Origin of the sequence: Mesorhizobium sp. WSM4308 (genome assembly GCF_002294905.1) — a bacterium.
Taxonomy (GTDB): Bacteria; Pseudomonadota; Alphaproteobacteria; order Rhizobiales; family Rhizobiaceae; genus Mesorhizobium.
The window spans coordinates 325,907-381,746 of the sequence record NZ_NSFW01000005.1 but is presented as its reverse complement, the minus strand read 5'-3'; the positions used below and the strand labels follow the sequence as shown (position 1 = coordinate 381,746).

General features: G+C 62.4%; 56 protein-coding genes, 4 tRNA genes and 1 pseudogene (1 of these 61 only partly in view). 18 read left to right on the top strand and 43 right to left on the bottom strand.

Translation table 11 applies throughout. The features are described from left to right. Both rpsG and rpsL read right to left on the bottom strand, forming a co-directional pair. Positions 1 to 264, bottom strand: the 5' portion of a protein-coding gene (gene rpsG / locus CK227_RS12395; protein WP_006202127.1) for a 30S ribosomal protein S7. The gene continues 207 nt to the left of window position 1, outside the view; the window shows 264 of its 471 coding nt (coding positions 1-264); it begins with the start codon at positions 262 to 264; its stop codon lies off the left edge, out of view. A 60-nt stretch (positions 265 to 324) separates the two neighbouring features. Then, positions 325 to 696 carry a 30S ribosomal protein S12 gene (gene rpsL / locus CK227_RS12390; protein ID WP_006333356.1) on the bottom strand — a complete coding sequence of 124 codons (372 nt, stop codon included), beginning with the start codon at positions 694 to 696 and terminating at the stop codon, positions 325 to 327. A gap of 475 nt (positions 697 to 1,171) precedes the next feature. Between rpsL and CK227_RS12385 the strand changes: the two genes are divergently transcribed. The 3 genes from CK227_RS12385 (at position 1,172) to CK227_RS12375 (ending at position 3,584) form a co-directional block, all read left to right on the top strand. Further along, entirely contained in the window at positions 1,172 to 1,453 is a 282-nt protein-coding gene (locus tag CK227_RS12385) for a transcriptional regulator (protein ID WP_095770223.1), read from the top strand. A 16-nt stretch (positions 1,454 to 1,469) separates the two neighbouring features. Beyond that, positions 1,470 to 2,582, top strand: a complete 1,113-nt coding sequence (locus tag CK227_RS12380; RefSeq protein ID WP_245317924.1) for a PLP-dependent cysteine synthase family protein — start codon at positions 1,470 to 1,472, stop codon at positions 2,580 to 2,582. A 75-nt stretch (positions 2,583 to 2,657) separates the two neighbouring features. Next, a complete protein-coding gene (locus CK227_RS12375; RefSeq protein WP_095770225.1) occupies positions 2,658 to 3,584 on the top strand; it encodes a Gfo/Idh/MocA family oxidoreductase in 927 nt (308 codons plus the stop codon). Positions 3,585 to 3,626: 42 nt separating this feature from the next. Here CK227_RS12375 and CK227_RS12370 read toward each other — a convergent pair whose 3' ends face one another. From CK227_RS12370 to tuf, 15 genes are all read right to left on the bottom strand, one after another. Then, entirely contained in the window at positions 3,627 to 3,992 is a 366-nt protein-coding gene (locus CK227_RS12370) for a hypothetical protein (RefSeq protein WP_210202227.1), read from the bottom strand. Between the two features lie 73 nt (positions 3,993 to 4,065). Next, entirely contained in the window at positions 4,066 to 4,731 is a 666-nt protein-coding gene (locus CK227_RS12365) for an O-methyltransferase (protein ID WP_095770227.1), read from the bottom strand. An 85-nt stretch (positions 4,732 to 4,816) separates the two neighbouring features. Continuing rightward, positions 4,817 to 9,013, bottom strand: a complete 4,197-nt coding sequence (gene rpoC / locus CK227_RS12360) for a DNA-directed RNA polymerase subunit beta' (protein WP_095770854.1) — start codon at positions 9,011 to 9,013, stop codon at positions 4,817 to 4,819. Between the two features lie 130 nt (positions 9,014 to 9,143). Then, entirely contained in the window at positions 9,144 to 13,280 is a 4,137-nt protein-coding gene (gene rpoB / locus CK227_RS12355; protein ID WP_095770228.1) for a DNA-directed RNA polymerase subunit beta, read from the bottom strand. A gap of 251 nt (positions 13,281 to 13,531) precedes the next feature. After that, positions 13,532 to 13,909 (bottom strand): 50S ribosomal protein L7/L12, encoded by a 378-nt coding sequence (gene rplL, locus CK227_RS12350; RefSeq protein ID WP_010909265.1) that lies wholly within the window; start codon positions 13,907 to 13,909, stop codon positions 13,532 to 13,534. 54 nt (positions 13,910 to 13,963) lie between these two features. Continuing rightward, positions 13,964 to 14,482 carry a 50S ribosomal protein L10 gene (gene rplJ, locus CK227_RS12345; protein ID WP_019857958.1) on the bottom strand — a complete coding sequence of 173 codons (519 nt, stop codon included), beginning with the start codon at positions 14,480 to 14,482 and terminating at the stop codon, positions 13,964 to 13,966. Between the two features lie 392 nt (positions 14,483 to 14,874). Further along, on the bottom strand, positions 14,875 to 15,573 hold the full coding sequence (rplA, locus tag CK227_RS12340; protein WP_010909263.1) for a 50S ribosomal protein L1: 699 nt from the start codon (positions 15,571 to 15,573) through the stop codon (positions 14,875 to 14,877). A 4-nt stretch (positions 15,574 to 15,577) separates the two neighbouring features. Next, positions 15,578 to 16,006, bottom strand: a complete 429-nt coding sequence (rplK, locus tag CK227_RS12335) for a 50S ribosomal protein L11 (protein WP_010909262.1) — start codon at positions 16,004 to 16,006, stop codon at positions 15,578 to 15,580. Between the two features lie 172 nt (positions 16,007 to 16,178). Further along, positions 16,179 to 16,706, bottom strand: coding sequence for a transcription termination/antitermination protein NusG (nusG, locus tag CK227_RS12330; protein ID WP_010909261.1), 528 nt, complete (start codon positions 16,704 to 16,706; stop codon positions 16,179 to 16,181). Positions 16,707 to 16,735: 29 nt separating this feature from the next. Continuing rightward, the gene (gene secE / locus CK227_RS12325) at positions 16,736 to 16,939 is read right to left on the bottom strand and encodes a preprotein translocase subunit SecE (protein WP_010909260.1); all 204 of its coding nucleotides are present in this window, start codon (positions 16,937 to 16,939) and stop codon (positions 16,736 to 16,738) included. A gap of 363 nt (positions 16,940 to 17,302) precedes the next feature. Continuing rightward, positions 17,303 to 17,378, bottom strand: a tRNA-Trp gene (locus CK227_RS12320). 82 nt (positions 17,379 to 17,460) lie between these two features. Further along, positions 17,461 to 17,586: a putative glycolipid-binding domain-containing protein gene (locus tag CK227_RS37215; protein WP_245317925.1), complete on the bottom strand. Its 126-nt coding sequence runs from the start codon at positions 17,584 to 17,586 to the stop codon at positions 17,461 to 17,463. A 137-nt stretch (positions 17,587 to 17,723) separates the two neighbouring features. Further along, entirely contained in the window at positions 17,724 to 18,206 is a 483-nt protein-coding gene (locus CK227_RS12310) for a group II truncated hemoglobin (RefSeq protein ID WP_095770855.1), read from the bottom strand. A gap of 100 nt (positions 18,207 to 18,306) precedes the next feature. Beyond that, complete coding sequence (locus tag CK227_RS12305) at positions 18,307 to 19,902, bottom strand: hypothetical protein (protein ID WP_245317926.1); 1,596 nt, start codon at positions 19,900 to 19,902, stop codon at positions 18,307 to 18,309. 216 nt (positions 19,903 to 20,118) lie between these two features. Next, positions 20,119 to 21,294, bottom strand: coding sequence for an elongation factor Tu (tuf, locus tag CK227_RS12300; protein WP_010909256.1), 1,176 nt, complete (start codon positions 21,292 to 21,294; stop codon positions 20,119 to 20,121). A gap of 294 nt (positions 21,295 to 21,588) precedes the next feature. Between tuf and CK227_RS12295 the strand changes: the two genes are divergently transcribed. Then, on the top strand, positions 21,589 to 22,476 hold the full coding sequence (locus CK227_RS12295) for a DMT family transporter (RefSeq protein ID WP_095770231.1): 888 nt from the start codon (positions 21,589 to 21,591) through the stop codon (positions 22,474 to 22,476). Between the two features lie 192 nt (positions 22,477 to 22,668). Here the strand turns inward: CK227_RS12295 and CK227_RS12290 are convergent, their stop codons facing one another. Beyond that, a complete protein-coding gene (locus CK227_RS12290; RefSeq protein ID WP_095770232.1) occupies positions 22,669 to 22,926 on the bottom strand; it encodes a GlsB/YeaQ/YmgE family stress response membrane protein in 258 nt (85 codons plus the stop codon). Positions 22,927 to 23,056: 130 nt separating this feature from the next. On the opposite strand from CK227_RS12290, the gene CK227_RS12285 reads away from it, so the two are divergent. Then, positions 23,057 to 23,506 carry a YidB family protein gene (locus CK227_RS12285; RefSeq protein WP_095770233.1) on the top strand — a complete coding sequence of 150 codons (450 nt, stop codon included), beginning with the start codon at positions 23,057 to 23,059 and terminating at the stop codon, positions 23,504 to 23,506. Between the two features lie 80 nt (positions 23,507 to 23,586). Here the strand turns inward: CK227_RS12285 and CK227_RS12280 are convergent. Both CK227_RS12280 and CK227_RS12275 read right to left on the bottom strand, forming a co-directional pair. Next, a tRNA-Gly gene (locus tag CK227_RS12280) sits at positions 23,587 to 23,660 on the bottom strand. A 90-nt stretch (positions 23,661 to 23,750) separates the two neighbouring features. Then, positions 23,751 to 23,835 (bottom strand) — tRNA-Tyr (locus tag CK227_RS12275). A gap of 202 nt (positions 23,836 to 24,037) precedes the next feature. Between CK227_RS12275 and CK227_RS12270 the strand changes: the two genes are divergently transcribed. After that, positions 24,038 to 24,886: an RNA methyltransferase gene (locus tag CK227_RS12270; protein ID WP_095770234.1), complete on the top strand. Its 849-nt coding sequence runs from the start codon at positions 24,038 to 24,040 to the stop codon at positions 24,884 to 24,886. Between the two features lie 108 nt (positions 24,887 to 24,994). Here CK227_RS12270 and CK227_RS12265 read toward each other — a convergent pair. The 3 genes and pseudogenes from CK227_RS12265 to gcl all read right to left on the bottom strand — a co-directional run. Next, a pseudogene (locus tag CK227_RS12265) lies at positions 24,995 to 25,921 on the bottom strand (2-hydroxy-3-oxopropionate reductase); the annotation flags it as partial. Between the two features lie 97 nt (positions 25,922 to 26,018). Continuing rightward, positions 26,019 to 26,816, bottom strand: a complete 798-nt coding sequence (gene otnI, locus CK227_RS12260) for a 2-oxo-tetronate isomerase (RefSeq protein WP_095770236.1) — start codon at positions 26,814 to 26,816, stop codon at positions 26,019 to 26,021. 16 nt (positions 26,817 to 26,832) lie between these two features. Next, positions 26,833 to 28,614, bottom strand: a complete 1,782-nt coding sequence (gene gcl, locus CK227_RS12255) for a glyoxylate carboligase (RefSeq protein WP_095770237.1) — start codon at positions 28,612 to 28,614, stop codon at positions 26,833 to 26,835. A 213-nt stretch (positions 28,615 to 28,827) separates the two neighbouring features. On the opposite strand from gcl, the gene bhcR reads away from it, so the two are divergent. Together bhcR and CK227_RS12240 are read left to right on the top strand one after the other, a co-directional pair. After that, entirely contained in the window at positions 28,828 to 29,649 is an 822-nt protein-coding gene (gene bhcR / locus CK227_RS12250) for an HTH-type transcriptional regulator BhcR (protein ID WP_095770238.1), read from the top strand. 135 nt (positions 29,650 to 29,784) lie between these two features. Next, entirely contained in the window at positions 29,785 to 30,201 is a 417-nt protein-coding gene (locus tag CK227_RS12240; protein ID WP_095770239.1) for a hypothetical protein, read from the top strand. 79 nt (positions 30,202 to 30,280) lie between these two features. On the opposite strand, the gene CK227_RS12235 is transcribed toward CK227_RS12240, so the two are convergent. The 3 genes from CK227_RS12235 to CK227_RS12225 all read right to left on the bottom strand — a co-directional run bounded on the left by CK227_RS12235 (position 30,281) and on the right by CK227_RS12225 (position 31,401). Continuing rightward, positions 30,281 to 30,586 (bottom strand): BA14K family protein, encoded by a 306-nt coding sequence (locus CK227_RS12235; RefSeq protein ID WP_095770856.1) that lies wholly within the window; start codon positions 30,584 to 30,586, stop codon positions 30,281 to 30,283. A gap of 189 nt (positions 30,587 to 30,775) precedes the next feature. Beyond that, entirely contained in the window at positions 30,776 to 30,985 is a 210-nt protein-coding gene (locus CK227_RS12230) for a hypothetical protein (RefSeq protein WP_095770240.1), read from the bottom strand. A gap of 248 nt (positions 30,986 to 31,233) precedes the next feature. After that, complete coding sequence (locus tag CK227_RS12225) at positions 31,234 to 31,401, bottom strand: hypothetical protein (protein ID WP_095770241.1); 168 nt, start codon at positions 31,399 to 31,401, stop codon at positions 31,234 to 31,236. Positions 31,402 to 31,563: 162 nt separating this feature from the next. On the opposite strand from CK227_RS12225, the gene CK227_RS12220 reads away from it, so the two are divergent. Continuing rightward, positions 31,564 to 31,639: transfer RNA gene (locus tag CK227_RS12220), tRNA-Thr, on the top strand. A gap of 173 nt (positions 31,640 to 31,812) precedes the next feature. Here CK227_RS12220 and CK227_RS12215 read toward each other — a convergent pair. Then, positions 31,813 to 32,739 carry a LysR family transcriptional regulator gene (locus CK227_RS12215; RefSeq protein WP_095770242.1) on the bottom strand — a complete coding sequence of 309 codons (927 nt, stop codon included), beginning with the start codon at positions 32,737 to 32,739 and terminating at the stop codon, positions 31,813 to 31,815. Positions 32,740 to 32,769: 30 nt separating this feature from the next. Between CK227_RS12215 and CK227_RS12210 the strand changes: the two genes are divergently transcribed. Beyond that, on the top strand, positions 32,770 to 33,546 hold the full coding sequence (locus tag CK227_RS12210) for an NADPH-dependent F420 reductase (protein WP_245317929.1): 777 nt from the start codon (positions 32,770 to 32,772) through the stop codon (positions 33,544 to 33,546). 66 nt (positions 33,547 to 33,612) lie between these two features. Here CK227_RS12210 and CK227_RS12205 read toward each other — a convergent pair whose 3' ends face one another. From CK227_RS12205 to CK227_RS12190, 4 genes are all read right to left on the bottom strand, one after another. Then, positions 33,613 to 33,996, bottom strand: coding sequence for a hypothetical protein (locus CK227_RS12205; RefSeq protein ID WP_095770244.1), 384 nt, complete (start codon positions 33,994 to 33,996; stop codon positions 33,613 to 33,615). A 122-nt stretch (positions 33,997 to 34,118) separates the two neighbouring features. After that, on the bottom strand, positions 34,119 to 34,748 hold the full coding sequence (locus CK227_RS12200; protein WP_095770245.1) for an SDR family oxidoreductase: 630 nt from the start codon (positions 34,746 to 34,748) through the stop codon (positions 34,119 to 34,121). 1 nt (position 34,749) lies between these two features. Then, positions 34,750 to 35,700: an alpha/beta hydrolase gene (locus CK227_RS12195; RefSeq protein ID WP_095770246.1), complete on the bottom strand. Its 951-nt coding sequence runs from the start codon at positions 35,698 to 35,700 to the stop codon at positions 34,750 to 34,752. A 34-nt stretch (positions 35,701 to 35,734) separates the two neighbouring features. Beyond that, entirely contained in the window at positions 35,735 to 36,613 is an 879-nt protein-coding gene (locus CK227_RS12190) for an NmrA/HSCARG family protein (protein WP_095770247.1), read from the bottom strand. Between the two features lie 103 nt (positions 36,614 to 36,716). Between CK227_RS12190 and CK227_RS12185 the strand changes: the two genes are divergently transcribed. After that, positions 36,717 to 37,613: a LysR family transcriptional regulator gene (locus CK227_RS12185; protein WP_095770248.1), complete on the top strand. Its 897-nt coding sequence runs from the start codon at positions 36,717 to 36,719 to the stop codon at positions 37,611 to 37,613. A gap of 258 nt (positions 37,614 to 37,871) precedes the next feature. Here CK227_RS12185 and CK227_RS12180 read toward each other — a convergent pair whose 3' ends face one another. Together CK227_RS12180 and CK227_RS12175 are read right to left on the bottom strand one after the other, a co-directional pair. Then, entirely contained in the window at positions 37,872 to 38,438 is a 567-nt protein-coding gene (locus CK227_RS12180) for a DUF2569 family protein (RefSeq protein ID WP_095770249.1), read from the bottom strand. A gap of 111 nt (positions 38,439 to 38,549) precedes the next feature. Next, the gene (locus tag CK227_RS12175) at positions 38,550 to 39,164 is read right to left on the bottom strand and encodes a TetR/AcrR family transcriptional regulator (protein ID WP_095770250.1); all 615 of its coding nucleotides are present in this window, start codon (positions 39,162 to 39,164) and stop codon (positions 38,550 to 38,552) included. A 91-nt stretch (positions 39,165 to 39,255) separates the two neighbouring features. On the opposite strand from CK227_RS12175, the gene CK227_RS12170 reads away from it, so the two are divergent. The 5 genes from CK227_RS12170 to CK227_RS12150 all read left to right on the top strand — a co-directional run bounded on the left by CK227_RS12170 (position 39,256) and on the right by CK227_RS12150 (position 43,892). Beyond that, the gene (locus CK227_RS12170; protein ID WP_095770251.1) at positions 39,256 to 40,347 is read left to right on the top strand and encodes a spermidine/putrescine ABC transporter substrate-binding protein; all 1,092 of its coding nucleotides are present in this window, start codon (positions 39,256 to 39,258) and stop codon (positions 40,345 to 40,347) included. Positions 40,348 to 40,489: 142 nt separating this feature from the next. After that, the gene (locus CK227_RS12165; RefSeq protein ID WP_210251498.1) at positions 40,490 to 41,290 is read left to right on the top strand and encodes an ABC transporter permease; all 801 of its coding nucleotides are present in this window, start codon (positions 40,490 to 40,492) and stop codon (positions 41,288 to 41,290) included. 1 nt (position 41,291) lies between these two features. Then, positions 41,292 to 42,074 (top strand): ABC transporter permease, encoded by a 783-nt coding sequence (locus CK227_RS12160; protein WP_095770252.1) that lies wholly within the window; start codon positions 41,292 to 41,294, stop codon positions 42,072 to 42,074. Continuing rightward, entirely contained in the window at positions 42,071 to 43,135 is a 1,065-nt protein-coding gene (locus CK227_RS12155; RefSeq protein ID WP_095770253.1) for an ABC transporter ATP-binding protein, read from the top strand. The genes CK227_RS12160 and CK227_RS12155 overlap by 4 nt, the downstream gene beginning before the upstream one ends. A 1-nt stretch (position 43,136) precedes the next feature. Then, entirely contained in the window at positions 43,137 to 43,892 is a 756-nt protein-coding gene (locus CK227_RS12150) for an MBL fold metallo-hydrolase (RefSeq protein ID WP_095770254.1), read from the top strand. Positions 43,893 to 43,898: 6 nt separating this feature from the next. Here the strand turns inward: CK227_RS12150 and CK227_RS12145 are convergent, their stop codons facing one another. The 5 genes from CK227_RS12145 to CK227_RS12125 all read right to left on the bottom strand — a co-directional run bounded on the left by CK227_RS12145 (position 43,899) and on the right by CK227_RS12125 (position 48,947). Beyond that, positions 43,899 to 44,624, bottom strand: coding sequence for a TetR/AcrR family transcriptional regulator (locus CK227_RS12145; RefSeq protein WP_245317930.1), 726 nt, complete (start codon positions 44,622 to 44,624; stop codon positions 43,899 to 43,901). Positions 44,625 to 44,689: 65 nt separating this feature from the next. Next, entirely contained in the window at positions 44,690 to 46,117 is a 1,428-nt protein-coding gene (locus CK227_RS12140) for an amidase (RefSeq protein WP_095770255.1), read from the bottom strand. A 97-nt stretch (positions 46,118 to 46,214) separates the two neighbouring features. Further along, positions 46,215 to 47,249, bottom strand: coding sequence for an extracellular solute-binding protein (locus CK227_RS12135; RefSeq protein ID WP_095770256.1), 1,035 nt, complete (start codon positions 47,247 to 47,249; stop codon positions 46,215 to 46,217). A gap of 330 nt (positions 47,250 to 47,579) precedes the next feature. Then, the gene (locus CK227_RS12130; protein WP_095770257.1) at positions 47,580 to 48,551 is read right to left on the bottom strand and encodes an NAD-dependent epimerase/dehydratase family protein; all 972 of its coding nucleotides are present in this window, start codon (positions 48,549 to 48,551) and stop codon (positions 47,580 to 47,582) included. A gap of 231 nt (positions 48,552 to 48,782) precedes the next feature. Then, a complete protein-coding gene (locus CK227_RS12125) occupies positions 48,783 to 48,947 on the bottom strand; it encodes a hypothetical protein (RefSeq protein WP_245317932.1) in 165 nt (54 codons plus the stop codon). 352 nt (positions 48,948 to 49,299) lie between these two features. Between CK227_RS12125 and CK227_RS12120 the strand changes: the two genes are divergently transcribed. Continuing rightward, a complete protein-coding gene (locus CK227_RS12120; protein WP_095770259.1) occupies positions 49,300 to 50,073 on the top strand; it encodes an NAD kinase in 774 nt (257 codons plus the stop codon). 192 nt (positions 50,074 to 50,265) lie between these two features. Beyond that, entirely contained in the window at positions 50,266 to 51,858 is a 1,593-nt protein-coding gene (locus tag CK227_RS12115; protein WP_179296303.1) for a DEAD/DEAH box helicase, read from the top strand. A gap of 42 nt (positions 51,859 to 51,900) precedes the next feature. On the opposite strand, the gene CK227_RS12110 is transcribed toward CK227_RS12115, so the two are convergent. The 5 genes from CK227_RS12110 to CK227_RS12090 are packed head-to-tail and all read right to left on the bottom strand — an operon-like array spanning position 51,901 to position 55,831. After that, positions 51,901 to 52,572: a WbqC family protein gene (locus tag CK227_RS12110; protein ID WP_095770261.1), complete on the bottom strand. Its 672-nt coding sequence runs from the start codon at positions 52,570 to 52,572 to the stop codon at positions 51,901 to 51,903. Beyond that, positions 52,569 to 53,510: a hypothetical protein gene (locus tag CK227_RS12105; protein ID WP_095770262.1), complete on the bottom strand. Its 942-nt coding sequence runs from the start codon at positions 53,508 to 53,510 to the stop codon at positions 52,569 to 52,571. Before CK227_RS12105 ends, CK227_RS12110 begins: the two co-directional genes overlap by 4 nt. A 10-nt stretch (positions 53,511 to 53,520) precedes the next feature. Beyond that, entirely contained in the window at positions 53,521 to 54,471 is a 951-nt protein-coding gene (locus CK227_RS12100) for a hypothetical protein (protein WP_143750501.1), read from the bottom strand. Then, entirely contained in the window at positions 54,471 to 55,139 is a 669-nt protein-coding gene (locus CK227_RS12095) for an acetyltransferase (RefSeq protein WP_095770264.1), read from the bottom strand. The genes CK227_RS12100 and CK227_RS12095 overlap by 1 nt, the downstream gene beginning before the upstream one ends. A gap of 59 nt (positions 55,140 to 55,198) precedes the next feature. Then, a complete protein-coding gene (locus CK227_RS12090) occupies positions 55,199 to 55,831 on the bottom strand; it encodes a class I SAM-dependent methyltransferase (RefSeq protein WP_210421422.1) in 633 nt (210 codons plus the stop codon). Positions 55,832 to 55,840: the final 9 nt, after the last annotated feature.

The following is a 55,840-nucleotide window of genomic DNA, read 5'->3' as shown; positions in this document are numbered from 1 at the left end:
CGGAACCTGGTAGGTGGCGCCGCCGACGCGACGCGAACGCACTTCCACATGCGGCGCAACATTGTCGAGCGCCTGATGGAAGACGGTGACCGGCTCCTGCTTGGTCTTCGACTGGACCTGGTCGAGCGCGCCATAGACGATGGTCTCGGCGACCGACTTCTTGCCGTCATACATGACGGCGTTCATGAACTTGGTGACGATCAGATCGCCGAACTTCGGATCCGGGTTGATCTCACGCTTTTCTGCACTGTGACGACGCGACATGGCTTTTGTCTCTCAATCTCGTAGCCCGACGCTTTCAAGCAGCGCCAGGGCCGGAAAATCTTACTTCGGACGCTTGGCGCCGTACTTCGAACGGCGCTGCTTGCGGTTCTTTACGCCCTGCGTGTCGAGCACGCCGCGGATGATGTGGTAGCGGACGCCCGGAAGATCCTTGACGCGGCCGCCGCGGATCATGACCACGGAGTGTTCCTGAAGGTTGTGACCTTCGCCGGGGATGTAACCGATCACTTCAAAACCATTGGTCAGGCGGATCTTGGCCACCTTGCGCAGCGCCGAGTTCGGCTTCTTCGGCGTCGTCGTGTAGACGCGCGTGCAGACGCCCCGCTTCTGCGGGTTCTGCTGCATGGCCGGGACCTTGTTGCGCTTCACCGGCGCAATGCGCGGCTTGCGGATCAGCTGGTTGACGGTAGGCATTAAACCCTCTTGTCTCTCAATTCCGTGTCTCGTGCCGGTCAAGGCTCGCTCAAAGCGTCATTTCCATACGCAAATTCGGGCCACAAACCGCGCCTCGCGGTCTTGCCCGAACAAATCGCAGAGGAAGCGGAAGCCGCTTCGTGCACGCCGGAAATGTCTTTTCGCTCGTAAAACGAACCCTGTTTGAGGCAAACTCCAAAGCGTGTCGCTTCGGAAGGGAGAGCCTCACATCGGTTCTGACTGGGCGGCTTCTACTCGTAAGCCCGCGAACCGTCAACCCCGGCGCGGCAAATATTGCATCGAAGGCGGGGCTTGGCAGCCATGCGAAAACCGCAGGTAATTTTCTTTCGCCATTTTGCAAGGACGGAGAAGAAAGTAACCGGTTTTTGGCTGTCGCGCGGCCCCGCTTCATGCGAAAAGGCCGCCTGAGCACTCAAAATCCCCTCGCCCGCGCTTTGCCAGGAGGAATCAGCCCGTGAACGACAATGAAGAACGCCCGGTCACCATCATCACCGGCCGGGTGTGGAAGCGCAAAGGCGGCAAGCCGGAAGGCGTCCACGTCATGCTGGTGGCGCCCGACGACGATTCGGCGGTGCGTCGCGCCCTCGAATCGCTTGCGGCGGAAGGTTACGCCGAGGCCGAGCTCGACCAGATCGGCGATATGGACGGCGTGCCGGACGACGAGCCGCATCTGTCGGCCTATCAGGGCGCGCTCGAAGGCGAAGTGTCGATCGTCACCTTCGACGCACCGATCTGAAACCAGGGCACCGATGATGGCCAGATCAAAGGCGATTGAACCTGCATCCCGAGCCTGGGCCGACCAGGCGGTCGCCGCGATCGAGGCCGACCAGCACCGTTCGGCCGATACCCACCTCTGGAAATTCGATCTGCCGGCGCTGATTGGAATCGACTTCTATCTTAAGGATGAGTCCACCCATCCGACCGGCAGCCTCAAGCACAGACTTGCGCGTTCGCTGTTTCTCTATGCGCTGTGCAATGGCCTTGTCCGTGAAGACACCCCGGTGGTCGAAGCCTCATCAGGCTCGACAGCTGTGTCGGAAGCCTATTTCGCGCGCATGATCGGCGTGCCTTTCTATGCGGTGATGCCTCGGTCGACGTCGCGCGAAAAGATCGCCGCGATCGAGCACTATGGGGGCAACTGCCATTTCATCGATGACGGCAGGCGCATCTATGCCGAGTCGTCCGAACTCAGCGAACGGCTCGGCGGCCATTTCATGGACCAGTTTACCTATGCCGAACGTGCCACCGACTGGCGCGGCAACAACAACATCGCTGATTCCATCTTCGGACAGATGCGCGAGGAGCGGCACCCCATCCCAAGCTGGATCGTGATGAGTGGCGGGACGGGCGGCACCACCGCCACGATCGGCCGATACCTGCGCTACAAGCGGCACGCCACGCGGCTGTCGGTGGCGGATGTAGAACGCTCGGCCTTCTTCGAGGGCTTTGCCACGCATGATCGCGAATGTCGCTGCGAGCAGCCGTCGCGCATCGAAGGCATTGGCCGACCGCGCATGGAGCCGTCCTTCGTCCTAGGTGTCATTGATCACATGTTGCAGGTGCCGGATGCCGTGTCGCTGGCGGCAATGCGGGTGTTGTCGCGCCGGCTCGGCCGTCGTGTCGGCGGTTCGACTGGCACCAACTTCATCGCCATGTGCTTTCAGGCGGCGCGCATGATCGAGCACGGTAAGACCGGTTCGCTGGTGACGCTGATCTGCGATTCCGGCGACCGTTACGCCAACACCTACTATTCTGATGAGTGGCTGGCGGCCAACGGCCTCGACCCCTCGCCCTTCGAACCTGCGATCGAAGCCTTTTTGGGGGGCGGAAAACTGACACTGCAATTCGAGGAAAGCTGGGGCTGACTTTTCGGCTTCCGGCTTGCCCGGGGCAAGTGTTCTGATAGAAACGCTCACCATCATCAAACAGACGGAGCGGCCGTGTCCCAGCCCATCAACATAGGCATCGTCGGCGTCGGCAAGATCGTTCGCGACCAGCATCTGCCGGCGCTGGCGAAAGACCAGAACTATCGCCTCATCGCCGCCGCCAGCCGGCATGGCAAGGTCGACGGCATCCCGAACTTTCCGACCATCGAGGCGATGCTGGACGCGGTGGCGGAACTCGAGGCTGTCTCGCTCTGTATGCCGCCGCAATTCCGCTACGATGCCGCGCGCACCGCGCTCGAGGCAAAGAAGCACGTCTTCCTGGAAAAGCCGCCGGGCGCCACGGTCAGCGAGGTCGAGGACCTGAAGGTGCTGGCCGCGAGGCAAGGCGTGTCGCTGTTCGCCAGCTGGCATTCGCGCTATGCGCCGGCGGTGGAGGCGGCGCGCGGCTTTCTCGCATCGACCCGGCTCCGCTCCGCGGCGATCGTCTGGAAGGAAGATGTGCGCCGCTGGCATCCGAACCAGGACTGGATCTGGGCGCCTGGCGGCTTCGGGGTCTTCGATCCCGGCATCAATGCGCTGTCGATCGCGACCCACATCCTGCCGGCAATGTTCATCACCTCGGCCGTGCTCGACTTTCCTGAAAACCGCGCCGCCCCGCTCGCGGCGCAAGTCACCTTCCGCACCTCGAACGGATTGCCGGTGACGATGGATCTCGACTGGCTGCAGACCGGCCCGCAAAGCTGGGACATCCTGGCCGACACAGATGCGGGCAAGATGGTGCTTTCCGGCGGCGGCTCGAAGCTCGCCATCGACGGCCGCGTGGTGCATGAGGAGCCTGAGGCGGAATACCCGATGCTCTACAAGCGTTTTGCCGAGATCCTGCGCGCCGGCACCTCGGACGTCGACCTGGCGCCGCTCCAGCATGTCGCCGATGCCTTCATGCTCGGCAAGCGCAACGTGGTCGAGGCGTTTTTCGACTAAGCCTGCGGCAGATGAATTGTCAGCACGGCGGACCCATCTGCATCATCGCTTTTCGTCTGGAAACTCTCCCGGCTGAGGCCGGGAGATGCCGGGCGCCGTCCGATATCCGAGCTCCAGTTCGTTCAACACGTGCTGAACGGCCCCCTCAAGTTCGTCCTGTCCCCAGCCGAGCTCGACGATCTCGCCGTATTGGACGAAACTTGAGCGGTCGAAACCGTTCTCAGCGTCGTTGTAGGAAATGACGCCGCGACCGATCAGAGCCACGACCCAAATGCTGACATTTCCAGTCGGTGAACGATGAATCCACTGTTCTGGATCGATTCTGATCAGATCCCAGAGCCTTCTCTGCGCTAAACTCATGCGGTTCCGGCTCTCGTTGATCAATTCCCAGAGCGCGACTTCGTTCAATTGCCAATTCCCCAAGCACCTTCATAGCTGGATCGTCTTCGCGGCAGTCAACCAGAAACCACCGCCAGCAACCTCATTTTACAATCGCAATGGCAAAGCCGTCATATCCCTTGGCGCCGACGGTCTGGATGGCTGTGCCGTCCAGTCGTTTGTCGCCACCGATGAATGAAAAGGCCGCGCGTGCGCCTTCGACATTGGCATCGCGGCCATCTTCGTTCACGACATAGCCGTCGCGGATGACGTTGTCGCAGACGATGACCGTTCTCGGCCGCGAAAGCCGCATGGCCCAGGAGAGATAGTTCGGGTTGTTCGGCTTGTCGGCATCGATGAAGATGAGATCGAACGGCCCGGCATTTTCAGCACTTAGCGCGGCCAGCGATTCAAGGGCCGGCCCGACCCGCAGTTCCACTTGGTCCGACACGCCTGCCCGCTCGAAATTCGACCGCGCGACCTTGGCGTGATGCGGGTCCAGTTCAAGCGTGACGATCTTGCCGTCCATGGGCAAGGCGCGAGCCATCCAGATGGTGGAATAGCCGCCCAGCGTACCGATCTCGAGCACGTTTTTCGCACTGCCGATGCGCACCAGCAGCGAGAGCAGCTTGCCCTGCGCCGCCGAGACGTCGATCGCTGGCAGGCCATTGTCGCGGTTGGCCGCCAGAACCGCATCGAGAACGGGATCCGCCTCGAAGAGCGAGGAAACGATGTAGTTGTCGACAGCCGTCCAGGTCTTCGTGCTCATCTGCCTTCCTCGATCGTTCGCTGAAAGGAAAAAGCCGCCGGGTTGCCCCGACGGCTTCTGTTGCCTGAGATTTTTGCCGCCGCGCCTACTGCGCGGCGGTTGTCATATCGGCCAGCATCGGCTCGGCCACTTCCACCCCGGAGGCCTTGCGGCGCTCGTCGATGATGAGTTCGTCGCGCGAGGTGGCGATGCGCCGGATCTGGCTCATCGTGCCGCCCGTACCGGCCGGGATCAACCGGCCGACGATGACGTTTTCCTTCAAGCCCTGCAGCATGTCGGTCTTGCCGGCAACCGCGGCTTCCGTCAGCACCCTGGTCGTCTCCTGGAAGGAGGCGGCCGAGATGAAGGACGGCGTCTGCAGCGAAGCCTTGGTGATACCGAGCAGCACCGGCTGACCTTCGGCCGGCTTCTTGCCGTCCTCGATCAGCCGCTCGTTGACCTCTTCCAGTTCGATCACGTCGACGTGGTCGCCCGGGATATAGGTCGAGTCGCCCTGCGTGGTGATCTCGACCTTCTGCAGCATCTGGCGAACGATCACCTCGATGTGCTTGTCGTTGATCGACACGCCCTGCAGGCGGTAGACTTCCTGGATCTCGTTGACGAGGTAGGAAGCAAGAGCTTCCACGCCCTTGATCGCCAGGATGTCGTGCGGCGCCGGATTGCCGTCGAGGATGTAGTCGCCCTTCTCGATGACGTCGCCGTCCTGGAGATGGAACGGCTTGCCCTTCGGGATCAGGTATTCGACCGGCTCGAGCGTCGAGTCATGCGGCTCGATGATGATGCGGCGCTTGTTCTTGTAGTCGCGGCCGAAGCGGATCGTGCCATCGATCTCGGCGATGATGGCGTGATCCTTCGGACGACGTGCCTCGAACAGCTCGGCAACACGCGGCAGACCGCCGGTGATGTCCTTGGTCTTGGCGCTTTCCATCGGGATACGCGCCAGCACGTCGCCGGGACGAACCTGCGCACCCGGCTCGACCGAGAGAATGGCCTCGACCGAGAGCAGGAAGCGGGCATCGCCACCCTTCGACAGCTTGCCGACCTTGCCCTTGCCGTCCTGAACGACGATCGCCGGCTTCAGATCGTTGCCGCGCGGCGTCGAACGCCAGTCGATGACCTCACGCTTGGTGATGCCTGTCGACTCGTCGGCCGTTTCCTGGACGGAGATGCCGTCGACCAGATCCTCGAACGCCACCTTGCCCTCGATTTCGGTGAGGATCGGGCGGGTGTAGGGATCCCACTCGGCAATACGCTGGCCGCGCTTCACCTTGTCGCCATCGTCCACGAAGATACGCGAACCATAGGTGACACGGTGCGTGGCGCGCTCCTTGCCGGCTTCGTCGAGGATCAGCACCGCCATGTTGCGGCCCATGACCATCTGCTGGCCGTCGGAGTTGCGCACCACGTTGCGGTTGCGGATTTCGACCTTGCCCTCATAGGAGGCTTCAAGGAACGAGCTATCCACCACCTGCGCGGTACCGCCCATGTGGAAGGTGCGCATGGTGAGCTGGGTGCCCGGCTCGCCGATCGACTGCGCCGCGATGACGCCGACGGCTTCACCCTGGTTGACCGGGGTGCCGCGCGCCAGATCGCGTCCGTAGCAGACCGCGCACACACCGACCCTGACCTCGCAGGTCAGTGCCGAGCGGATGCGGACCGACTGGACGCCGGCCTTTTCGATCTGCTCCACGTCGCGCTCGTCCATCAGCGTTCCGGCCTTGACCAGAAGGTCGCCGGTCACCGGATGGTTGATGTCGTCGAGCGCGGTGCGGCCCAGCACGCGCTGGCCGACCGAAGCGACGACCTGGCCGGCATCGACGATCGGCTGCATGGTGAGGCCCTTGTCGGTGCCGCAATCCACGGAGTTGACGATGCAGTCCTGCGCCACGTCGACTAGGCGGCGGGTGAGGTAACCCGAGTTCGCCGTCTTCAAGGCGGTGTCGGCCAGACCCTTGCGGGCGCCGTGGGTCGAGTTGAAGTACTCGAGCACGGTCAGGCCTTCCTTGAAGTTCGAGATGATCGGCGTCTCGATGATTTCACCCGACGGCTTGGCCATCAGGCCGCGCATGCCGGCGAGCTGGCGCATCTGGGTGGGCGAGCCACGCGCACCGGAGTGCGACATCATGTAGATCGAGTTCATCGGCTTCTGACGGCCGTTGTCTTCGAACTCCACCGCCTTGATGCGGGCCATCATCTCGTCGGCGACCTTTTCCGAGCACTTGGCCCAGGCGTCGACGACCTTGTTGTACTTCTCGCCCTGCGTGATCAGGCCGTCATTGTACTGCTGCTCGTATTCCTTGGCCAAAGCCTCGGTGTCGGAGACCAGCTTGATCTTGCTGTCCGGGATCAGCATGTCGTCCTTGCCGAACGAAATGCCGGCACGGCAGGCGTGAGCGAAGCCGAGCGCCATGATACGGTCGCAGAAAATGACCGTCTCCTTCTGACCGCAATGGCGGTAGACGGTATCGATCATCTTGGAGATGTTCTTCTTGGTCATCTCCTGGTTGGCGGTCTCGTAAGGCACATTGACGTTTTTCGGCAGAAGCTCGCCGATGATCATGCGGCCAGGCGTGGTGTCATGGATCTTCGACACGACCTTGCCTTCGGCGTCGACCGTGCGGAAGCGACCCTTGATCTTGGCGTGCAGGGTCACCGCCTTGGTCTCGAGCGCGTGCTGGAGTTCGCCCATATCGGCAAACACCATGCCCTCGCCCGGCTCGTTCTGGTTGACGATCGAGAGATAGTAGAGACCCAGAACCATGTCCTGCGACGGCACGATGATCGGCGCGCCGGAAGCCGGGTGCAGGATGTTGTTGGTCGACATCATCAGCACGCGGGCTTCAAGCTGCGCTTCCAGGGACAGCGGCACGTGGACCGCCATCTGGTCGCCGTCGAAGTCGGCGTTGAAGGCCGTGCAGACCAGCGGGTGCAGCTGGATCGCCTTGCCTTCGATCAGGATCGGCTCGAACGCCTGGATGCCGAGGCGGTGCAGCGTCGGCGCGCGGTTCAGCAGCACCGGATGCTCGCGGATGACCTCGTCGAGGATATCCCAGACTTCCGGACGCTCCTTCTCGACCAGCTTCTTGGCCTGCTTGACGGTCGAGGAGTAACCCTTGGCGTCGAGACGGGCGTAGATGAAGGGCTTGAACAGTTCGAGCGCCATCTTCTTCGGCAGGCCGCACTGGTGCAGCTTGAGCTCCGGACCGGTGACGATGACCGAGCGGCCGGAATAGTCGACGCGCTTGCCGAGCAGGTTCTGCCGGAACCGGCCCTGCTTGCCCTTGAGCATATCGGAAAGCGACTTCAGCGGACGCTTGTTGGCGCCGGTGATGACGCGGCCGCGACGGCCGTTGTCGAACAGTGCGTCGACAGCTTCCTGCAGCATGCGCTTTTCATTGCGCACGATGATGCCGGGCGCACGCAACTCGATCAGCCGCTTCAGGCGGTTGTTGCGGTTGATGACGCGGCGATAGAGATCGTTCAGGTCGGACGTCGCGAAACGGCCGCCGTCCAGAGGAACCAGCGGACGCAGGTCCGGCGGGATCACCGGAACCACCTTCATGATCATCCATTCCGGACGGTTGCCGGATTCCATGAAGTTCTCGACGACCTTGAGCCGCTTCAGATACTTCTTCTGCTTCAGCTCGGAGGTGGTCGAAGCCAGTTCCGAACGCAGGTCGCCGGCGATCTTCTCCAGATCCATGCCGGCCAGAAGGTCATGAATGGCCTCGGCGCCGATCATGGCGGTGAACGAATCCTCGCCATACTCGTCGACGGCGATCATGTACTCTTCCTCGCTGAGCAGCTGGTGCTCCTTCAGCGCGGTGAGGCCGGGTTCGGTGACGATGTAGTTCTCGAAGTAAAGGACGCGCTCGATGTCCTTCAGGGTCATGTCGAGCAGCGTGCCGATGCGCGAGGGCAGCGACTTCAAGAACCAGATATGGGCGACGGGAGCGGCGAGCTCGATATGGCCCATGCGCTCGCGGCGGACGCGCGACAGCGTGACTTCGACGCCGCACTTCTCGCAGATGACGCCCTTGTACTTCATGCGCTTGTACTTGCCGCACAGGCACTCATAGTCCTTGATCGGGCCAAAAATGCGCGCGCAGAACAGACCGTCACGCTCCGGCTTGAAGGTGCGGTAGTTGATGGTCTCCGGCTTCTTGATCTCGCCGAACGACCAGGACAGAATCTTCTCAGGGCTGGCCAGTGAGATCCGGATGGAATCGAACACCTGCGCAGGCGCCTGCGGATTGAAGAGATTCATGACCTCTTGGTTCATGCCGTTCTCCTTTTCGGGGTCCTCGAAAACCCCTTGCATCTAGTCGCGGGCCAAACGCCCGCCGTCTTTGTCGGCCACCGGCCGTCGAATTCCTTGGCGCGCCGCAACTTCGTGCGGCGCGCTCTAGCCTTTACTCAGCCGCGTCGGGCAGCCGAACCGGGGCGTCGTCGAGCTTGGTGTTCTCCAGCTCGACATTGAGGCCGAGAGACCGCATTTCCTTGACGAGCACGTTGAAGCTCTCCGGAATGCCGGCCTCGAACGTGTCGTCGCCGCGCACGATCGCCTCGTAGACCTTGGTGCGGCCGGCGACGTCGTCCGACTTCACCGTCAGCATTTCCTGCAGCGTGTAGGCGGCGCCATAGGCTTCCAGCGCCCAGACCTCCATTTCACCGAAGCGCTGGCCACCGAACTGCGCCTTGCCGCCCAGCGGCTGCTGGGTGACGAGCGAGTACGGACCGATCGAACGCGCGTGGATCTTGTCGTCCACCAGGTGGTGAAGCTTGAGCATGTAGATATAGCCCATCGTCACCTTGCGATCGAACGGCTCGCCCGTGCGTCCGTCATAGAGCTGCGACTGACCGCTGGTGTGCAGGCCCGCCTGCTCCAGCATGATGTTGATGTCAGCCTCGTGCGCACCGTCGAACACCGGGGTCGCGATCGAGACGCCGCGGCGCATCTGCTCGCTGAGGCGAACAATGCTCTCGTCGTCATACTCGCGGATCGGCTCGTTGCGGTCATTGGCCGGCATGAAGCTCTCGAGCGTCTTGCGCAGCGGCTTGATGTCGCCGGCCGCCTTGTACGTGTCGATCAGTTCGCCGATCTTCCTGCCCATGCCCGCGCAGGCCCAGCCCAGATGCGTTTCCAGGATCTGGCCGACATTCATGCGGCTCGGCACACCCAGCGGGTTGAGCACGATATCGGCATGCGTGCCGTCCTCGAGGAAAGGCATGTCCTCGACCGGAACGATGCGCGACACGACACCCTTGTTGCCGTGACGGCCGGCCATCTTGTCGCCCGGCTGCATCTTGCGCTTCACCGCGACGAAGACCTTAACCATCTTCATGACGCCCGGAGGCATTTCGTCGCCGCGCTGGACCTTCTCGACCTTATCCATGAAGCGCTGCTCGAGCGCCTTCTTGGAGTCATCGTACTGGCCACGCAGGGCTTCCAGTTCGCTCTGGAGCTTTTCGTTCTCCACGGCAAACTGCCACCACTGCGAACGCGGATACTCGTCGAGCGTATCCTTCGACAGCGTCGAGCCCTTCTTGAAGCCCTTCGGTCCAGCGATCGCTTCCTTGCCGACGAGCACGTCGGAAAGACGCGCGTAGACGTTGCGGTCCAGGATGGCCTGCTCGTCGTCACGGTCCTTGGCGAGGCGTTCGATCTCCTCGCGCTCGATTGCCATGGCGCGCTCGTCCTTCTCCACACCGTGGCGATTGAACACGCGCACCTCGACGACGGTGCCGAAAGTGCCCGGAGGCATGCGCATCGAAGTGTCGCGCACGTCGGAAGCCTTTTCGCCGAAGATGGCGCGCAGAAGCTTCTCTTCGGGCGTCATCGGGCTTTCGCCCTTCGGCGTGATCTTGCCGACGAGGATGTCGCCCGGCTGCACTTCCGCGCCGATATAGACGATGCCAGCTTCGTCGAGGTTCTTCAGCGCTTCTTCCGAAACGTTGGGAATGTCACGCGTGATTTCCTCCGGACCAAGCTTGGTATCGCGCGCCATGACCTCGAACTCCTCGATGTGGATCGAGGTGAAGACGTCGTCGGCGACGATGCGCTCGGAGAGCAGGATAGAGTCCTCGTAGTTGTAGCCGTTCCACGGCATGAACGCGACCAGCACGTTGCGGCCGAGCGCCAGATCACCGAGCTCGGTCGACGGACCGTCGGCGATGATGTCGCCCTTGTTGACCCGGTCACCCATGCGCACCAGCGGACGCTGGTTGATGCAGGTGTTCTGGTTCGAACGCTGGAACTTCATCAGCCGGTAGATGTCGACGCCGGACTTGCCCGGATCGAGATCTTCCGTTGCGCGGATGACGATACGCGTCGCGTCCACCTGGTCGACAATGCCGCCGCGGCGGGCACCGATGGCGGCGCCTGAGTCACGTGCAACGACCGGCTCCATGCCGGTGCCGACGAACGGCGCCTCGGCGCGCACCAGCGGCACGGCCTGACGCTGCATGTTCGAGCCCATCAGAGCGCGATTGGCGTCGTCGTTTTCCAGGAACGGAATCAGGGCCGCGGCCACCGACACCATCTGCTTTGGCGACACGTCCATCAGGTCGACGTTTTCGCGCGGCGCCATCATCACTTCGCCGGCGCTGCGGCAAATGACGAACTCGTCGACGAAGCCGCCATTCTTGTCGAGCTCGGCGTTGGCCTGCGCGACATGGTGCTTGGCTTCTTCCATCGCCGAGAGATAGACGACGTCATTGGTGAGCTTGCCGTCGACGATCTTGCGGTACGGGCTTTCGATGAAGCCGTACTTGTTGACGCGCGCGAAAGTGGCCAGCGAGTTGATCAGACCGATATTCGGGCCTTCCGGCGTCTCGATCGGGCAGATACGGCCGTAATGCGTCGGGTGCACGTCGCGCACTTCGAAGCCGGCGCGCTCGCGGGTCAGACCGCCCGGTCCAAGCGCCGAAAGACGACGCTTGTGGGTGATCTCCGACAGCGGGTTGGTCTGGTCCATGAACTGCGACAGCTGCGAGGAACCGAAGAACTCGCGCACGGCGGCGGCCGCCGGCTTGGCGTTGATCAGATCCTGCGGCATCACCGTGTCGATCTCGATCGAGGACATACGCTCCTTGATCGCGCGCTCCATGCGCAGCAGGCCGACGCGGTACTGGTTCTCCATCAACTCGCCAACGGAACGCACGCGGCGGTTGCCGAGATTGTCGATGTCGTCGATCTCGCCCTTGCCGTCGCGCAGTTCGACCAGCGTCTTGACCACGGCCAGGATGTCCTCCTTGCGCAGCACGCGCACGGTGTCCTCGGCCTTGAGTTCGAGGCGCATGTTCATCTTGACGCGGCCGACAGCCGACAAATCGTAGCGCTCGCTATCGAAGAACAGCGAGTTGAACATGGCTTCGGCGGTCTCGAGCGTCGGCGGCTCGCCCGGGCGCATGACACGATAGATGTCGAACAGCGCGTCCTGGCGGCTCTCGTTCTTGTCGACGTTGAGCGTGTTGCGGATATAGGCGCCGACATTGACGTGGTCGATGTCGAGAACCTTGATCTCCTGCTCGCCGGTGCCAAGCAGCACCTTGAGCGTCTTTTCATCGATCTCGTCGCCGGCTTCGAGGAAGATCTCGCCGGTGGCGTAATTGACGATGTCCTCGGCCAGGTAGTTGCCGAGCAGATCCTCGTCGGTCGCCTTGATCGCCTTCAGGCCCTTTTCGCCGAGCTGGCGCGCCTGGCGGGCGGTGATCTTCTTGCCGGCCTCGACAACGATCTCGCCCGTATCGGCGTCGACCAGATCGCCGACGGCCTTGAGGCCGCGGAAACGCTCGACGTTGAACGGAATGCGCCAGTGGTCGCCGGCGCGCACATAGCTGATCTTGTTGTAGAAGGTCGACAGGATCTCTTCGCCATCCATGCCGAGCGCCATCAACAGCGACGTCACCGGAATCTTGCGGCGGCGGTCGATGCGGGCGTGCACGACGTCCTTGGAATCGAACTCGATGTCGAGCCACGAGCCGCGATAGGGAATGACGCGCGCGGCAAACAGAAGCTTGCCCGACGAGTGCGACTTGCCCTTGTCGTGGTCGAAGAAGACGCCCGGCGAACGGTGCATCTGCGAGACGATGACGCGCTCGGTGCCGTTGACGATGAAGGTGCCGTTCAAGGTCATGAGCGGCATGTCGCCCATGTAGACGTCCTGCTCCTTGATGTCCTTGATCGACTTGGCGCCGGTATCCTCGTCGATATCGAACACGATGAGGCGCAGCGTCACCTTCAGCGGCGCGGCATAGGTCAGGTCGCGCTGACGGCATTCGTCAACGTCGAATTTCGGTCCTTCGAACTCGTACTTCACGAACTCCAGCATCGAGGAGCCGGAAAAATCGGAGATCGGGAAGACCGACTTGAAAACAGCCTGCAGTCCCTCGTCCGGACGGCCGCCCTTGGGCTCGTCCACCATCAGGAACTGGTCATAGGATGCCTTCTGAACCTCGATCAGGTTCGGCATCTCCGCAACTTCCGGAATCTTTCCGAAGAACTTGCGTACGCGTCTGCGGCCATTGAAAGTCTGGGTCTGGGCCATCGTCGCTCCTTAGCTCTAAACTCGGGACGAACCTCGCCGCGGTCCGCCTTGCATACCGAACCGCCTGGGCGGCGGCTCTCTGTCTGTTCTCCGTCCGCCTTTCGGCGGACGGCTAAAACGGGAGAAAACCCGTTTCCTGAAGGCCGGTTCGCGGCCCTCAGGAAAGAGGTTCTCGTACATCTCGCGCTACGCGTCCTCCCTCCAGGCGAAGGGAGTGGCGGACGGCGCGAGGCCGCCCGCCGCTTTTACGCTTACTTCAGGTCGACCTTGGCGCCGGCTGCTTCCAGCTGGGCCTTGAACTTGTCAGCGTCGGCCTTGGAAACGCCTTCCTTGACCGGCTTCGGAGCCGCCTCGACCAGGTCCTTGGCTTCCTTGAGGCCAAGACCGGTGATGGCGCGGACTTCCTTGATGACGTTGATCTTCTGAGCGCCAGCGTCGGTGAGGACGACGTCGAATTCCGTCTTTTCCTCGGCCGGAGCAGCAGCAGCGGCAGCGCCGCCCGCAGCGGCAACCGCCACCGGAGCAGCAGCCGAAACGCCCCACTTTTCTTCCAGAAGCTTCGACAGCTCGGCCGCCTCGAGGACGGTCAGCTTCGAAAGGTCGTCTACGATCTTTGCGAGATCAGCCATTGTTGTATTCCTTCGTTAGGTTCGAACGTGTGTTTTTGATAGCGAGGAACGGCCTCATGCCGCCTCGTCCTTCCGGGCGTAAGCGCCGATGACGCGCGCGACCGAGGCCGCTGGCGCATTGACGATCTGGGCGATCCGGGTTGCCGGCGTGGCGATCATGCCAACCAGCCTGGCGCGCAGCTCATCGAGCGACGGAAGTGTGGCGAGTGCCTTCACACCGTCGGCATTGAGCGAGGTGGTGCCCATTGCGCCGCCGAGAATGACGAGCTTGTCATTTCCCTTGGCGAAATCGGACGCGACCTTCGGCGCCGCAATCGGATCCTCCGAATAAGCAATCAGCGTCTGTCCCTTGAACAGGTCGATGATCGATGCGGAGTCCGTGCCCTGAAGAGCGATTTTGGCGAGACGGTTCTTCGCGACTTTAACGGTGCCACCGGCGGCGCGCATTTTCGACCGAAGGTCGTTCATTTGCGCGACGGTGATACCGGCATAGTGGGCCACGACGACTGAACCTGCGTTTCCGAACGCTTCGTTCAGGCCCGTGACGAGTTCGCGTTTTTCCGCTCTGTCCACTGCCTATCTCCAGTTGACCCCAATCCCGTCAATGAGAACATCTCATTTCGAGGACAGGCGTCGGGTTGCCTTTTGCCGGCCGGGCCATCCAGTAACGGATCTCCCGAACGACGCTCGAGGATCCTGCCCCCTTTCGCCACACCGACGGCAAGGCCGGCGATGCGCAGACAAAAGGCAAACACGGTTCGAACCTTTCATTGGAGCATTCGCTCCGTTGTCGGGTCTTCACCCGTCTCATGCAGGCCCACATGAATTAAGGCTTTTGGGCCGCCTGCAATCTCGGACAGGATGTCCGGAAGCCTTTCGACTTCCGGCACCGGGCCCAGGATTAATCCAAGGCCCGGAATTCAGTCACGGATCGGCCTTCCGGCGGCCGATCCAAATGGTCTTAATCAGGACGCAGCGAGCGTCGAGACGTCGAGCTTGAGGCCCGGGCCCATCGTCGAGGTGACCGACACCTTCTTGACGTAGTTGCCCTTGGCGCCAGCCGGCTTTGCCTTGGTCACCGCATCGGCGAAGGCGCGGATGTTCTCTTCCAGCGCCTTGACGTCGAACGAGACCTTGCCGACGCCGGCATGAACGATGCCGGCCTTCTCGACGCGGAACTCGACCGCGCCGCCCTTCGATGCCTTGACGGCGGCGGCGACGTCGGTGGTGACGGTGCCGACCTTCGGGTTCGGCATCATGCCGCGCGGGCCGAGCACCTTACCGAGACGGCCGACCAGCGGCATCATGTCCGGCGTGGCGATGCAGCGATCGAAATCGATCGTGCCCTTCTGGACGATGTCGACCAGGTCTTCCGCGCCGACGATGTCGGCGCCGGCGGCCTTGGCTTCCTCGGCCTTGTCGCCACGGGCGAACACGGCGACGCGAACCGAGCGGCCGGTGCCGTTCGGCAGGTTGACCACGCCGCGGACCATCTGGTCGGCATGGCGCGGGTCGACGCCGAGGTTCATGGCGACTTCGACGGTCTCGTCGAACTTGACCGAGGAACGGTCCTTGAGCAGCTTCAGCGCTTCACCCAGGGCATAAGCCTTGTTGGGATCGATGCCTTCGCGGGTCTTCGATACACGCTTTGCAATCTTTGCCATGATCTCAGCCCACCACTTCCAGACCCATCGAGCGGGCGGAGCCCTCGACCATGCGCATGGCCGCCTCGACGTCGTTTGCGTTCAGATCCTTCATCTTGGCGGTCGCGATTTCGCGCACCTTGTCGCGCGAAACGGTGCCAGCCTTGACCTTGCCCGGCTCCTTCGAGCCCGACTTCAGGTTCGCGGCCTTCTTCAGGAAGTAGCTCACCGGCGGCGTCTTCATGACGAAGGTGAACGACTTGTCCTGATAGTAGGTGATGACGACCGGAACCGGCGATCCCTTTTCCATTTCCTGGGTCTGCGCGTTGAACGCCTTGCAGAACTCCATGATGTTGATGCCGCGCTGACCAAGCGCCGGGCCGATCGGGGGCGACGGCGTGGCCGAACCCGCGGAGACCTGAAGCTTGAGCTGGCCTGCAATTTTCTTAGCCATCTCTTTTCCTGCCTTTGTCTATGCCGGCCCCATCAGGGAAAACACCGGCGGTTGCAGTCTGGTGGTGCGGTTCACGCGGCCGGCTAAAGCCACATTCGCCTCCCACCGTTCTCAGGCCATGCGTTTCCGCACCGCCTCCCCTGATCGCCAGACCGGCATCAGGGATTTCGGATCAGCCCTTTTCGACCTGTCCGAATTCCAGATCGACAGGCACGGCGCGCCCGAAGATCGAAACTTCCACCTTGAGCCGCGCCCGCTCCTCGTCCACTTCCTGGACGAAGCCGTTGAACGACGCGAAAGGACCGTCCGACACGCGGATCGCCTCGCCGATCTCGAAAGTGACCGAGGGCTTCGGCCGCTCGACGCCTTCCTGTACCTGGTTCAGGATGCGCTGCGCTTCCGCCTCGGTGATCGGCACCGGCTTGGAGTCGCCGAGAAAGCCGGTGACCTTCGGCGTGTTCTTCACCAGCGAGAACACGGCATCGGTCAAATTGGCCTTCAGGAGCACATAGCCCGGGAAGAATTTGCGCTCGGCATCGACCTTGCGGCCACGACGAACCTCGACCACCTTCTCGGTCGGCACCACGATCTGCTCGATATCGGCGGACAGGCCCTTCTGCTTGGCCTTGTTCTCGATGTCCTCGGCGACCTTCTTTTCAAAGTTCGAATAAGCGTGGACGATGTACCAGCGCGCAGCCATTTTTTTAGACTTCTCCGTAGTCGCCGGACTTAGCGTCCAATGCCCAGAATCTGTTCGATCGCGAGGCCCATCAACTGATCGGCGCTAAAGAAAAAGATCATCGCAATCACAGCGAAGGCCAGAACCATCACCGTCGAGATCATCGTTTCGCGCCGCGACGGCCAAGTCACCTTGGCGGTCTCCGAGCGAACCTGCTGGAGAAAGACGAAAGGATTTGTGGTTTTCGAAGCCATATGCCGCTCTGTCTTCAAGACCCGTTGGCCGGGTCCCCTGGATGATCCCGCTGGCCGGGACGTGCCGCCTGGGCCCAGTCTCGCGCCGAATCAGCGCAATCATTTCGCCCATGCAAATCAGACGCGTAAAGCCGGCTTCCCAGCTCCACGCGTCGCGTGTCTGTTCTGTCTACATAAAACCGATTCTTGATCCACGCAAGTGGCAAGTGTCCGCTTTATGACCAAACGCCGCCTCGGAACCATCCAGTCGTTCCGTCCCGGCTATGGCGTCCTTATGCCCCAATCGGCCTAATATGGCAAGCGTGTCGCCGATTTTCAAAGGGCGGTCCGCGGAAATATCGTTTCTGACGGCCATTTTTGAAATGGCACGGGCAGCAGGGCTCGAACCTACGACCTGCGGTTTTGGAGACCGCCGCTCTACCAACTGAGCTATGCCCGTATCGTGCGCGCTTCGGCGCAGCAGGGGCTTCCTAAAAGCTTCCGCGCTGTCTGTAAAGAGTGGTTTGCACGCAAACGCGCCTTCATCCCCTTTGCCAGAAATCGGGATAGGTGACGACCAGCCCGTCGCGGTCGATCTCGAGTTCGCGCCTGAAGTCACTGACGCGCGATTCGTAGAGATATCGTCTGCCCTCCTTTGGCCGGAGCACATGACGACGGAGTCGGCAAGAACCTCCCCTGCGCGCTCACGCAGTTCACGATGCTCGATACCGGGGCCGTCCCACTCGCGCCAGCGCCCGGTCTTGAAATGGTCCGACATCAGCCCGCACTCCGAGGCGGATGGAAGCTACTTTGTTTCCGGCGGCGTGTACGGCCCGCCAGGCACGCCCCAGCCCCAGGCAGGCATCGGCTCGGTTTCCGGATCGCAGGTCTCGCCGAGATTGGAGTTCATCTTGGCCAATCGCGATCCCCATTCGATATAGCCCATGAAGGCCGAACGGAATTCGGGATCGTCCGGCAAGCCGACCTCGTCGGCTGCGTCGGCGAGCAGGTTGATCCAGCGGCGGCGCTGTTCTTCCGTCAGATGCTTGCCCAGATGATGCATGACCATCTCGCGGTGGCCGCCGAATTTCTCGCTATAGGTCTTCGGTCCGCCAAAGACCTCGCCGATGAAGGCCGCGACATGGGCGGGATGGTCCGGCGACATCGACTTGAATACCGGCCCGACAACAGGGTCCTTTGCCACCTTGTCATAGAAGGTCTGCGTCAGCCGGTTCAGGGCATCGCTGCCACCGGCCCATTCGTAGAGTGTCGGAACATCCCGGCTCATCATCGATCCTCCGCCAGCCCCGGCGCCACCGGCGGCGACGATAGCGGAAAGATCGAAAACAGCTCAACCTGCCTCGATGGCCAGCTTCCGAAGCCGCGCGCTACAGCTTTGCGGGCGCGTCGGCCGCCGCATTGGCGGGCGGCGGGCCGCGGCAATTGTCGGGCCTGGGAACAGCTTTGCAAATCGTGGCGCCGGTCAGTGCGTCGACCGATTGCGGCCCCGTTATCAGTCCCGCCCTCAGCATGATGTCCGGTTCAAGCCGGCGCTCGGCCGAGCGCTCCGCGATCGCTTTGAACAGAGCGGGACCGATCGCCATCTCCTCGAGATACGCTTTGACCATCTGCTTCTGTCCCATCGGGTATAGGCTGAGCCGCGCCTCGGGACCGACAAGCCTTCTCGCGCCACCGGCAAGCATCAGCGCGCAGGCCGTATCGCATTCGACGCCCGCATCGATGCTCAAACCGGCATAGGCGCCCTCCTTGGCCAGGCAATTCCATGCCCGCGGGTCGCAATCGACGAAATCGGTCCGGCCGACGGCGACGTCGAGCTTCCTTTCGTGGATAAGCCGGCCCGCCGCAAGGGCGCCGGACAGGTCACCTCCCCGTGAGCTGATCACGACAGGCAGGCGCCGCTCGCCAAGCGTGGCGAGCAATTGGCGCAGCTTCTGCGGTGTCTGGCTCGTAATCACGCCTTCCGCCGAGATCCATTCCGGACAGTCGGGATTACACAGCGGATTGCTGCCGCGAACCACGACAAAGCGCATGTCCGCGCCAGCCTTCGCGATTTCCATTCCAACCGGTGCGACATCCCGGGGCTTGCCCGTCGCAGCGGCCGATGGCGTCGCATCGTTTGCAGGGCTCGGTATCTCCCGGCAGTTCGCGGCCGGCTGCTGCAGTGCGCACAGGCTCGCGGAGGTCAACAGATCCGCCGCGTCCCGGCTGGTCACCAAATTCATCGTCAGCATGTCGTCGAGCGCGATCTGGCGGATGTCGCTGGCCGGCGTGGCCTTCATCATTTCCAGCACGCCGTCGCCTATCCCCATTTCCCTGAGATAGGCCGATAGCGTCTTCTCGACCGCCTTGCTCATCTCGTAGGTCTTGTAGCTGCCGGCACTTTTCCGGCTGACCACCTTGGTGTTGATGACCTTCCTCTTGCCGTTCACGATCCGGTAGGTGGTCCGGTAGAGCAGCTTCTCGCGCTTGTAGGTGGTGGTGATCTGGTGGACGCCGAGATAGGCAAAATCTCCGACTACGCGGCGGACACCGCCGGAAAACATCAGCGGACAGGCCGAATTGCACATGGCCCCGTCGTCAAAGGCCATGCCGAAATAGTCGGCACCCTTGCCCTTGTTGTCGCTGCAATTCTTCGCCTCCGGCTGGCAGCCGGAAAACACCGTCACGCCGACGGCGATATCGAGCTTGGCCTTGCGGATCATCCTGCCAAGTGCGAGCGCGGCATCGACATTGCCGCCGGGCGAGCTGACGACGACGGGCAGTTGCCGTCCCTTCAACGTCTTGAGCGTGCGTTTGAAGAGTGACGGCGTGCCCGCCGCGATCGTGCCTTCAGCCGATATCCATTCCGGACAATTGGGCTCGCAGCCCGGCGCATTGCTGCGCACGACGGCGAAGCGCATCGGCGGGATGTCCAGAGACTGCTCCTGGGCCTGGGCCGGCAGGACCGCAGGGACCAACAGCATGAGACGGACCAGTGCCCGCAACTGCCACCCCTTCTCGCCGAAACAGCGCCCTGGAACCACTCTTTCGCAAAGCTCCCGCAATGCAACCTATACTAGTTGCCGTGATGGCGCTTGCAACAGGGCAGGCGCGGTTCCGATGTCACGCAGCGACGTTAACGAAAAAGGGCGGCCCGAAGACCGCCCTTTCCTTGTCGATCCGGCCGATGCCGGTTTCGATTATTCCTTGATGGTGACGACGATGCCGGCACCGACGGTGCGGCCGCCTTCACGGATGGCGAAGCGCAGCTTCTCTTCCATGGCGATCGGCACGATCAGCTCGACATCGACCGTGATGTTGTCGCCAGGCATCACCATCTCGGTGCCGGCCGGCAGCGACACGATGCCGGTCACGTCCGTCGTGCGGAAGTAGAACTGCGGACGGTAGTTGGTGAAGAACGGCGTGTGACGGCCACCTTCGTCCTTGGTCAGGATGTAGGCTTCGGCCACGAACTTCTTGTGCGGCTTCACCGTGCCGGGCTTGGCCAGAACCTGGCCGCGCTCGACGCCTTCACGATCAACGCCGCGCAGCAGCGCGCCGATGTTGTCGCCAGCCTGGCCCTGATCGAGCAGCTTGCGGAACATTTCCACGCCCGTGCAGGTCGTCTTGGTCGTCGGACGGATGCCGATGATCTCCAGCTCCTCGCCGACCTTGACCACGCCGCGCTCGACGCGGCCGGTCACGACCGTGCCACGGCCCGAGATCGAGAACACGTCTTCGATCGGCATCAGGAACGGCTTGTCGAGTGGACGAACCGGGGTCGGGATGTAGGCGTCGACCTGAGCCATCAGCTCGCGGATCGCGTCCTCGCCGATCGTCTTGTTCGAATCCTCCAGCGCGGCCAGCGCCGAACCCTTGACGATCGGAATGTCGTCGCCGGGGAATTCGTTCTTCGACAGAAGCTCGCGAACCTCGAGCTCGACCAGTTCCAAAAGCTCGGCGTCGTCGACCTGGTCGACCTTGTTCAGGAACACCACGATCGACGGCACGCCGACCTGACGGGCAAGCAGGATGTGCTCGCGGGTCTGCGGCATCGGGCCGTCGGCGGCCGACACGACCAGGATCGCGCCGTCCATCTGCGCGGCGCCGGTGATCATGTTCTTCACATAGTCGGCGTGGCCGGGGCAGTCGACGTGGGCGTAGTGGCGGTTGGCCGTCTCGTATTCAACGTGAGCCGTCGAGATGGTGATGCCGCGCGCCTTCTCTTCCGGCGCCGCATCGATCTGGTCGTAGCGCTTGTACTCGCCAAAATACTTCGTGATCGCCGCCGTCAGCGACGTCTTGCCATGGTCAACGTGACCAATCGTGCCGATGTTCACATGAGGCTTAGTGCGCTCGAATTTACCTTTTGCCATAGTCTCTTTCCTTGGACGGCCTTGACCTTCAGTTCAGTCGAATGCGGGGCGATTAGCGACAAAGGCCAAAAAACACAAGCGTCTTTTGGCCGGGTGCCGTCTCACTCAGTCCGAACCTGGGATCCGATTGCGGGGATATGACGCCGATATAGGAAGGCGATGCGGGAAATGGAATGGGTGACATGCCGATCGATCGAGGCCTGCATGCCATGTTCTTGCCGGCCAATTCCTGTCTCGATCACGGCCAGTTGATGGCCCATTGCGGCGCCCTCCGAGGTCTGATCTCCTGACCCCATGCAATTCATCCCTGCCTCAATCCGCGGCCCGCTGTTCATGATCATCTCGACCGGGTCGTACCTGGTCAACGATACGATGATGAAACTCGCGACCGCGGGGTTGCCGTCCTATGAGGTGCTGTTCCTGCGTGGTGCCGCCGCGACGCTCTGGGGCTTCCCGCTGTTGTTCGTGCTGGGCTACGGCAAACAGATCCCGTTGATCTTCGACGGCCATGTGCTGCGCAGGAACCTGCTCGAGCTGGCGGCGATCCTTTGCTACGTCGTGGCGCTCGCCAACATGCAGATCGCGGATTCCACGGCACTGGGACAAATCACGCCGCTCTTGATGCTGGTCGGCTCGTCGATCCTGTTTGGCGAGCGCATCGGCGGCCAGCGCATGGCGCTGATCGGGCTCGGCTTCATCGGCGCGTTGATGGTGGCGCAGCCGACCATGCAAGGCATTTCGGTCTATGCGCTGCTGGCGCTCGGCAACGCCGCACTGGCAGCCGCGCGCGACCTCGCCGGCAGGCATGTGCCGGCGGAGGTGCCGGGGATGATCGTGGCGATTTCCGCCGTGGTGGTGGTGCTGATCGGCGCCGGTGCCGCGCATCTGGCGTCCGAGCGCTGGATCATGCCAGAAGCTCGCCATTTGCTGCTTCTGGCCGGCGCCGGTCTTTTCCTGATCTTCGGCCATTTCTTCATCTTCATGGCCTATCGCGTCGGGCCGACCAGCGCGGTGGCGCCGTTCTATTACTGCTTCACCGTCTGGGCCGTCATTTCGGGCCTGCTGGTGTTCGGCCAGTTCCCCAACGCGCTGGCGGTCTGCGGCATCCTGCTGGTGGTGGCCAGCGGCCTGACCATCGTCTCGCTGGACCAGCGCAAGCGCCGGCTGACTGTCGTCGCCTAGCATCGGCAGCCGAGCGCCTGTCCGACGCCGAGCACAAGGCCGCTATCCGCAAGTCGCTGATCGGCCGGGCGGTGTTCATCGCCGGAACGCTGATTTTCTTCGCCGCGGCCGATGCAGTGTTGATGCCATAGGCAAGCCGACGCTGGTCTTGCCTCGGCAGAAATTCCAAACTTCAGATCATCCAGCTGGCGCTTAGAGCGTCCGCCGTGCGCTGAACTGGTGATAGGCCCAGAGCACAACCACCGCGCCAACCACCGCGACGATCAGGCTGGAGATGTTGAGACCGGTGACACCCACGCCAAAGAGCTGGCTGCAGATCACGCCGCCGACGATGGCGCCGACAATGCCGAGGACGACATCCATGATAAGGCCTTGGCCGGTCTTGTTGACGATCTTGCTGCCGAGGAAGCCGGCGATGGCGCCGAGAATGATCCAGCTGATGATACCCATTTTTTCCTCTCCATCCCCTGCCATCGCGACATTTTCATATGATTGTCAAAAGCTCAAGCCAGCTTGAAATTCCGCCCGGATGCGCCATTGTTGGAGATGGGCCGGGCTTGGTCGAGATGGAGGATCCACTATGGGACTTTTTGACAACGCCGTTCCCGGCGGCAACATCACCAAACCGCTGATGATCGCGCTCGGCGCGTTGCTGGTCGGAAAAATGCTGAGCGGCAGAAGTGCCGAACAGCCGGATCAGCCTCAAACGCCAGTGCCGGCCGACCCAGCCGCCAGTGATGGCGGTCTGCTCGGCGGACTGGGCGGCCTGCTCGACAAGCTCAAGAACGCCGGCCACGGCAATGTCGCCGACTCCTGGGTCGGCACCGGGCAGAACCAGTCGATCAACGCCAACGATCTCGGCTCGGCACTTGGGCCGCAGGTGATCCGCGAGATCGCGCAGCGCACCGGAATGGATGAGGGCGAACTGCTCAAGCAGTTGTCCACTGCCCTCCCCGGCATCGTCGACAAGCTGACCCCGAACGGCCAGGTGCCGCAGCAGCACCAGGTGGCGTCCGCGTTCAACAGCTGACGCGGCAAACACAGATGCCCTGAAGCGCTGCGCGCGTTGTCGCGCAGTGTGCAGGTTTGCCGATTGCGGGGATGACGGTCTGGAGCGGGTAGCGGGAATCGAACCCGCATATTCAGCTTGGAAGGCTGCTGCTCTACCACTGAGCTATACCCGCGCCTTGCACTGAAGTATCGGATTCACCCGAAAAGCGCCATGCACTTTTCGGCCCGATGCTTTTCTCGTTTCAGGGCTTCCGGGCCGGCAGTGGTGGAGAGGGTTGGATTCGAACCAACGTAGGCTAAGCCAACGGATTTACAGTCCGTCCCCTTTAACCACTCGGGCACCTCTCCAGTCTGCCGCCGGAGCCATGCAACGAGGCATTCTTGCCGATCCCGGAGCCCGAGTTGGATATCTTCTCCGAAATCAGCGAAGCGCCTTATGGCGGCAAGGCCAGTGGGTGTCAACCGCGCAGGAAGGGTTTTTCGATGTTGTTCGCCGGCTGCGGCGACGGGCCATATCCTTGGCCGGTGGAGACAGCTATAGAAGCCGGCCATGAGCAACAAGACCAATACCCCCAAAGACACCCATTACGCCAAGCTGCGTCGCGCGCACCGCGACGAGAAGAGCGGCGGCGCGCCGGCATTCCGGCCGCGCCAGCCCGTGCCGCCCGGCGAGAACGCCGCCGACGGCCTGGTGCGACTTTATGGCCTTCACACGGTGCGGGCAGCACTCGACAATCCGCGCCGCAAGATTCGCAAAATGCTGGTGACCCGCAACGCGGCCGAGCGCCTGGAGATAGAAGATCTCGCCGCCCTGCCCTTCAAGGCGGAGTTGGTCGAGCCCAGGGACATCGACAAGATCACCGGGTCGGACGCCGTGCACCAGGGCGTACTGATGGAGGCGGAGCCGCTGAAGCCGAAGCGCCTCGACGCGCTCGGCGACACGAGACTGGTGCTGGTGCTCGACCAGGTCACCGATCCGCACAATGTCGGCGCCATCCTGCGCTCGGCGGTCGCCTTCGGCGCCGGCGCGCTGATCACCACCGCGCGCCACAGCCCGCAGGAATCGGGCGTGCTGGCAAAATCCGCCTCCGGCGCGCTGGAGCACATCGACCAGATCGAGGTGAAGAACCTGGCCGACGCGCTCGGGCAACTGCACGAGGCCGGCTTCCAGACCATCGGGCTTGATTCGGACGGGCCGGCGGAACTCGAGACAAGCTTTGCCGGCGACAGGATCGCGCTGGTGCTCGGCGCCGAAGGCAAGGGCCTGCGCCAGAAGACGCGCGAGACGGTGACGACGCTGGCGCGGCTCGACATGCCGGGCGCCATCCGCTCGCTCAACGTGTCGAATGCCGCGGCGATCAGCCTTTATGCGGCGCGGGCGTTCTTGAAGCGCGGCTGAGCCGCCTGTCTCGCAACGAGAAACGGGTTCCGGCGACAGACGCAGGAACCCGTTCTTCGACAGGACAAGAGGTGGCGACTTGGGAACGTTGCGCCGCCCTTTCCCGACCTATGCCGCTTTGCCTTTCACTTCGGTCACTTCGCCACCGACCTCGAAATTGGCCATCCGCTCCAGCGCCCTGACCAGCGCCGAGTGATCCTCCTTCGCGCCGCCATTGGCGGCGCAGGAGTTGAACAGCTGCTGGGTGGTCGAGGTGTTGGGCAGCGCCACGCCGAGCGCCTTGGCGCCCTCCAGTGCCAGGTTGAGATCCTTCTGGTGCAATTCGATGCGAAAGCCCGGCGCGAAGGTGCGTTTGACCATGCGCTCGCCATGCACTTCGAGGATGCGCGAGGCCGCTAAACCGCCCATCAAAGCCTGCCTGACCTTGGCGGGATCAGCGCCGGCTTTCGAAGCAAAAACAAGCGCTTCGGCGACGGCTTCAATGGTCAGTGCGACGACGATCTGATTTGCCACTTTGGTGGTCTGGCCGACGCCGTTAGGGCCGACCAGCGTGATGTTCTTGCCCATCTTCTCGAAGACGGGTTTTGCGCGCTCGAAGGGCTTTTCCTCGCCGCCGACCATGATGGTGAGCGACGCTGCCTTGGCGCCGACCTCGCCGCCCGAAACCGGCGCGTCGAGATAGTCGCAGCCGAGTTCGTTGATCTTGCCGGCGAAAACCTTGGTCTCGATCGGCGAGATCGAACTCATGTCGATGACCAGCTTGCCTTTGGTCAGGCCGGACGCAACGCCATTGTCGCCGAACAGCACGTCGGCGACCTGCGGGGTGTCGGGCACCATGGTGATGACGATCTCTGCCGCCTTGGCGACGGCGGCGTGGCCGGAGACTGTTTTCAGGCCCTTGGCGACGAGGTCAGCCGGCGGCTTCGAGCGATGGTCGCTGGCGATGACCTTGTAGCCAGCATCGAGCAGATGCCCCGCCATCGGCGCGCCCATGATGCCGAGGCCGATGAAGCCTATGGTTTCCATTGTGGTTCTCCGTCTTTTGCTGGGCCGCGTTCCTTCGCGCCCCCCCCTCTGGCCTGCCGGCCATCTCCCCCACGAGGGGGGAGATTGGCAGCGTCAGCGCCGGCTCTTAAGCCGCCGCGCTGCCCTGCCCGGCCAGGTCCCGGAACCAGCCAAGCCCTGCCTCGGTGCCGGCTTTCGGCTTGTATTCGGCACCGATCCAGCCGGAATAGCCGATGCGGTCGATGTGGTCGTAGAGGAAGGGATAGTTGATCTCGCCCGTCCCCGGCTCGTGACGGCCGGGATTGTCCGCAAGCTGGATATGCGCGATGCGGCCGAGGTTGGCCTCGATTTTACGCGCGAGATCCCCCTCCATGATCTGCATGTGATAAATGTCGTATTGCAGAAACAGGTTTTTCGAGCCGACGCGGTCGATCAGCGCCAGCGCCTGGTCGGAGTAATTGAGGAAGAAGCCTGGAATGTCGCGGGTGTTGATCGGCTCGATCAGCAGCCGGATGCCGGCCTGTTCCAGCTTCTCCGCCGCGAAGGCGAGGTTTTCGGCGAAAACATCCTCGAGCACCTTGCGGTCGACGCCGGCGGGCGCGATGCCGGCCAGGCAATTGACCTGCGCGCAGCCGAGCGCCTGTGCGTAGGTGATTGCCTTGGCGATACCCTGGCGGAATTCCGGCACGCGGTCCGGCAGCACGGCGATGCCGCGCTCGCCCTTGCCCCAGTCGCCGGCCGGCAGGTTGAACAGCACCTGTGTCAGGCCATTCTTCTTCAGCCTGGCGGCGACAACATCGGGCGCGTGATCATAAGGGCCGATATATTCGACGCCCTTGAAGCCGGCGCGGGCGGCAGCGTCAAAACGGTCGAGGAAATCGTGCTCGCCAAAGAGCATCGACAGATTGGCGGAAAAACGCGGCATTCTTTTTGTCCTCTTATCAGTCGAGCATCACGATCGCGGTCGGCGCGTCTTCCTGATGTTCGGCAAGTTCCTCGAATTCGGTGATCTTGTCGATCTCGGTGCCCATCGAGATGTTGGTGACGCGCTCCAGGATAAATTCGAGCACGACCGGAACCCGGTGCTCCTTCATCATCCGTTGCGCTTGCCTAAAGGCGCTCGCGAATTCCTCGGGCTTGCGCACCCTCACCGCCTTGCAGCCCATCGCTTCGGCGACGGCGACATGGTCGACGCCATAGCCGGCCTCGGGATCGCCCGATCGGTTGATGTTCTCGAAGGCGAGGCTGACCTCATAATCCATCGAGAAGCCACGTTGCGCCTGGCGGATCAGGCCGAGATAGGCGTTGTTCACGACGACATGGATGTAGGGCAGCTTGTGCTGCGCGCCGACCGCCAGTTCCTCGATCATGAACTGGAAATCATAGTCGCCCGACAGCGCCACGATGGTGCGGTCGGGATCGGCGGCGCGCACGCCAAGGGCTGCCGGCAGCGTCCAACCGAGCGGGCCGGCCTGGCCGCAATTGATCCAGTTGCGCGGCTTGTAGACGTGCAGGAACTGCGCGCCGGCGATCTGCGACAGGCCGATCGTGGTGACATAGGTGACGTCGCGGCCGAACGCCTTGTTCATCTCCTCGTAGACGCGCTGCGGCTTCAGCGGCACCTGGTCGAAATGCGTCTTGCGCTTCATCGTCTTCTTGCGGGCTTGGCATTCCTTGGCCCAGCCCGACCAGTCGCGCATCTTGCCCGCCGTCTTCCACTCGGTGGCGACGTCGAGCAGCACCTTCAGCGCCGAACCCGCATCCGAAACCACGCCGAGGTCCGGCGCGAAGACACGGCCGATCTGCGTGGGCTCGATGTCGACATGGATGAATTTCTTGCCCTTGGTGTAGACGTCCACCGAACCGGTGTGACGGTTGGCCCAGCGATTGCCGATGCCGAAGACGAAATCGGCTTCCAGCATCGTCGCATTGCCGTAGCGATGCGAGGTCTGCAGGCCGCACATGCCGGCCATCAGCCGGTGGTCGTCGGGGATCGCGCCCCAGCCCATCAGCGTCGGAATGACCGGGACGCCAGTGATTTCAGCGAACTCGATCAGCAGGTCGGATGCATCGGCATTGATGATGCCGCCGCCGGCGACGATCAGCGGTTTTTCCGCCGCATTGAGCATCGCCAGTGCCTTTTCGGCCTGGGCGCGCGTCATCGCCGGCTTGAACGGCGCCAGCGGCTCATAGGCATCGATGTCGAACTCGATCTCGGCCAGTTGCACGTCGACCGGCAGGTCGATCAGCACCGGACCGGGCCGCGACGAGCGCATGAGATGAAACGCCTTCTGCAGCGCCATCGGCACGAGATAGGGCTCCATGACGGTGACCGCCCATTTGGCGACCGGTGCGGCGATGGCGGCGATGTCGACGGCCTGGAAATCCTCTTTGTTGAGCCGCGCACGCGGCGCCTGGCCGGTGATGCACAGGATCGGAATGGAATCGGCGGCGGCCGAGTAAAGACCGGTGATCATGTCGGTGCCGGCCGGCCCGGAGGTGCCGATGCAGAGCCCGATATTGCCCGCCTTGGCGCGGGTGAAGCCTTCCGCCATGTGGGAGGCGCCCTCGACGTGGCGGGCAAGGACATGGCGAATGCTGCCCCTCGCCTTCAGCGCCGAATAGAGCGGATTGATCGCCGCGCCCGGCACGCCGAAGGCGCAGGAGATACCTTCCTTTTCGAGAACGAGAACCGCCGCATCGACAGCGCGCATCCTGGCCATTTTCCGGCCCTCCACTTGGGTTGTCATTGTTGGATGACCGAGAATGTCAGCAAGCCGGTTATTTTTCAATTTTTTCAGAATATTTTTTCATTTCTAGAAAATGGCGACTATTTGCTGATTTTATTGGGTTTTCCGTTTTCCAGGAATTTGCGGCCTCACAGCAGTGAAAAACTTTTTCATTGTATGTTTGGAGAAATCGGCGAAACTAGTGCAATGGAAACCATCGAAAAACGCCAGCGCGGCCGGCCGCGCGCTTTCAACGGACCTGCCGAAACCAGTTCCGTGCAGTCGCTGGACCGGGCCTTGCGCATACTGGCTATTGTTGCCGAGGGCAGCGGCCTGTCGCTGAGCGAGATATCGGCACAAAGCGGCCTTGCCGCCTCCACCGCCTACCGCATGCTGACGACACTCGAAAACCACGGCATGGTCGAGTTCGACACATCAGACCAGTTGTGGTCGATCGGCGTCGAGACCTACCGCATGGGCGCGGCCTTCCTGCGCCGCCGCAAGCTGGTCGACCGCGCCCGCATCGTCATGCAGGAGTTGATGGAAAGAACCGGCGAGACCGCCAATCTCGGCGTCGCCGAGGATGATTGCGTGGTGTTCGTCAGCCAGGTCGAGACGCACCAGGCGATCCGCGCCTTCTTCCGCCCGGGCACGCGCAGCCCCTTTCACGCCTCCGGCATCGGCAAGGCGGTGCTGGCGCATCTCGAGCCGGAGCGCGTCGGCACCATTCTGCGCAAGGCCGGCCTGCAGCGCTTCACCGACAAGACGCTGTCCGAGATCCCTGCCCTCGCCCACGATCTGGCCGTCATCAAGCAGCGCGGATGGTCGGTCGACGACGAAGAGCGGCACCCCGGCATGCGCTGCGTGGCGGCCGCCATCTTCAACGAATTCGGCGAGCCGATCGGCGGCGTTTCCGTATCGGGGCCGACCGTGCGGGTGACGCCGGAGCGGCTGGCCGAGATCGGGCCGATGGTGCGCAGTGCCGCGGCCGAGGTGACCCGGATGATCGGCGGCGCGCAAGCCGGCTGATCAGCCTGCCCCGGGCAGCGCGCTCCTGGTCGCAATATCGAAGAAATCGAGCCGTATGGCCGTGCCGACACCGCAAGCGCCGGCGGCATGGACCCTGTCTTGCCGTGGCGTTCGAATGCATGCGAAAGGGCGCGGATGAGGAAAACGGTTCAGCTTCTGCTTGTCGCTTCGCTTTGCGGATGCGTTGCGACGACACCTCGACCCGATGCAGGCGACCAGCGCGTCGATCCCATTCCGTTCTCGCTCGCGCTCGAGGAGGTCGTCATCACCGGCATTCGACAGCGCTTGCCGGATCCTGCTTCCGTCAGGCTCGGAAGGACGCTTGCCGGCGAGCGGACAGTGAACGGCCGCAAGGAGATCGTGGTCTGCGGCTTCGCCAGCGGCAAGACTGCGGCCGGCGGCGCTGGCGGCGACCAAGCCTTCATCGCCAGGATCTACCCGGATTCGGCAAGCAGCCTCGAGCTTGTCGCCATGGGCGGCGCTTCGGAAACAAGGCGCCTCGTCGACAGCACCTGCAGCGCGGCCGGATTGCCGATTTCTGATTCCGCCTGAACACGCAACTGTAAGTATTTATGAGAGAAAGAAAAAGGGCCTCGCGCGAGCCCCTTTCTCTGTTGACGATCCTCCTCTCTCAGAGCCGGCAGTAGTGGCTGTAGCCGTCGTAGCCGATGTAGGTGTCGGAGTCCGGATCGTAGCTCGAGTAGCGATCGAGGCAGCGACGCACATGCCAGGAACCGCCGTCTTCGTCGACATAGACGGTGCGCGGGGGCTGCTGGGCAAGCAGGCTGCCAAGGACGAACCCGCCCACGCCGGCGGCGATGCCGATTCCGAGGTCGTGGTGATGCGAATGAGCCGCCGAAGGCTGAACGGTGCCGACCAGCGTGGTGGCTGCGACGGTGGTGGCGATGACGCCGGAAACGAGTGTGCGCTTGAACATGATGATCTCCTTGCTTCGTTGACCGAGGCGATCCATCCGCCTCTTGATCATCTGTCGCTGCCGCACAGGAAAAGGTTCGAGGCTTTTTTGACTTTTTTTGCGCAGATGCTGCCGGGTCCCGGCCCTTGGGCCCACGGAACATGCAAAAGGGCGGCCGAGGCCGCCCTTCGAACGCAACAGGCCTTGGTATCAAAGGATGATAACCACCCTGCCGTGGTGATGATGCCGGTGATGGTGGTGGTGATGGTACCACCAGTAGTCGCCATAGTAGTCGTCGTCGTAGTAGTAATGATGGTGATGATGCATGCCGTGAGCCGACGACGTCTGAACGGTGGCGGCCAGTGCGCCTGTGGCAAGAAAAACGGCTACGACAGCTGAAGTGAGCATGCGCTTGAACATGATGATCTCCTGGATCCTTGACCGAGGCGACCATTCGCCTCTGGAGATCAGTCGGCGCGGCCTGTCAAAAGGTTCGAAAGATCGAGGAGATTTCTTCGGCGAGGCGGAAGGAAGAGTGAGGAGTGAGGAATGAGTAGTGAGTAGTGAGTAGTGAGTAGCGAGTAGTGAGTAGCGAGTAGCGAGTAGCGAGGGCAGGATCACGGGGATCCCGGCCCCACTACCCACTACTCACTAGTCGCTCCGCACGCTCATCCCATGCCGGTTATGTGGCGAAGCCAGAAGGCGAGCGCGATGAATCCGATGATCGTGGTCACGCCGGTCCAGTCGACATTGGCTTTCCTGACGTCGCTGATGAGCTTGACCAGCAGCATCCAGGCGATGACGACGAGGGGGAGAATGATGACAAGCCTGATCATGCGACACTCCAGTCCGAAGCGATTGCACCTTCATGATATGTAGGAAGTGCGCTCGTGGATTTCAGCATGGGCCGGCCCGGCGGCGGCGTCATCCACCGCCGGGGTAACCGAAAACGGAGTTTTGTCTTTACTGGCGCACGAAATATGCTACCGGAGCGCCGTGCCCTTGTAGCTCAGCTGGTAGAGCAGCGGTTTTGTAAACCGAAGGTCGGCGGTTCGATCCCGTCCGGGGGCACCAGTTCTCAAGCCGTAAGCCGTTCTTTTGCCTGCGCAATTTAGCACCCTTTGGAATCCCGCCTTCTGCCACTGACCGGGCTACCGAGCGTTTGTGTAAGATTTTGTGTAACGGAGACCGGCCTTTTCGTACGAATCTTCGGCACCGATATCTGGCCGCAGAATATCCAAACTGGGTCATTCTCCCTGTTGGCGTCTGCGGCCGTCCTGACCATTCCGGCCCAGCTTGTCCACCACCATTTCGATGAAGGTCTTCAGCTTCGGCGTTTGTCGCCGATCAGGGTGAAACAGCAGATGAATGGGACGCGGAGGCGTTTCGTAGTTCGGCAACACTCTGACGAGCTGCCCGGTCGCGAGGTGCGTGCGCACCGCCTCTTCTCCGATCAACGCCAAGCCGAAACCTGCGAGCGCCGCCTCCAGCAACGAAGCGGGGTTGTTGACCTTGAGACGGCCGTGGACCAGGGCCTTTGAGATGAGACCGTCCCGTACAAAGAGCCAATCGCTGAACGTTGGTTCGGGCCAGTTGCCGAAGAGCAGGCATTCATGATTGACCAGATCCGATACGATCGAGGGCATCCCTCGTTCTTTTAGGTATGCAGGCGACCCGCAGGCAATCGTCTGAAAGGGTGCGAGCTCTATCGCCCCTAGGTTAGACTCCCCGAGAGGACCGATCCGGAACACCGCCTCAAACCCGTCGTCGATAAGGTCGACAAAGCGGTCGTTGAGAACCAGGTCGACATCGACACTGGGGTGGCTGCTCAAATATCGTGCGACCACAGGTGTCACGCAGTGAGCTCCGAATGAAACCGGCGCATTGACGCGCAAGAGCCCTCGCGGTTTACCCCTGGCCTCATCAGCAATTGCATCCGCCCAGTCGACCTCGGCCAGCGCCACTTTGCACCGATCGTAGTAGGACTTGCCGATCACCGTCAGGCTTTGCTTTCGGGTTGTGCGGTTGAGCAGGCGTGCGCCTAAACGTGCCTCCAGATAGGTGACGTGCTTGGCCACCATCTGCGGTGAGATGCCGAGCGCCGATGCCGCCGTTGCAAAGGAGCCGCTTTCTGCCGCCTTCACGAATGCGGCCATGCTGGCGAGACGATCCATTCCACACTCCTGGTTGGGAGAGTCGGCTTCATGCCGCCATTTATCGATCGAATGCAAGGGTCCATACAGCTTGTCAGCATTCTCATCCCCACATCTTCGAAAGGTACGAACATGAAAATCGGCATTGTTGGCGCTGGCAATATCGGCAGCGCACTCACCCATCTCTTCCAGGCCGCAGGGCACGAGGTCACGATCTCCAATTCGCGCGGACCAGGGTCTCTGGCGGACCTGTCGGCGGAAACCGGCGCGCGGGCCGCTGCGATCGAAGAGGCTGTCCGCGGCCAGGACGTCGTGGTCGTCGCCGTTCCTACAATCAAAATCCCTAGTCTGCCCCGCGAACTGTTCGCGTCCACGCCAGCCGACGTCGTCGTCATCGACACGACCAACTACTATCCACGACAGCGCGACGGTCATCTGGACGGAATTGAGGACGCTAACACCGAAAGCGAATGGGTCGAGCGGCACCTTGGGCGTCCGGTGGTCAAAGCGTTCAACACGATAGAAGCGACCCATCTCCTACCGGGCGCCAAGCCGGCGGGCTCCGCGGACCGCATCGCGCTGGCGGTGGCGGGTGATGACGCTCGGGCCAAGTCCAAAGCCATGGCGCTGATCGACGGGATCGGCTTCGACGCAGTGGACGCCGGCACTATCGCGGAATCCTGGCGTCAGCAGCCGGGCTCGCCGGGCTATCTCAAGGACTATGACGTCAAGGGCGTCCGTAGCGCGCTCGCCAAGGCGAACCCTGAACGTCAGCCCGAGTGGCGCGCCACGCCCAACAGCCCCGGCACCTACGACTTGCCGGCGTAAAACGCCTTGGTCCGGCACCATCTGCCCCGCTCACAGGCCATCAAGGATTAGCCGATGCGCTGCCCGTCAACCCATTGGGAGCTGACGGGCGGCGGCATCTGCGGTGTCCTCGGGTCTCGTGTTGAAGGCTATCGCGGCGTTCGGCGCCGCCCTGTGGATGATGTTCACCACGGTTTCGAACAACAGTAGGCTCTTAGGCGGCAGCCTGAGGCCGCCTCCAATCACCACGCAATCATACGCACCATCGCCCAGAGCTCTTTTGAGGTCAGCAAATCCGGCGGCATCGGGCGTGATCATGCAGGTATCGCCCTGCCACCCCCGTTCCTCAATCTTCGCCACGCCCAAAGCGATCCCGGCGTTGATCTTTTCGGCATTAAAGCCGGGCGGCAATGACGGGTCCGAGAAGTCAACTGTTTCAGGTTTCTGGCCGACAAATAGTATTCGCGTCATTGGAATTCTCCATAAAGTTTCGGGGTTCGGAAAGTGGGATATCGTTCGGGGGCAAGGCTTGCCGCCTCAATGCGCCGACCGTCAAGGATATCCATCCAGTCAGGGGCACGCCCTTGTGACCTTCACCAAGTGATCAGGGGCGATTTGCGCAGCCACGTATCCGCAGTGAGTTGCTGAACAACGAAATCCGCGACATCGGCTCGGGCGATCGTCCCGCCATGTACGCCTGACAGATCGGTCAACGCCCTGATGCGACCGCGCGAAGGCTTGTCGTTGAGCACCATCGGCCGGACGATGGTCCAGTCGAGCGTGCTGCCCCTGATCGCATCTTCCTGCCGATCCTTGTCTTCATAGACCTTCCCCAGCATCAGGGGCAGGAACAACCGGTCGAAGAAGAAACCGCCATGGCCGCGGCTGTCGCCGGCGCCGAGGCCAGTGATGCACACCAGCCGACGGATGTTCTGCTGCTCCATAGCGCCGACCAGCGCGCGCGTCGCCGTTGAGAGCAAGGTCACCTCCCGGAACGGGCTCATGGCGGTGCCCAATGAACTGACGACGGCGTCACAACCAGCGATGGCGCGAGTTAGCGCGGCGGTATCGCGGGCGTCGCCTTCGACGAGCTCGGCGCCGGTGAGGTCCTTGGCCTTTGCCTTGGAACGAACGAGGGCTACGACGTTGTGTCCCTCCGCGATGGCCTTAGCGACGATCAGCCGGCCGGTTGCGCCAGTGGCGCCCAATACCAGAATTTTCATTTCAAGCCCCCGAAGCTGTGCTGTTGGACGGGGAAGTATCGACGAGCCGCTGGCGGAGGAAGTCAACGATGGCGTCCACCGAGCGCTCGGCCGCGAGAAAGTGGCCGAGGGAAGACTGGAAGACATGTGGCATGCCCTGCCAGACCGACAGCGTGACCTCCACCCCTGCCGCCCTCGCCCGGTCGGCGTAGCGCACGGAATCCGCGAGCAGCAATTCGTCATCTCCGACATCGATCCGGATCGGCGGCAGGCCGTTCAGCCGAGCATAGAGCGGTGATGCCTTCGGGTTCTTCGCATCCTGGCCCTGAAGATACATGTCCGCGAAGCCCTGGAGCACGCCGCCCGTGAAGATCGGGTCCGCCTCCGCCCTGGTCTCGAGGCTGTCACCGGTGAGCGCAAGGTCAGTCCAGGGCGACATCACCGCTGCGCCGACTGGTTGCACCGTGCCGTTCGTTTTGTCGGCAGCGAGGACCGACAGCAGCGACAGCGTCAAACCGCCGCCAGCAGAGTCACCTACAACCACGATCCGTTCGGCGCCGTCCGCAACGAGACCGCGATAGACGGCGACCGCATCGTCGATGGCTGCCGGGAATGGGTATTCGGGTGCGAGCCGATAGTCAGGGACAAAGGTATCGGCGCCGACACGTGATGCGATCTGACCCGCGAAGTTGGTGAGCGCCTCGGCTGAGCCGAGCACATAGCCACCACCATGAAGATAGAGGATGTGCGCGCCCGATCGTGCACTCACCGGCCGAAGCCAGAAGCCGGCAATGCCTCCGACCGTCGCAGCCTCGACCTGGACATCCGCCGCAGCGGGTGTTGCGGCAAACATGGCGTCGAACATCGGTCGCGCCTCGGGACCGAGTTTCTCACCCTTATGGGCCGAGGCCGCCTGTCGCATCGCGGCTACCGCAGGAGCATCTTCAGGCGAGAGGGGATGGATCGTCATCATGGCAGGTCTCCTTGGTTGGGGGTAAAGTGCGGGCTCAGCCCTTCGCCCACTGGGAGGCGGCATCCCTGGCAAAAGCGGCATAGGAGCGGGGGGCGTGGCCGAGCAGTTTGGTCAAGCGCTCGATGTCGTCAGAGGTCGCCACCGCGCCTTCCGTCTGATACCGGCTGAACATCAGGCGCAGGTCGAGCGCATGCCAGGCCGGCACCATGGTCTTCGTACGCTGCTCCATGACGACGAGATCGTCGCCGCCATGGCGGATCGCGCGGCCGAGGGCTTCGCTCCAGATGGTGGCGATACCGTCGCCGGTCAGGCTGTCCGGACCAACCAGGGCGTAGGTCGCGCGGCCGAGTGGCGCTACTGCCTGCTCGCGGCGCACCAGCTCGATCGCGGCAGCCTCGCCGATGTCGCGGATATCGACCATCGAGACGCCTTTCTTGCCGATCGGCGAGCCATAAATGCCGGTCTTCAGAAGTCCGTCCTTCTGACGAAGATCGTTCTGGATGAAGTAGGCGGGACGCAGAACCGTTGCGGGCAGGTCAAGCGCATCGATCATCCGCTCGACCGTGTACTTGCCCGCAAAATGCGGCACATCGGCATAGCCATCGCCGCCAAAGACCGAGAGATAGACGATGCCCTTGACGCCGGCCTCGGGGGCGACCGTCAGGGTCAGCATGGCCTGGGTCAATTCATCGGCGACGTTCGGGGCGAGCAGGAACAGAGTGCTGACGCCTTGCAGCGCCGCGCGGATCGAATCCGGATCAGCGAGGTCACCGCGGACCGCGGTCACGCCCGAGGGCAGTTGCGCTGTTTCAGGAGAGCGCGTCAGCGCGCGGACCTCGACGTTTCGCCCCTGTAGGTGGGCCAGGACTTGGGACCCGATGGTCCCGGTGCTTCCGGTTACCAAAATAGCCATTGTGAAAACTCCTGTTTGTGCGTGTCGAGGGAAAGATAAACGTTCCAATCTTGAGTGGTAGGTGGCATGATCGGAACAGGTCGTCTCAATATTGGAACATGTCATGGATCTAGAAGCCTTGGCCGATTTCAATCTCGTTGCCGCCCACGGCGGTTTCGGCCGGGCCGGTCGTATCTCCGGCCGATCCAAGGCGACATTGTCGCGCCATGTGAGCGAACTCGAACATAGCCTCGGCGTGAGGCTGATCGAGCGTGGGTCCCAGAGCCTGCGACTGACGGACGAAGGGCGAGCGCTTTACGAGCGCACGGACGGATTGATGGCGGAAATCGCGGAGGCGGGAGAGGCGATTGTCTTGGGTGCGTCGACCCCGAGAGGCAGGCTGCGGATAAGCGCTCCCGTGGTTTTCGCACATGTGGCGCTTCCCATGATCGGCACTCGTTTCGCTCTCGCCTATCCGGAGGTCAAGCTTGAGATTGTTGCCGAGGATCGCAAGGTCGATCCGGTCGAGGATGGCTACGACCTTGTAATCCGGATCGATCCTTCACCGGATGAACGGCTCATCGGTCGCCGTTTTCTCAATGACGAGCGGCTGATTGTTGCCTTGCCGGACATGCCGCGCCCTCAGCCGGTGCCGGGCGGCAGACCGAGTCCGGTAAAGGCCGTTTTGCTGAGCGCAACGTCGCTGAACGTGGTTTGGCGCATCAAATCCGATTTTGAGGACGAAATCCTTTTGAAGCCCGAGCCGATCCTGCGCTTCTCGTCTCTGCTGATGGTGCGCGATGCCGTTCTGGCTGGTGCGGGCGCGGCATTGCTTCCGAAGCTTCTTGTCGTAGGCGATATCGAGGCGGGCCGCCTTGTTTGTTGGGGAACTGATGCCGGTCCGCCTGTCGAGATCTGGGCGCTCCAAAGTTCGCGACGGCTTATCGGTGCGAAGGTTCGCGCTTTCCTGGATGTGATGGAGAGGGCATTTCCCACCAAGACTTTCGTTCCTGCAACCTGAACAAGAACCTGTCCCGCCGGCCAGGCGCCTCCCCGTTTTAGGATGAAGACGGTTTCCCGGCACGGCCATACTGGCGTGGTGTACAGTCCATAACCTCTTAAAGGCTGTGCTGAACGCGCTTTTGGTTTGTAAACCGAAGGTCGGCGGTTCGATCCCGTCCGGGGCACCAGCAGCGCAACGCTTATGTCGGCTATAGTCGCTTCGACAGGCCGCCCCACCAAGCCTTGTTGAACGCGCTCTCGCAGCATTGCGCGCCTTCTACGAAGCGTTCGCGACCTGGGCGGATGCCCTGACCCTGGTGAACGTGTTGCGTACCCTGACGGATCTGTAGACGTAAGCCACCCAGAGTCCGGACATGGCAAACGAGGCTATAGACGTCGCAATCGCGTTTCCGGTGACCACTTGCCCGACCCGAATCCCGAAAACCGTGGAAACCAAGGCTGCGTCCAGGATGAAGACCACCGGGATTGCAAGCCATTGGGCGAGGAACAACTGCTTGAACCAAGGGCTCCGCCTCAGCATGGCAACGACCACCACCAGTTGCAGCACCAGAAACGCCTGCAGCAGGGCAATCTCGCCATAGACCACCATGGGTCCGTTCGGCACCAGCATGAGTTGGTTGTAGCCATCGCTCGAGGACCCTATTGCGACAAGCGTGCGCAATGGCGACAAGGATTGACCGATCGCGAGAAGCATTAGCCATCCTCCGAACCCGACGGGATCCGCCGGATTCTGCGAGGGCTTGATGGCGGATCGAACCGCAAAGAAGACGGGGACGCCGATCAGCAACAGAAGGATTGCCCAATGCCAGATGGAAAACTGCATTCACCCCTCCCCTAGAAATGCACCCAGGGGTTGTATCGATTTCGGATTCGACTCAAGAGGGTTGAGCCGCGACTTGGTCCCAAAATCGATTCTGCTGCCTGTTCCTGACAATCACACCCCGATCGCCGCCACCAGAATCCGGTTTTGCCGGCGTACCGCCGCGCGCAGTTCCGCGATCTTCGCCTCGTCGCGCTTCACGAATTCGATGAACATCATGTTCATGTTGTTGAAGATCAGTTCGCCGAGTGCTGCGCCGTCTATGTCCTGGCGCGCCAGCCCGATTTCCTGCAGCCGGGCGATCAGCGCGCGGATCTGTTCGGTGAGCGAGCGGTCAAGCGCGGTGTAGGCCTGGCCGAACGGGCTGTCGGGAAGCTGCGTCGAGATCGCCATGGCCTGCCGCCACATCTCCTTGCTGAGATAGTGCAGCGAATGCTCGATATAGATGCCGATCAGCGTGTCCAGCGCATCGCCGACATTGGCCGGCGGCCTGGCGACGACACCGCGCCCGGCATTGAGCACCTCGTTGACCTCCAGCGAAACGATGGCGCCCAGGATGTCGCCCTTGTTCTCATAGTAATTGTAGATCGTGCCGATCGACACTTCCGCCTGCGCGGCGATCGCCTCGATCTTGGCGCCCTCGTAGCCGGCCTCGCGGAAAAGCGCCGCCGCCGCCTCGATGATGCGCCTGTGCCGGTCCGCCTTTTGCCTTGCCCGCAATCCGCTCATAGCTGCCTCTTGCCACAAAAACAGAATTGACTCAATTTTAGAATTGGTTCAATTTTTTGCAAGAAGCCACAAAGGCAAGGGAGAACACTCGATGTCCATCAAATCCGCATCCGGGAATCCGCTTTCCATCTTGAAGCGCCATCTGCACGCCGCCTGCGCCGCCACGGCCCTGCTGCTTGGCGCGGGCAGCCTCGCCGAGGCCGCCGATCTCAACGCCCTGATCTGGTGCGACCATTCCGATCCGGCCCTGCTGCAGCCCTTCGAAGAGGCCAACAACGTCAAGGTCAACGTCAAGGAGTTTGAAGGCACCGGCGCCGGCCTCGCCATCGTCGAGCAGTCGCAGCCCGGCGACTGGGACGTGATGGTGATCGACTCGATCGACGTGCCGCGCGGCGTCGAAAAGGGCCTGTTCGAGCCACTGCCCGAGGACAAGCTGCCCTTCGCCGACCTCTTCGCGCAAGTGAAAATGGACGGCTCCACCGTGGTCGGCGGCAAGCGCTACGGCATCACCGAAAAGTTCGGCTACAACACGATCGGCTTCAACAAGACCAAGGTCGATCCGGCCGACATGCAGTCCATGGCATCGCTGACAAGCGACAAATACAAGGGCAAGGTCGCCATCTACGACTATTACCTGCCGGTCATCGGCATGGCGGCACTCGCCATCGGCAAGAAGACGGCCGAGCTGACCGAAGCCGACCTGCCCGCCCTCAAGGACGAGCTTCTCAAGATGAAGGCCAACGCCAAGCTGGTCGGCGAAGTGACCGCCAGCCAGACGGCGCTTGCCACGGGCGAGGTCGACATATTGGTCGGCGGCGGCGAATGGGTGACGGCGGGGCTGGCCAAGGAGAACCCGGCGCTTGACTTCTCCATCCCCAAGGAGGGTGCGGTGCTGTGGTCGCAGTCTCTGGCCATGTTCAAGGATTCCAAGAACAAGGACATGGCGCTCAAATTCATCCAGTACATTATGAGCCCGGAAGGCCAGGCGCGCCTTGCGACCTCGTCCTGCTATTGGGGCATGCCCGCCAACGCCAAGGCGGCGCTGACCGACGATCAGAAGAAGGTGCTGCGTTTCGACGAGCAGCCGGGCTTCCTCGCCCGCGCCCAGGCCTATCCGGCGCCGAACGCCGATCTCGACAAGAAGATGCAGGACATGTGGACCGAAATGCTGCAGGCGAAGTGATCGGTTGCCGCTCGTGAGTTCAAGCGCGAAGAGCAGACGTGCCCTGCCCCGGGCGGGCCGTGCCCTGCCCCGGGCGGGCCGTGCCCTGCCCCGGGCGGGCCGCGCCCTGCCCCGGGCGGGCCGCGCCCTGCCCTGGGCGCTGGTGACACCGGCGCTCGGCTGGACGCTGTTGTTCTTCGTGCTGCCCTTCATCGCCATGGGGTTTTCGAGCCTCACGGCGCATGAAGGCGGCGGTTTCACGCTTTCCAACTACAGCCAGTTCTTCACCAACCCCTCCTATTGGCAGGCAATGGTGAACTCGCTGGAGGTGACGGCAATCGTCACCGTGGTTTCGGTGCTGCTCGCCTATCCCTTCGCCTGGATCCTCGCCGAACAGGTGCCGGAACGCTGGCAACGGCTGGCGCTGATGCTGGCCGTGCTGCCGTTCTGGACGTCCTATGTCGTGCGTTCCTATTCCTGGCTGCTGGTGCTGGCGCAGAACGGCGTCATCAACCGCGCGCTCACCGGTTCCGGCCTCATCACCGAGCCGCTGCAGCTCGCCAACACGCGGCTGGCCACCGTCACCGGCTTCGTGCACTTCTTCGTCATGCTGCTGACGCTGACCATTTTCGCCAACCTCAAGCAGCTCAGCCCGAGCTACCGCAAGGCCGCCGCCGATCTCGGCGCTGGGCCGGTGCGCACCTTCATGCATGTCATCCTGCCGCTGACCTTGCCGGGCATCATGGTCGGCGCCTTCCTCACCTTCGTGCTGTGCATTGGCGATTACATCACGCCGCAGATCCTGGGCGGCAACAACGAGCTTTTGATGCCGCAGCTGGTGATGATGCAGATCGGCCGGCGCGGCGACTTTCCGCTGGCCTCGGCGCTGTCGATCATCCTGATGGCGGTGGTCACCATCGCCTATCTCGCCTGCGCGCGCTGGCTGAAGATCGAGCGGGCCTGAAATGCGCCAGCTGGTTCGCGTCGCTTCGTGGGTCTACGCGCTTGCCCTCTACGGCTTCATCTTCCTGCCGGTGGTGGTGCTGGTGCTGTTCTCGCTGCAGGCGACGTCGTTTCCGATCCCGCCCTTCACCGGCCCGTCGCTGCGCTGGTACGAGGCCGTGCTCTCCGATGTCAGGCTGACCTCGGCGCTGGTCAATTCGCTGCTGGTGGCGTCGATCTCCTCGGCCACCGCCGTTACGCTCGGCTTCCTCTGCGCCTGGGGGTTCGCGCGCTTCGTGCTGCCGGGCTCCGGCCTGCTGCGCGGGCTGATCACGCTGCCGCTGACCGTCAGCTATCTCATCATCGGCATGGGGCTTTTGGTGCTGTTCAACTGGGCCGGCGTACCGAAATCGCTGCTTGCCGCCGGCATCGGCCATGTCGTGATCAACCTGCCGCTGTGCTTTGCCATCATCTACAGCCAGATGGGCGACCACCAGATCAACATCGAGCGGGCGGCGCGCGATCTCGGCGCGCCGGAATGGAAGGTGCTGCTGCTCATTACCGTGCCGGTGATGGCCCCGGCCATCTTCGCCGGCTTCTTCCTGTCGATGACCTTCTCCTGGGACGAATTCGTGATCTCCTTCCTGCTGACCCGCTTCGACACCACGCTGCCGGTGGAAATCTGGAACCTGTTGCGCTCGGGCCTCAACCCGAAAACCAACGCCGTCGGGTCGCTGGTCTTCGCCGTTTCCATCGTGCTGGTCGTGCTGTTCGAACTGACATTGCTGCGCCGGAGAAAAGCATGACCGCGCCTCTGGTCGACATCCGCGCCGTCTCGCACCGTTTCGGGCAGCTGGCCGTGCTGAAGAACGTGTCGCTGCGGATCGAGCCCGGCAGCTACACCATCCTGCTTGGGCCATCGGGCTCGGGCAAGACGACGCTGTTGTCCATTCTGGGCGGCTTCGTCATGCCCAGCGAAGGCAAGGTGTTCATTCGCGGCGAGGATTGCACCGCGGTGCCGCCGGCCAGGCGCCCGACGACGACCGTGTTCCAGGACTATGCGCTGTTCCCGCATATGAGCGTCGGCGGCAATGTCGGCTTTGGGCTGCGCATGCAGGGCGTCGACGGCACGACGCGGGCCGCAAAGGCGCGCGAGGCGCTGGCGCTGGTTGGACTGGCCTCCGCCTTCGACAAGAAGCCGCACCAGCTCTCCGGCGGCCAGCGGCAGCGCGTGGCGCTGGCGCGGGCGCTGGTCATCGAGCCGGCGGTGCTGCTGCTCGACGAGCCGCTCGGCGCGCTTGATCTGAAATTGCGCCGGCAGATGCAGGACGAGTTGAAGGCGATCCAGAAGCGCGTCGGCACCGCCTTCATCCATGTCACGCACGACCAGGAAGAAGCGATGGCGCTGGCCGACCATTGCGTGGTGATGAATGACGGCCGCATCGAGGACGAAGGGCCGCCCGAGCGCGTCTATGCCAGGCCGGCGACGCGTTTTTCGGCGACCTTCATGGGCGAAAGCACGATCCTTGCCGGCAAGGTCACGGAAGCCGGGGACAGGACAAGCACCGTCTCGACGCCGGCCGGCCCGGTTTTGGTGCGCAGCGCCTTGCCCGTGGGCTCAGCCGTTGCATTGGCCATCCGGCCGGAGCATCTCATGCTCGGCGGAGCCGCCGGCACCGCAAGCCTCGGCATGGCGAAAGTGAGCGATGTCGTCTTCCAGGGCAGTTTCAAGCGCGTGCTTGCCGCCTCCGTCGAAGACCCCTCGCTGCAATTCATCGCCAAGCTGCCGGCGACCGCCACCGTCCAATCCGGCGACACGGTTGCCGTTTCGTGCGATACCGACCAGATCATCGTCTTGGCGGACTGAAATGGGATCTCTTCCGGTCATCGACGCACCAGACTGGTACGAGACCATCCGCATGGCCGACGGCGTCACGCTGATCCACGAGCCATGGATCAAGCCGTTCTTCCGCTGCAACATCTGGCATGTGCGCGGCCGCGACCGTGACCTTCTGTTCGACACCGGCCTCGGCCATTTCAGCCTGCGCACACATGTGCCGCTGGTCACGGAACGCAAGCTGACCTGCGTCGCCAGCCATACGCATTTCGATCATATTGGTTGCCATCACGAATTTGCCGACCGCTGTGTGCACCGGGCCGAAGCAAAAATCCTCGCCGATCCACGCAACGAATGGACGGTGGCTGACCGCTATGCGACCGACGATATGTTCGATGGATTGCCGCAGGGCTGGGAGTCGTCCCGCTACCGGATCCTGCCTGCCCCGGCCGACCGTCTGCTCGAACATGGCGACATCGTCGATCTCGGCGACCGCGCCTTCGAGGTGATCCACACACCGGGCCATTCACCCGGAGGCATCGCGCTCTACGAGAAGAAGACCGGCGTCCTCCTGTCTGGTGACATCATCTATGACGGCCCGCTGATCGACGACGTCTATCACTCGGATATTCCAGACTACATGGCGACGCTGCTCGCCATGCGCGAGCTCGACGTCTCGGTCGTGCATGGCGGCCATTTCCCGAGCTTCGGCAAGGTGCGCTACCGCCAGCTGATCGACGAGTATCTGGGGCAGAAACGCCAAGCCGGCTGCCATCTGCGGCCCTGAGAACAGCTACGGCATCAATTCGAAATGCCGCGGAAATGCCTGATGCAACAGGAGCAGCATGGTCTTGCGCAGCACATTGGTGTCGCGGCTCGAAGGGTTCAGATGATCCCAGTACCATGCGCCGTGAACCAGATAATTCAGGCTCTCCGACAAGGTGTCGATGTCGACGCCGGTGTAGCCGCCGCTGCGCGAAATCTCGATGAGCAGTTCGCGCGCTTCGGCGGTGTAGGCGAGATCGCTCGGCAGGCCGATCTCATTGTAGATCTGCATGCTCTTGCGGTCGCTTGAGAACACGACAAAGACCGAGACCCATTTCGGATGCTGCCGGGCGAAACGCTGCGCACAATCGACGGCGCCCAGCAACCTTTCGACCGGCGACAGGCCGGGCGCCCGCACCAGGCTGATCCACAGCCCATCATACTGATCGCTGAGATACTGAAGCACGGCCCGGAACAGGTTTTCCTTGCTGCGGAAATGAAAGACCACCAGCGCATTGGACGAACCGACATGTTCGGCGATGCGCTGCATGGTGAGGCTTGCCAGGCCCTCCTCTGCGATGAGCTCGATGGTGGCGTCGATGATGCGCTGCACGCTGGCTTCGCCGCGCTCGCGCCGGCGGTCCTTGGGCGGCACGGCATCGTTTGCCGCGCCCTTGGTCGTCGCGGGCTTGCGTTTCTCCGGCTTTGCGGTTGCCTTGCGTTGCGCCATTTTCGTCAGGCCTTTCGGACCCATGGCGGAGATATCCCGCCACATAGATTGCCTTGCCATATGGCACGCCGGCTCATCGCGGAAATCGCTCAGAGCGACGGGCGCGTCCCGGTGCTCCCATACCATTGCCCCCGGGCCGTTTCATAGGCCAGTCCGGCCCGGAAGACATCGGCATCGCTATAGGTGCGGCCGACGATCTGGATGCCTGTCGGCACGCCGCTTGCGGCGTGGCCCGACGGTATGGACAGAACAGGGCAACGGCTCAGCATGTTGAACGGCGTCGTCATCACCCAGCCCAGCGAGGGGTTCACCTCCCTGTCGTTGATTTCGACCGTGTCCCTGGTCTGGTCGAACTCCGCCGGCACCGCGGGCAGCGCGTTTGTCGGGCAGATCAGCACATCGTGGGTCTCCAGCAGCGGGCCGAGCGTCTGGTACATCCTGGCCGCCACGTCCAGCGTCGCGACGAAGTCGGTGGCCTTGGACTTTTGCCCGTCCTCGGCAAACCGCCGGGCATAGCTGGTCATGTCGCTGGCGTGCTCGGCAAGCAGTTGCGACAGCGACGCGCCGAACAGGTGCTCGAGATAGGCCATCCCGGCCTTGAGCACCCCGTCGTCCCAGCCAAGATCGACTTCCTCGACCGTGGCGCCGAGCGAACGGAACACATCGCAGGCGGCGAGCGTATTCTTGCGCACGTCGGGGTCGACCTCGAAGGAACCGAGATCCATGGAAAAGGCTATTCTCCAGCCTTTGATCGGCTTGTAGTCGAGCGGTAGGCGCAGCTTGGGGCGCAGCGTGGCGATGTCGAGCGGGCTCGGTCCGGCCATGACGTTCTGCAGCAGGATGGCATCCCTGACGTTTCGCGCCAGCGGCCCGGTGTGGCAGTAGAAATCGAGGTTGAAGGGCGGCTCGTCGGGATTGCGACCGTAAGGCGGCTTGTAGCCGACGAGACCGCAGGCCGAGGCCGGAATGCGGATCGATCCGGCAATGTCCGAACCGGTGGCGATCGATGATGTTCCGGTAGCGAGCGTTGCCGCAGCGCCGCCCGAAGAGCCGCCCGGCGTGAAATCGCGATTCCACGGATTGCGAGTCACCCCCCACCGCTTCGACCAGGTGTATCCGGCACAACTGAATTCCGGCGTCGCCGTGCGGGCATGCACGATGCCGCCGGCCTTCATGATGCGCTCGTTCATCGTCGAGGTGTGGCCGCCTATGGCGTCCCTGGACAGCAGCGAGCCATGCGAGGTCGGCTTGCCCTTGATGTAGCTCTCATCCTTGATGCCGATCGGCAGGCCTTCCAGCGCGCCGGTCCTGGCGCCCCTGGCGTATTTCGCCTCGGCCCGGGCGGCCAGCTTCATCGCCTCTTCGAAATGCGTGAAGGTGAAGCAGTTGATCGCCGGTCTGGTGGCTTCGGCGCGGCGAATGGTGGCCTGCATCAGTTCGACGGGCGAGAGTTTCTTTGCCTTGAACAGTCGCAGCGCCTCATGGGCCGGCATGTAGCAGAGGTCGAGATCGGACATCGGAAATCTCCCGCGATCGCGAGACCGCACCTGGCATGGAGGGTTGCCGGACCGCACGCCGCGGCCCGGTGACTGTGGTTGGGTTGGTCCGGCGACGCTATTTCTGGAGGTCGGTCCAGATCTTCGTGTAGAGCGCCTGCACATCCGATGGACAGGCCGGCATGAACTGACCCTTGGCGGCAAATTCAGCCGGAACGACCACTTCCGGCGCCGTCTTCATGTCGTCCGGCATGAAAGCCTCGGAGCCCTTGATGGCGTTGGCGTAGCGGGCGAAAGCCGAGATCATCGCGGCGTTCTTGGGATCCATGATGAAGTTCTGGAACAGCTTGGCGTTCTCGACGTTCTTGGCGTCCTTGAGAACGGCGACATTGTCCATCCAGATCGGAAACCCTTCCTTGGGGTAGCCGTAAACGATCTTGTCGTTTTGCAGCCGCTCGCGCAGCGATATGCCGTTCCAGTTGACGCCGGCGGCGATGTCGCCCCGGCCCAGGCCGTCGACAGCCGCGTAGTCGAGCGAAAGCCATTTCGCCTTCGCCTCGACCAGCTTGTCGTGCACCTTCTTCAGCACCTGCATGTCGTTGGTGCAATATTTGCCGCCCTCATAGGCGATGGCGAGGAACATGATGTCCCCCATTTCGGGCACGACATTGATCTTGCCGACAAGCTCCGGCGGCGGGTCGAGGAAGATCGCCGAGGTGTTCGGATCGCCGGAATAGACCGACTTGTTCACCGAAATGCCTGTCGTGCCCCACTGCCACGGAACCGTGTATTTGCGGCCCGGATCGAAGGGAACATCGACCCATCGCGGATCGACATTCTTGAAATTCTCCATCTTGTTGGGGTCGGTCTCCAGGAGCAGACCTTCGCTGATCCAGACCGGCACGACGCTGGCCGACGGCACGACGATGTCATAGCCGGACGCGCCCTGGCGGACCTTGGCCAATGCGGTGTCGTTGGAATCATAGTCGGTGACGGTGACCTTGACCTTGTAGGTCTCCTCGAACTTCTTGATGAGGTCCGGGCTGGTGTAGTTGCCCCAATTGTAGATGTTGAGTTCGCCATCGGCGCGGGCAACGCCGGCTGCGGCGAGCAGCGAAAGCCCGACGGCCGCCGCGGTCAGTTTCCAGTTCATGCTAGTGCTCCCATTTTTGGGACCGGCTGCGTCGACGCCTCGGTCCGTCTCCTGCTGATGAACAAGCGTGGCTGTGCCCTTCGGCCCAAGGCGGGCCGGCTGGCTGTCAAAATATTCCCCTTTTTCGCGGCCATTCACCGGCGGATGCCAGCTGGCCGACTTGGTGGTCTGCGTCAGGATTAATTATAACTAACTATACAGTCAATATCTTTTCGCAGCGATCGCCGCGGCTGGCCCAGTTGTCCTGATAACGCAGCAAGCTGCGAGCCGATGGCAGGCGGCATGGGTATCTCTTTCGCGCTCGGTACGGGCACCCGGAACTTCGGCTTTTCAGGCGCTTGCCGCCGATCTGTCCCCAGTCACAATCCGTCGCCGGTACCACTCGAAGGTGCGCCGGATCCCTTCCTCGTAGCTGGTCGTCGCCTCCCATCCAGGAAGAACCTGCCTTGCCAGGGTCAAGTCCGGGCAGCGGTTTGTCGGATCCTGCGGAATTGGCGCATGGTGTTCGATGCGGCTGCCCGGAACAAGCGAGCAGACGAATTTCGCGATACCGAGAACCGAGACCTCGCGATTGTTGCCGATGTTCAGGGGTCCCCGGTATGTGATGCTGTCGCGCCAAAAGAAACGCTCCAGGCCGTCGACGATATCGTCCACATACCCCCAACTGCGTGATTGGGAGCCGTCGCCATGGACAGTCAGGATTCCCGTGGTCAGGGCCTGGCAGACAAAATTCGAAACCGCGCGGCCGTCATCGATGCGCGTTCGCGGCCCATAGGTGTTGAACAGCCTGACGACGCGCACATCGAGCCCGCTGACACGTTGCTCCTCGAAAAGCAGCGCCTCCGTGCAGCGCTTGCTCTCGTCATAGGAGGACCTTGGCCCGGTGCAGTCCACGGATCCCCGGTAGCTCTCCGGTTGCGGCGACATCAGGGGATCGCCATAGACCTCCGAGGTCGAGGCGAAGCAGAAGCGACCGCCGGGCCTGAGCAGCGACAGGAGATTGAGCGCGCCGCCTATATTGGCTTTGATCGTGCGCGCCGGCTCGCGCATGTACCATACGGGCGAAGCCGGTGACGCCAGATGGATGATCTCATCGAAATGCTGGCTGGTCCTGAAGGTCTCGGCATCAGCAATCCGCAGGCTGAGCCGCGGGTCCGAGACATGGGCAATGTTGTCGCGCGATCCGGTCCACAGATTGTCGACGACGACCAGCGTTTCCAGATCGTCACGCCGCAGCAGACGATCGACAAGATGGGAGCCAAGAAAGCCGCAGCCACCAGAAACCAACACGCTGCGCGGCATGCGCGCTCCCCTTTAGAAACACGGCCGGTCAACCCGCCGCAACGCTTGTTTTCCAGAACGACACGGTCCTATCCGGATACGACACGTCTTCTACCAGTGCTTTCGTCGATGCCGCAATTGCAACGATCAAACTTGCGCCAGCCAGGGCTCCGGTCGCCCAGGCATGAAACTGTCGCTAGGGATGGGCCGAGCGTCGGCGGTATCTACGGACGAGTGGCGTATTCCGGCGACCTACAGTGCCCGTTGCGGGCAAGGCATTCCGGCGGCATCGCCGCAGCGCGACGCTGTCGGCAGCGGTCTCATGCTCATATTTTCCGACTGGCGCACAAGCTCGGCGAAGACCAGCGCGAAGCTACCCAGCATGAGAAAGACGATGATCAGGCGTGCTACCGGCAATATGTCGGCCTCGTCTGGCTGGTGCGTGTCCCCGGAGGAGGAATGCGCACAAATCAAAACTGCCGCAGCGTCCTTTTGGCATCCGAAGGATAGAGCGGTGCTGCGGGCGCCCCCACGCCATTCATGCCGGCTAACATGATCGTTCCGCCTTTACGAGACTTTAAGCCCCGCCTTAACCATCACAATCGCTCGCGCCCTGTCATGAAGCGCGATCCGCAGGTTCGGTCGATGCTCGCGCGGCATGCCTAGCGTGCCGGCGCAACGGCTCTCTTTGCAGACCTGCCCGCCCCGTGCTACCCCGGCCCGGGCGCGGCCAGACCTGCCGGCGCCAATCGGTCGCGATCGGGGAGCCATGAGCACAGCCGCCAACAGCATCGCCTTCGTCTCGTCCGACACAGCAGACGCCAAGGCGGCGCTGGAAAGTCTGTCGGCACGCTATGGCCAGTGTCCGGTCGCCGAGGCCGCGGTCGTGGTGGCCCTGGGCGGCGACGGCTTCCTGCTGCAGACCTTGCGCGACACGATGGGAACGGGAAAGAAGGTCTACGGCATGAACCGTGGCACCATCGGGTTCCTGATGAATGAGTACCGTTCCGGAGGGCTCACCGAGCGTATCGCGGCCGCGGTCGCCGAAACCATCCGACCGCTGGAAATGCTGGCCGTCACCTCGGAAGGCGAAACCGTCTCGGCGCTGGCGATCAACGAGGTTGCGCTGTGGCGCCAATCCTACCAGACGGCCAAGATCCGCATCAGCGTCGATGACCAGATACGGCTCGAGGAACTCAGCTGCGATGGCGTCATGATCGCGACGCCGGCGGGATCCACCGCCTACAATCTTTCAGCGCATGGCCCGATCCTGCCGCTCGACGCGCCGCTCCTGGCACTGACGCCGGTCAGCCCGTTTCGCCCGCGCCGCTGGCGGGGCGCATTGCTCTCCAACAAGGCGACCGTGCGCTTCGATATTCTGGAGCCGGAAAAGCGGCCGGTAAACGCCGCGGCGGACCACACGGAGGTCAAGGCGGTGACCTCGGTAACGGTGCGGGAGTCGCCGGCGGCGACCGCAACCTTGCTGTTCGACCCCAATCACTCCTGGAACGAGCGCATCCTTGCCGAGCAGTTCCGTTACTGAGCCTACACAGAGACAAGCGGCCGGATTAAGCATCGCGATTAAGGTTACAGCTTCACAATCGCGCCAATCCCGCCCGTTTCTGTTGACAAATCGCGGACTTGCGCCTAATCGCAATGCCAATCTTGCAAGCGCGTGGCGCTTGCCGCGACGAATAACGTTGCGCCTCCCCGAACCAGCCAAAGACAACAACACTTGTCCTCAGACACCACGATCGCTCAAGAAGCGTTGACCTTTTCAGACCTCGGCCTGTCGCCGAAGGTGCTTTCCGCAGTTACCGATGCCGGCTACACGCAGCCGACACCGATCCAGGCCGGTGCCATCCCGCACGCCTTGCTCGGCAAGGACGTGCTGGGCATAGCCCAGACCGGCACCGGCAAGACGGCCTCCTTCGTGCTGCCGATGCTGACCCGGCTGGAAAAGGGCCGCGCCCGCGCCCGTATGCCGCGCACGCTGATTCTCGAACCGACGCGCGAGCTTGCCGCGCAGGTCGAGGAAAACTTCGTCAAATACGGCAAGAATCACAAGCTCAACATCGCGCTTCTGATCGGCGGCGTGTCGTTCGACGAGCAGGACAAGAAGCTGGAGCGCGGCGCCGACGTGCTGATCGCGACGCCTGGCCGTCTGCTTGACCATCGCGAACGCGGCAAGCTTCTGCTCAACGGCGTCGAGATCCTCGTCATCGACGAGGCCGACCGGATGCTCGACATGGGCTTCATTCCCGATATCGAACGCATCTGCGAGATGATCCCGTTCACCCGGCAGACGCTGTTCTTCTCGGCGACCATGCCGCCGGAAATCACCAAGCTGACGGAAAAGTTTCTGCACGCGCCGGTGCGTGTCGAAGTTTCGAAGGCCGCGTCGGCCGCCACCAACATCACCCAGCGGCTGGTCAAATCAGGCTCGAAGCCCTGGGACAAGCGCGAGACGTTGCGCAACCTCATCAAGGCCGAAGACGCTGAGTTGAAGAACGCCATCATCTTCTGCAACCGCAAGGTCGAAGTGTCGGAGCTGTTCCGCTCGCTGCTGAAGCATGATTTCGATGCCGGCGCCCTGCATGGCGACATGGACCAGCGCGCCCGCATGCAGATGCTGGCCAATTTCCGTGACGGCAAGCTGCGCTACCTCGTGGCATCGGACGTCGCCGCGCGCGGCCTCGACATCCCCGATGTCAGCCATGTCTTCAATTACGATGTGCCGATCCATGCCGAGGACTATGTCCACCGCATCGGCCGTACCGGCCGCGCCGGTCGCTCCGGCAAGTCCTTCACCATCGCGACGAAGTCCGACACCAAATATATCGACGCCATCGAACGGCTGATCGGCAACAAGATCGAATGGCATGACGGTGACCTGTCGACGGTCGTGGCCAGCGAAGGCGGCGAGGACGACGCTCCGCGCCGTGGCAAAGGCGCGCCGCGCCGCGCCGGCCGCAAGGACGACGATCGCAAGGACAGAGGCGAGCGCAAGAAGGGCGGCGAACGCCGTGCCAGACACAGCGAGGAAGACGCCTCGACCGTGGTCGCACAGCAAGAACAGCCCGATGTGACTGGGACGGGCGTCGCCGATATCAGCGAGCGGCGCGCACGCAAGGACGCGATCCGTTCGGAAAACACCGAACGCAAATCCTCCGATCGCAACGAACAGCGCGCACCGGAACGCGGTGACACCAGGCCGCAGCGAGACAACAGCCGTCCTGCCCGCCATCGCCACCAGGAAGACAACGACACCACCGTTGGCTTCGGCGACGACATGCCTGCCTTCATGCGCATCGTCGCCAAGGTCTGACTGGGCCAAGCCTGAAATAGCCGCCAAGCGATCGGCAAACGATCACTTGGCAAATTGGCACGTCTTTCGGATATCATCGCGAAGGTCGGCAAGGCCGTTGCCTAGCAAGGCAGGCAAGATGTGCGGGAACCTTCCTGCATAGGGCACGAGAAATCGAAGATCTATACCTGCTTGCTGAAAGGCATCGCGTGAATAGAGGCTGCGTCCGCCCGGAGCATTGATGTAGCGCTGGCCGCCAAGTGCCTGAACGATGGCGATCACGCGGGCTTGTGCACGCAAGGCAGGATCGATGCCGAGGCGGGAGCTGCGTACGACGTCCGGTCTGAACTGAAGCGCATCGGCCGTTAGCCGAAGACCTTCCTCGAGAAAATCTGTCACGTCACCAAGGGACCCGGTCAGGTGGCCGTTGATCTGCTCTGCCGCTGGCGTCCGCGCTTGGCATGGCAGGCCGAAGAAAGCCAGCCGCTTGTCCAAGGTGGTTCGGGCATCGTTCGCCCAGCGCAGGTCCTTTATCAGCGCGTCGAAAGGCATCGGCGCAACCGGCAATGTCAGCCAGTGTCCCGGCGTCATTTCGCAGCGGTGCACCCTTCCCCGGCGCGCAAACTGGACATCGTCGAAAACAACGAAGATGTCGCTCGTGGCCATCAGGCGGAAATAACCCGCATAGGGGAAGAAGTATGGCTGCATGACAGCAATGGTGAGCTTGCCCGTCACTGTGTTTCCCCTTCGCCATAGAAGAGATGAGGCAGGCTTCGAACGTGCCGCTGGAAGGCTTGCAGAACCGGAGATGCGAATGACGTGTTGCAGAAGGCGTCGAATTCAGCGCGGTCGCACAGGAAGCTGTGACGGTCGAACTGCTCGCGGCGAAGATAATGCAGCACCCTGATGTCAGCCGCGTCATGCAGCCCGTGCGCCAGCATCTCGTCTGAGTTCGGGCAGTTGTACTCCGGCCCAAGCGGCAAAGGATCGGCTCCAACCGTCAGGATCGCCAATGACAGCGCGATCTGGGCAGAAAAGAAGATGGAGGGTGTATCCTTCAAATAGTCCAATACACGCGCCGTCAGCGGGCGGATCAACGGCTGAATTGCGGTGAATGCCATCTTGTTGAAGACGACGAAACCATAGTTGAAATACGGCGGGCAGCCACCGAACGCTTCATCCGGCGACTGGGAATATCGGAAGGTCAGGGGCGTGTCTGCGAAGCCGAATGCCCCAAGAAGTCGGCGCCACGCCGCGTCATTTTCCGCGCCATTTCTCGAGAATGGCGAGAAATGCGCCGGCAGCCCAGCCACGCTAGGACGGTCGGCGTCGCGCATGCTTTGCAGAAGGCCGTCGATAGGCCGCATCAGGCAGGCGTCAGCGTCCACAAGGATGATGACGTCACCGCGTGGCGGTTCGGCATAACGGTCGAAGCCCGAGGAAAAGCCCCGATCGCTGACAGCGTGAGGCACGGGACGCCACGTCACCGGGTAGGTCGATGCCCATCGATTGACGGCACTGATTTCACTGAAGTCGGCATGCCCCCCGACGGAGACCACAATGGGAGCGGCGGCATAGGCGCCGCCGAGACTGGCTAGCGACAAGGCGGCCAGCTTGACGTTCGAAAAAAACTCCTGTTCGGGCAGGATCGGGATTCGAAATTCGAAAGTCATTCGGGCCTGCTCAGGTCAAATCGCGGGTTGCCCAGCCGATTCCGGCCTCGCCAAACCTGTCGCCATTGTAGAACATCACGTCGCCGGAGGGGCGCTGCATGATGCAGCAATAGGCCTGCATCGAGCTGTCGAATTCGCCGGCGGCCGGCGGATTGCTGAAGATCACAGGCTGGGCTCCACCGACGGTTCCGTTCCGGGCGTCCATGCCATGGGAAAACAGTCGGTAAGCCTCTTTGCCGCTGGCGCGAAAGTCCCGCCCGCGCCTGCTGTACCACAGGCGCATGCCATCAGCCTCATGTGTGATCCAGGGACGCGTCTGGCTGATACCGTCATCAAGATCGTCGCACAGGACGACGCTCGAGCCCGTTTCCCACAGCATGCCATCTGGTGAAAAACAGGTGCGAAGGACGTAGTCCGGCTCCAGCATACCCTTGGTCTCGGTCCAGCCGACACCGCTGGTGTACCACATGCGATAGCCGCCCTCGACCGCACTGACAAAGGGCGTCGAAACGAAATAGGGATCAGCCGGGCTGATGCTACGGATCGGCCCGGCAAATGCTCTCTCGAAACTCAGCCCATCATCACTGACAGCGAGCCCGATCGCTGTCTGGGAGCGGACGTCGAGACGGGGATAGATACCGGAATAGTAGAGATGCACGCGCCCGCCGATCATCAGCGCACAAGACGGCCCCAGCCCGGTGCAGTCGAAACTCCCTGGGGGTCCCCACTCCAGGAGTGGTTCGAGATGCTCGTCCAACACACCCATGCCGTCTTCCGGGTCGACATCGACGGCCAGAATGGATGACCGGTTGTCGCTGTTGCGTCCTGCGAAATAGATGCGCCAAAGCCGGGGCGAAAGGGCAAGGACCGTTGGGGACTGTGCGTGACTGGCCCACCACCCTTGTCCCGCCTTTACCGACAGCAATCCCCGCCGGGTCCATTTCCTCTGACGGTCGGGCATCAGCGGAACTTCATCGACTTGATACGGGCGCTGGAATAAGGCTTCGGCAGATCCGCGGGATGACGAACCACACTGTTGGGCGGCACATCGCGCCGGATCATGCAACGGGACTCGATGTAGCTTCCCGCGCCGATCGTGATGCCGTTGTCGACGCCGACCTGGCCACCGATCAGGCTGCACGTACCGACACGGACACCACTCGCTAATCCCACCAGCGACGACACGAAGCAGAAGTCTTCGATGATGGAGTGATGACCCACATGGCTGCCGCTCCAGATGATGATACCCTCGCCGAGGCGAACAAACGGCTGCAGCGTGCAGTTTTCCAGAATGAAGCAGTTGTCGCCAACCGTCTCCGCCATATTGTGGGTCGAGGGATGGATAAACCGCGCAAAGGCGTATCCACGCGCCCTGCCCTCCCTGTGCCTGTTCTTGCGGAACTCGTTGAGATTCTGGTAGCTGAGCGGACCGAGCAGCTTGACGGCATCAGGCGGGAAGCGCTCCTCAAGCCTTTCCCAGGCGACCACGGGAAGGCCCTTGAACTCGGCTTGCGTGAGGAAGGCTTCGTCGACGGTGAACCCAACGACACGATCCTCGCCGAATCTGTCGAGATAGGCCTTGGCAACTTCGGCGAGCTGCCCTGCCCCAAAAATCACCACGTCCGCCATGCCGCCCCCGCGCCCTACCTTGCATCCCTGGTCTACTCGTCATCACCGTGGATGTCCGGCTATTCGGCAGCTTTGTAGACGTAAACAGTGTATTCGTAGAGTCCGTAGTCGGCGCGGATAAGGTGATGGCGCGACAATTGACTGACGATGAAGCGGCCAATCTGGTCATAGGGCACGTGAAAGAGATCCTCGCGCTCCCAGTCGACGTGTTTCGACATCAGGTTGAAGGCCATTCCCTTGCGAGCATGCGGGAACATTTTTGCCAGCAATCCAGTCATGGCATCGAACATCGTCTCGTAGGCAATGCCGCAACGCTCCGTGAAGACACCGTTCATGATGATGTAGTCGGCCTCGGGCACAGCCGCCCCGTCCTGCATCACGTCCAGGCAATCAAAGGCCACGCCGGGATACTTGCGCCGGCACAGGTCAACGAACCGCGCCGACAGATCGAGCCCCCGGTAGTGCACCTTGCGATCAGTCTGGCGCAAATAGTCGAGGAAATGACCAGCGCCGCAGCCGAAGTCGAGCAGGTCGATCGGGTCGCGCTCGCGCACCGCCTCTGCCATGACGCGATAACGCGTCGCCGCCCCTTCGGCATCGGGCCAGTCGACTCCTTTACATGTGTCTCCGTGCCGCGCCAAACACGCCTCATAGTGCGCAACAAGCGCGCTGTACGGACCAATATCAGTCAATTGTAATAT

Bases quoted from the DNA above. Each gene is read 5' to 3' on its own strand.
- rpsL (WP_006333356.1), bottom strand. From the start codon at position 696: ATGCCTACCGTCAACCAGCTGATCCGCAAGCCGCGCATTGCGCCGGTG.
- CK227_RS12380 (WP_245317924.1), top strand. From the start codon at position 1,470: ATGGCCAGATCAAAGGCGATTGAACCTGCATCCCGAGCCTGGGCCGAC.
- CK227_RS12365 (WP_095770227.1), bottom strand. From the start codon at position 4,731: ATGAGCACGAAGACCTGGACGGCTGTCGACAACTACATCGTTTCCTCG.
- rpoC (WP_095770854.1), bottom strand. From the start codon at position 9,013: ATGAACCAAGAGGTCATGAATCTCTTCAATCCGCAGGCGCCTGCGCAG.
- rpoB (WP_095770228.1), bottom strand. From the start codon at position 13,280: ATGGCCCAGACCCAGACTTTCAATGGCCGCAGACGCGTACGCAAGTTC.
- rplL (WP_010909265.1), bottom strand. From the start codon at position 13,909: ATGGCTGATCTCGCAAAGATCGTAGACGACCTTTCGAAGCTGACCGTC.
- rplA (WP_010909263.1), bottom strand. From the start codon at position 15,573: ATGGCAAAGATTGCAAAGCGTGTATCGAAGACCCGCGAAGGCATCGAT.
- rplK (WP_010909262.1), bottom strand. From the start codon at position 16,006: ATGGCTAAGAAAATTGCAGGCCAGCTCAAGCTTCAGGTCTCCGCGGGT.
- nusG (WP_010909261.1), bottom strand. From the start codon at position 16,706: ATGGCTGCGCGCTGGTACATCGTCCACGCTTATTCGAACTTTGAAAAG.
- secE (WP_010909260.1), bottom strand. From the start codon at position 16,939: ATGGCTTCGAAAACCACAAATCCTTTCGTCTTTCTCCAGCAGGTTCGC.
- CK227_RS12310 (WP_095770855.1), bottom strand. From the start codon at position 18,206: ATGAGCCGGGATGTTCCGACACTCTACGAATGGGCCGGTGGCAGCGAT.
- CK227_RS12305 (WP_245317926.1), bottom strand. From the start codon at position 19,902: ATGCTGTTGGTCCCTGCGGTCCTGCCGGCCCAGGCCCAGGAGCAGTCT.
- tuf (WP_010909256.1), bottom strand. From the start codon at position 21,294: ATGGCAAAAGGTAAATTCGAGCGCACTAAGCCTCATGTGAACATCGGC.
- CK227_RS12295 (WP_095770231.1), top strand. From the start codon at position 21,589: ATGCAATTCATCCCTGCCTCAATCCGCGGCCCGCTGTTCATGATCATC.
- CK227_RS12290 (WP_095770232.1), bottom strand. From the start codon at position 22,926: ATGGGTATCATCAGCTGGATCATTCTCGGCGCCATCGCCGGCTTCCTC.
- CK227_RS12285 (WP_095770233.1), top strand. From the start codon at position 23,057: ATGGGACTTTTTGACAACGCCGTTCCCGGCGGCAACATCACCAAACCG.
- CK227_RS12270 (WP_095770234.1), top strand. From the start codon at position 24,038: ATGAGCAACAAGACCAATACCCCCAAAGACACCCATTACGCCAAGCTG.
- otnI (WP_095770236.1), bottom strand. From the start codon at position 26,816: ATGCCGCGTTTTTCCGCCAATCTGTCGATGCTCTTTGGCGAGCACGAT.
- gcl (WP_095770237.1), bottom strand. From the start codon at position 28,614: ATGGCCAGGATGCGCGCTGTCGATGCGGCGGTTCTCGTTCTCGAAAAG.
- bhcR (WP_095770238.1), top strand. From the start codon at position 28,828: ATGGAAACCATCGAAAAACGCCAGCGCGGCCGGCCGCGCGCTTTCAAC.
- CK227_RS12240 (WP_095770239.1), top strand. From the start codon at position 29,785: ATGAGGAAAACGGTTCAGCTTCTGCTTGTCGCTTCGCTTTGCGGATGC.
- CK227_RS12235 (WP_095770856.1), bottom strand. From the start codon at position 30,586: ATGTTCAAGCGCACACTCGTTTCCGGCGTCATCGCCACCACCGTCGCA.
- CK227_RS12230 (WP_095770240.1), bottom strand. From the start codon at position 30,985: ATGTTCAAGCGCATGCTCACTTCAGCTGTCGTAGCCGTTTTTCTTGCC.
- CK227_RS12225 (WP_095770241.1), bottom strand. From the start codon at position 31,401: ATGATCAGGCTTGTCATCATTCTCCCCCTCGTCGTCATCGCCTGGATG.
- CK227_RS12215 (WP_095770242.1), bottom strand. From the start codon at position 32,739: ATGGATCGTCTCGCCAGCATGGCCGCATTCGTGAAGGCGGCAGAAAGC.
- CK227_RS12210 (WP_245317929.1), top strand. From the start codon at position 32,770: ATGCCGCCATTTATCGATCGAATGCAAGGGTCCATACAGCTTGTCAGC.
- CK227_RS12205 (WP_095770244.1), bottom strand. From the start codon at position 33,996: ATGACGCGAATACTATTTGTCGGCCAGAAACCTGAAACAGTTGACTTC.
- CK227_RS12200 (WP_095770245.1), bottom strand. From the start codon at position 34,748: ATGAAAATTCTGGTATTGGGCGCCACTGGCGCAACCGGCCGGCTGATC.
- CK227_RS12195 (WP_095770246.1), bottom strand. From the start codon at position 35,700: ATGATGACGATCCATCCCCTCTCGCCTGAAGATGCTCCTGCGGTAGCC.
- CK227_RS12190 (WP_095770247.1), bottom strand. From the start codon at position 36,613: ATGGCTATTTTGGTAACCGGAAGCACCGGGACCATCGGGTCCCAAGTC.
- CK227_RS12185 (WP_095770248.1), top strand. From the start codon at position 36,717: ATGGATCTAGAAGCCTTGGCCGATTTCAATCTCGTTGCCGCCCACGGC.
- CK227_RS12180 (WP_095770249.1), bottom strand. From the start codon at position 38,438: ATGCAGTTTTCCATCTGGCATTGGGCAATCCTTCTGTTGCTGATCGGC.
- CK227_RS12175 (WP_095770250.1), bottom strand. From the start codon at position 39,164: ATGAGCGGATTGCGGGCAAGGCAAAAGGCGGACCGGCACAGGCGCATC.
- CK227_RS12170 (WP_095770251.1), top strand. From the start codon at position 39,256: ATGTCCATCAAATCCGCATCCGGGAATCCGCTTTCCATCTTGAAGCGC.
- CK227_RS12160 (WP_095770252.1), top strand. From the start codon at position 41,292: ATGCGCCAGCTGGTTCGCGTCGCTTCGTGGGTCTACGCGCTTGCCCTC.
- CK227_RS12155 (WP_095770253.1), top strand. From the start codon at position 42,071: ATGACCGCGCCTCTGGTCGACATCCGCGCCGTCTCGCACCGTTTCGGG.
- CK227_RS12150 (WP_095770254.1), top strand. From the start codon at position 43,137: ATGGGATCTCTTCCGGTCATCGACGCACCAGACTGGTACGAGACCATC.
- CK227_RS12145 (WP_245317930.1), bottom strand. From the start codon at position 44,624: ATGGGTCCGAAAGGCCTGACGAAAATGGCGCAACGCAAGGCAACCGCA.
- CK227_RS12140 (WP_095770255.1), bottom strand. From the start codon at position 46,117: ATGTCCGATCTCGACCTCTGCTACATGCCGGCCCATGAGGCGCTGCGA.
- CK227_RS12135 (WP_095770256.1), bottom strand. From the start codon at position 47,249: ATGAACTGGAAACTGACCGCGGCGGCCGTCGGGCTTTCGCTGCTCGCC.
- CK227_RS12130 (WP_095770257.1), bottom strand. From the start codon at position 48,551: ATGCCGCGCAGCGTGTTGGTTTCTGGTGGCTGCGGCTTTCTTGGCTCC.
- CK227_RS12120 (WP_095770259.1), top strand. From the start codon at position 49,300: ATGAGCACAGCCGCCAACAGCATCGCCTTCGTCTCGTCCGACACAGCA.
- CK227_RS12105 (WP_095770262.1), bottom strand. From the start codon at position 53,510: ATGACTTTCGAATTTCGAATCCCGATCCTGCCCGAACAGGAGTTTTTT.
- CK227_RS12100 (WP_143750501.1), bottom strand. From the start codon at position 54,471: ATGCCCGACCGTCAGAGGAAATGGACCCGGCGGGGATTGCTGTCGGTA.
- CK227_RS12095 (WP_095770264.1), bottom strand. From the start codon at position 55,139: ATGGCGGACGTGGTGATTTTTGGGGCAGGGCAGCTCGCCGAAGTTGCC.